We start from the raw sequence: 44,925 nt of genomic DNA, 5'->3' as shown, positions 1-44,925 counted from the left end.
AACGATCGATCGATTCCGGTACGATCGGGAAACAGGAAGGATTGCAATGCTCGATTTGGTTCGTAGTGAGGACTTTAGTCCTTGACAGAAGAAGGACTAAAGTCCTCACTACGAACCTTTTTTATTATGGTAATCGAGGGGACATGATATGACTTGTGTGCTAACTGCGGTGGCGGTTGCTATATCACGCGCGCTGGACTCCCGGCGGCGTCCAAGTACCGTTGAGAGCCTCTTCTTCGGGCCAGTAAATACGCATTGTCAAGTTAAAGTCTCCGGCGGGCGCCGGCAACCAATTCGACTGCAATGCCGCATCTGTCGGTGCATTTTGGATGTAAATATCCAGGGAACCGTCAGCATTGTACTTCAACGGATCTCGATCGCCCAAAGCATATCGATCCAAAGGATTTTCGACCAACAGGCGATCGCCATCATACAGAGTCACAGACCAAAAAGCTTGACTCGGTGGAAATTCTCCCGGCCCAAACCTCAGTACATATTTGTTAGTACCATTGAGCGGTTGACCGTCGCGATCGCTGTAAGCTGTCGGGTATAGCGCATCAGCATCCAAATTCGCACCCAAACCTACCAAGCCAACCACAGCCCGCTTCAAGTATTCCGTCCCATAGTCGCCCAAACCGCGAGAAATCGTCCAACCCTCAACAGCATCGCTTTCACCGCTAGCCGCTGTCGAAATAATCTTTTGTGCTGCGGGTACAGCCCTTTCAAAACCTCGCGCTGCGGCCAAAGATAGAGCATCAAAATCAAACGTTTGACTTGGTGTCAAGCCAAAAGGCTCAAAAGTCCCTACCAAAGGTGCATCATCTGCTGTCGGCGGATTGCTCTTCATCAGTTGGTTTAACTTGGTATAGAAGCTATCTGCTGACAAGCCGGCAACTTGAACCGGTGGCGGCGGAGTTGTTCCCGGAGGAGCCGGAACAGTTGCAGGTGCGGGCGGAATATTGCCACTAACCCACTTGCTTAAAGGTATCAAGCGGTATTTGTCCTGAATTGCTGTTACATTTGGAATGTCGGCGACGCCATCGACGCGGGTGCGCCCGACGATCCAAGCTAGATTTGTGGGCGATCGCACTTCACCCAGATCCGAGGGTAAAGTTCCCTGCCAGTTGGGCCCAACGATCGCAGCAGCCCCTGCCGTAGTCCCAGTTGTCCGATTACCCGGAGAATCAAATACGTTCGTCCAACCATCCAGAGTCGGCATCAGGTAATAGCGTCCCGTCATATCCGGCCTCTGCAAGACGATCGGCTCTTTGGTTAAATCCAACCAAGCCGTTGAGTAGAGAGTATCGACATTCGGTGCGACAACATCTTTGAATGATGGATTGGGAAACTGTCGCACGTGGGCGAACTCGTTTATCGGCGCGCGGCCGGCTCCATCCGGTGCTGCGACGGCGGTTGACACTTCTTGGGTGGTTGCCATCAGTACGAGGGGATAGCCGTAGACATAGGCTTTGATGCCTGTCGCAAAAGCTTCCATTTCGCTGTCACGCTGGGTTTTGGCGGCAGTTGCATCAGCTTCCGAGGCCGATCGCCGGTTCAGTGTCAATTGGTAGGTAGCCGCCGGGAAACTTGCTAAAGGTCGATCGCCCTGTTGCAAAATAGAATTGCCAGTAATTTGACTGGCTGGCTGTTGCTTAACTCGCACGAAATACTGGCCGGGAGTTAGCGTCAGCGATCGAATTGATTCGGAATTGCTGTTAGTTTGTTCGGAGGATGCGATCGCTTCATCTGCTGCTAAATCTCCATCTCCATTCAAATCCTGCATCACGGCTAAGTCCACATCTGCCGAGTTTTGCCAACCGTTTAAGCTCAAATCTACAGTCGTGGCGCGATCGAGATCTAGACCGTAAATATCCTGGCGGTTGGCCTTGCCCAAACTACCTGTCACCTGAGTTTCACCACTTCCCCCGCCTAAATTGCGCGCGCCAACACTCACATTATCGATCGCGCTTGCCAGAGGTACGATGCGATCGCGAATTTCTGCCGGCTTGACTCCCTCTGCTACAGCCAAAATACGGTTGTTATCGCGCAACCGCAGCACTGTGTCGTTGCCGCTGGCTTCGAGAAGCAGTCGATCGCCCGTCAAGCCATCGGTGAGTGCGATCGCATCTCCCGCCAGCGGGTTAAAATCTAGGATGCGATCGGCACCATCGACTGTGAGGACTGTTGCATCCGGTGCGATCGCAAACACATCGGCTCCCGGCCCGCCCAACAAGCGATCGCGCCCCGTTCCGCCAATGAGAACATCAGCCCCCAATCCGCCCTGCAACTCATCATCGCCCGTACCACCGCGCAGCCAATCGTCACCGCGATCGCCGATTAGCAGGTCATTTCCGCGGCCGCCCGCGAGTTCGTCGCTACCGGCACCGCCGCGAATCGTATCTGCGCCATCTTGTCCGAAAAGTCGATCTGCGCCGCGATTGCCAAAAATGCGATCGGCAACTGGCGAACCTTGAATCGTATCGTTTCCCCCCAAACCGATAACGCCTAACAAACCGTTGGCAAGTCCGCTAACAGGAATTTGAAAGGCATCGGCTCCGGGAGTTAGGTTTAAGAAATCTACCATAGTAAAATTAATTGATGTTAGACAACAGAGAAGATGATAACAAAAGAGATCGAGGTGGCTGTATGTTGGATATATAAAATATCCAATTTTGCTTCAGTCGATAGTTAATATTCTAAGGTGTCATAGGTTTTTCCGGTAACAGATTATGTTTTGAGTGGATTTTTGGGAAATAAAATAAATTTAGTAAATTAACCGGACTAGGATCGCCGTGCTTGTCCGTGCGTTATGATACAGAACATCACGGAAAAGCAGGGCGATCGGAATTCAATATATACAGGCAATCCTTCAGGAATTCTCCTACAAATGCGATCCAACCTTAGTTTCAGAAACCGGGTTTTTTTGCCAAAACTTCGTCGCAGTCGAAAAATTTGGGGAAAACCCGGTTTCTTTGGTTGGGGTGCGTCGCTTGGTCTAAGAAACCGGGTTTCTCTGAGATTTTTCACATCCTCACCAGATTTTACGCAGAAACCCGGTTTCTGAAGCCTCACGCACCTAGTTCATGATTTAAGCTGCCGTAGCTGCTGGTAAAGGTTCAATTTCTTCTGGCTTAGCGTGACGGCGTGGGTCATCAAAATCCCAAGCAAACAGCCAATCTGGGTCAGCGTTACCGCATCCGATCGCATATATTTGACTGTGTTTGAAATGCTGGAAAAACTCCTGACACTTTTCATCGGTCATTAGCGATTTTTCCAGTGGCAAGTCGTGAATTAGGGCGTACAAATCGAATTCGTTGCGTTCTGGATTCCATTGATAGCGTAGTTCTGGACTGTAACCGAGTTCGATTAGTTTTGTTAGAGCCTCATCAGGGGTTTGATAGTTGTCTAAGTGAACGCGGTTTAGGGAAACAACTACTTGTACGTGGTGGTATTTGGCGGGTGTTAATTGATATTGGTTCATCGGTTTTTCCTTTTTTTCTCATCACAAGTGTAATAGCTTTTTCCGGTTACATCTTATTATGGGTTAGAGCTGCTTGTCGGAAAATAAAACAATTTTACTGAATTAACCGCGCAAGGATCGCCCTGTTTGTGCGTGCGCTATAATTGAAGGATTCACAGAAAAGCCTGGGAGTCAACCTATGCAAGCAATCCTTTTAAGCCGTGAAGAAGTTGCGAAACGTGCCAAGCAATTGTATGAAAGCACCATCCGCGAAAAGGTAGAAGTGGAAGAGAACATCGGCAAGATGGTAATCATCGACATTGAGACAGGTGATTATGAAGTCGATAAAACTGGATTGCAAGCATCTCGTAACCTCAGCAAGAAGCACCCAAATGCTCGACTCTTTGGTATTCGTATTGGATATAACGTTGCTGTCTCATTTGGTGGTGTCATGGAGCGTGTATACAAGTGATTTCAGGGATTGTGACAAATAGACACGCAACAGTAACGCTGACTTTCTTGCTATCGAATGGCTCAAGCATCCCTATTGAGTTTGTGATAGATACAGGCTTCACTGGGGAATTATGTCTTCCTCTAGAAGCTGTTTTATTGATGGGCTTAACCTTTAGACACGATATTCCCGCAAATTTGGCAGATAATAGTGAAGTCTTGCTACCAATTCACGAAGCGATCGTCCTTTGGGATGGTGAAGAGCGAGAAGTCCTTGTCCTTGCGACAGGAAGGCGACCTTTACTGGGAACTGCCTTGCTGGATGAGCAAGAACTTGTTATTCAGTTTACAGAAGGTGGGTTGGTGACGATCGATGAGTTGTAGCTGTCGTCAAGGTTGCAAGTACGCGCGATCGAAGCTATTAAAATTGCGTAAGTTTACAAGATCGTGTCAGTTTTTCTTGCCGACAGGGCGATCGGAGTAAGATGCCAAAGTTGTGTTAGGAGACGATAAAGCCCACCCACTCTCTAAAAGCCATGACAGCCACCGAAAGACTCTATCAACTGATCCAAACTTTCCCAGAAAGCCAAATCAACGAAGTCCTCCACTTCGCTGAATTTCTCCAGCAAAAACAACTCGCCACTCCTCAACAGGCTATCCCTCCTGGCACCCTCACCGGACTTCGGGGCATCGCCAAACATTCTGGGTCAGCCCCTAGCGATGATGAACTGCAAACAGAATATAGCGACTATCTCACCCAAAAATACCAGTAAGCCATCCCGTGAAAATTCTCATCGATACCAACATCGTCCTGGACTGAATCTTGGAACGGGAACCCTTTGTCGAGAGTGCGATCGCCCTTTTCGAGCAAATTGAACGGGGCAACTTGGAAGGCTATATCGCCGCAACTACCATCACCAATATTTTCTACATCATCCGCAAAACCGAAGGTCGTGAAGTCGCCCTTGCTGCCATTCATCGGCTACTAACTGGACTGAGATTTTGTGCTGTCGATCGCCAAACCGTCGAAACTGCTCTGGGCCTTGGTCTGAAAGACTTTGAAGACAGCATCCAACTCGCCTGCGCGACACTCGATCGACTCGATGCGATCGTCACGCGCGATCGGAAAGACTTCATTGGTAGCAACCTCCCCATTTACTCGCCCACAGAACTCTTAAACCAGCTATAGTAGAAAAATATCTGAAAAATCCCTAACTCCGAGTATAAGGATCGTCAACCTCAAATCTCAAATCGATCGAGGTAATTTACGTAAGTTTACAAGATCGTGTCACTTTTTCTTGCCGACAGGGCGATCGGAGTGGTTTATTTTTTGAGTTAACATCAAAGCAGACAACAAGCTGTTGAGAATGTTCGGAGTTTAAACCGCAGATATGCGGGATAAGCCAACTAAAAATGTAATTGTACCGCAGATGCCGTAAAATTATAAGTTAAACCAATAATTGGTATTCAGCGAAGAATTGTATAAAAGTGCATCTTAATTAATCTTTCAGTCTTGTGTTTTAAGTCGTATGAAAAGTTTGTAAAATGGTATCGCAGAGATATATGGTGTCTATTTTTACGCAAGGTAACTATCATCCATTCATTTTTCGTAATGGTGAGCAGGCAGGGTCTCCTGAACAGCTAGTAAAAATTTGCGAACGAATTCCGCAAGATGGAATTTATTTTTTACTTCGAGAAGACTTTGAAAAATGGCTTAAATATATCAATCAAGATGATTTTGCCCAAATTGCTGTGGCCGCAAGATTGGCTTTCAAGAGTGATAAAGATCGAATCGAGCAATTTATTCGGGACTCATATGTTGTATTTAGTGAGGAAACACCTGCAACAACTCTAGGGACAGATCAGTTTTCTCAAATACAAGAGAGAGCAAAGGACAGAGGATTTTCATTTCTCTTGGTGGGAAGAACAGGTGTTGGAAAATCGAGTACGATTAATTCTTTGATGGGACGAGAGGTTGCACCCGTTGGAGAATTTGAGGCTGAGACAAAAGTTGTCAAAGCATACACTTCGCCTACAAGTGCTACGATTCCGTATGTTGTATATGATACGCCCGGATTGTGTGATGCCGATGGGAGTAATGCAAAATACCTTGAGTTGATTAACTCTAAAATCACTGAACCAATCGACTGTCTTTGGTTTGTAACTTTACTAGACGATAATCGTGTCAGGACTGATGAGATTGATACTATTCGACATACCACGACTGCTTTTGGTAAAGATATCTGGAAAAGAGCAGTGATCATTTTTACGCGAGCTGACAAAGTTGAGCCTGAGAATTTCTCTCGCTACCTTACCGAAAGAACACGCTTACTCCATGAAGAAATCGCAAGGTCGGCTGGGAAAGAGATTGCTTCAACAATTCCATCCGTAGCCGTGAGCAATAAGTTGCCTAGGACTCCCGATGGTAAGCTGTGGCTTGGTCGCTTATTCGTTAAGACATTTGTTCGGATATCAGAGGAGGGATTAGATGGTTTTTTATTTGAAATAACTAATTGGAGAGGCTTGAAGATTGATGAATCTAGGTCTAAAACAACCTCGCCTGAGGAAGATTCACAACCACGTCAGGATAAGCAGCCACGTCAGGATAACTATATTCATAGTAGTGTCCATGTACATCTCAGTGAATCTAATTCAAAAACTGCACATCGAGAACTTCCGGAAGATTTTAGTGAAGCGCGCCCTCCTGCCATCGAAGTAACTCAAGACGATATTGACGATACACCTGAGTTTGTACCTCGTGCAAAAAGTTGGTTTAGCAAAGTTGCTGAAGGCGCGGCAAAAGGGGCTGAGATTGGTGAAAAAGTTGGTTTGGCAGTTGGTACTGTTGTAGACCGATTAACGGGCAGCAATTTAGGTAAGGAAGTTGCTGCATCAGTGGGCTTCGTTGCTGGTGGAATAGTGGGTACAGCTATTGGTGCTCTAAGGGGATTGTTTGGCCGTTAACATTGCTATCTAAAATTGAACAGCTCAAATGTGAGTATTTGAATATCCAGTGATAATGAGCAATGCACCATACCCTCGATCGCGACAATAGCTAACCCGGATTTGATATTACAAACCGCAAAAACTGCAAAAAACCCGGCTTCTTGAAGAAACCGGGTTTTTAATGTATTCGATTTCAACCGAATCGACAATTACTTGACGCTAGAAATGCCAGTCAAATCGCTATTAGCTAGCGGGTTAATCGGACTTGCAGCCGGAGTAATTAAGAGGCTGTTGTCCTTAGCAGCATTCGCAGTTGGGATAATTGAACTATTAACACTCGCCGCTTGCAAAGGCAGAATTGGCTGACTTTGAGCGCTGGTGAGAGAAGTCAACAAGCTCTTTGTGTCGTAGATGAGAATGTCATCATCCATGCCACTAAAACTGTTCATGGTTGGAATTGAACCACCATTTAGCAAGATGTCATTGGTGGTAGTTTTGGCAGAAGTTGCTATTGCAGTAACTGGATTAGTAACTGTTGTCAATGGTTGCAAACTGAGACTTGCTGCTGCCGAAGTCGTGCTAGTTGATAGACTAATTGGTGCAGTTGCAGTAGCTGGAGTCGTACCTGTTGTTAATGGCAGGCTGAGACTTGCTGCTGCGGTAGTCGTGGCAGTTGACAGACTAATCGATGCAGCAGTCGTGCTGTTTGGCAGACTAATCGATGCAGGAGTAGCGCTGGATAAGCTAGTGCTAGAACCGCTACCAATTGATTGTAAAATATCATCACTATCAACTGGTTGACCAGTCAAAATGTCGATATTCAATGGTGTATTGAAAGCTGCGGGAAGCGCACCTCCGGGAGTGATTGAGACAAAGCGAGAACTGTCAACTGTTTTGGCTTGAGTATCTTTCAACCAAGCTAAATGTTCGCCGGTGCCTGCGATGCTAATCAAGGCATCGTTAGTATAATTTTCGCCGCCTTGAACGATTTGCAATTGGTCAAAAGTGAGGTCTTGTGAGAGTCCGAGGTAATCCCGATCGCCCTGGAAGTAGAATATATGATCTAATCCCGAACTTGGCGATAGTACAAATATGTCGGAACTGCTGCCACCAATCAACGTATCTTGACCGTTTCCGCCCTTGAGTACGTTGTTTCCTTCGCCGCCGTAAACGCTGTCATCGCCATCGTTGCCGTTGAGGCTATCGTTGCCGCTGTTACCGTTTAAGAAGTCGTTGCCGTTGCCACCGTCGAGGGTGTCATCGCTGCTGCCGCCGTCGAGACTGTCATCGCCTTCGTTGCCCAAGAGGTTGTCGCTGCCGGCTTCTCCGGTTAGCAAGTCGTTGCCGCAACCGCCGTCGAGAGTGTCCTTACCAGCGCCTCCCAGCATCGTGTCGTTGTCGCATTCGCCGAACATCAAGTCGTCGCCGTTGCCTCCGCCCATGAAGTCGTTGCCACCGCCACCGGTGAGAGTGTCATCGCCGGAGTCGCCTGTCAGCGTGTCGTCGCCGGAGTCGCCGAAAACCATGTCGTTACTCGCGCCGCCGTCCATCATGTCGGTTTCATCGCCACCGTAGAGGGTGTCTTCGCCGACTTCGCCCAAAATCGTGTCTTGCCCTTGACTGCCAAACATCAAGTCGTTGCCGGCACCTCCGAACAGTTTGTCGTCATCGATGCTGCCGTCAATTTTGTCGTTGCCCGCGCCTCCCAATAATTGGTCGTTGCCCGTACCGCCGAACAGTTCGTCGTTGCCAGCGCCACCGTCGATGGTGTCGTAGCCGGAACCGCCGTCAATTTTATCTTGGCCTGCTTCTCCAAAAATTAGGTCATCGTCTTCGTTGCCCCAAATGTTGTCGTTGCCAGCGCCGCCGTAAATCGAGTCGTCGCCTGCTTGGGCCCAGATGTTGTCGCTGCCGTCGTTGCCGGAAATCAAGTCGCCACCGGAACCACCATCGATGTTGTCGTCTCCAACTTGTCCGAGGAGAGTGTCGGCTGCGTCTCCGCCGTAGATTTGGTCGTTGCCACGGCCGCCGTCGATGAAATCTCGGTCTTCGCGGCCGTAGAGTTCGTCGTCGCCGTCGTTGCCCCACAGGGTGTCATTGCCGGTGCCTGCATCGATGAAGTCGTTGTCGTCGTTGCCTTCGATGCTGTCGTTGCCGGATTGACCGAATATGCGATCGTCCCCTTCACCACCTGCTAAGGTATCGTTGTTCGCGCCGCCGTCGATGTAGTCGTCGCCGCTGTTGCCGTCGGCGAAGTCGTTGCCGTCATTTCCGAAAATGCGATCGCGCCCATCACCTCCAGTCATGCTATCGTCGTCTGCACCACCTTCTAAGTAGTCGTCGCCATTGTTACCGGAGAGGGTATCTTTGCCGATTTGACCGAAAAGGCGATCGGCTCCTTCGCCACCATCCAGGCTGTCATTGCCCGATTCGCCCCACAGTTGGTCATCTCCGGTTTGTCCTAACAGCGTATCGTCGTTATCGCCACCCCACAATTGGTCGTTGTCGTCATTGCCTTCTAAGAAGTCATTGCCTTGGCGGCCGTATAATTTATCACTGCCGTCATTGCCGGAGAGTGTATCGTTTTCGGTGCCGCCGTCCAGGATGTCGTCACCACTGTTGCCAGCGAGAATATCGCGACCGGCTTCTCCTAACAGGCTGTCGTTATCTTCGCCACCGTCGAGTTGCTAATATGACAAGATTACTCCGGCAGCTTCGGGACTTCTTGCACTTCACCCTCAATTACTTCAGCAGAGCCAAGTTGGATGCTACCAATTTTTTCCGATTGTTGCATCAGAAACCCTACGATCTCAGAAGCTGATGCCGGATCTCCACCTTTTGCTGAGATTGTCATAGTTCTACCACTAGATTCAGTGAGAACAATTTCAACAGATTGCTTCTGTGCAACATCACGAACAGCTAGCGCTAGTTGGTAAGCAGCAGCGGAAGTTATAAAAGTTGCCAAAAGCTCCATAAGTCCGAATCGAGCAATTTTTCCCTCTTCAGAAGACTGTTCCGCTCCTCGCACGTCTACACCCTCAATGGCTGAGGCTTCGTCAAGTAGTTGAGCTAAGGTAACATCAGCCACTGCACTATTGGCTGCTAAGACTGCGATTTTGACTTCCATTACTCAACCTCTCTTTTAGGGATATTCTACAAATCTGCTGAAAATATTTTAACTCGCACTGTCGCACTGATCAACCACGCTTTGTGCGAATTGATACAACGCATTCAAAGAAGGTATTTTCCTACTAGCCATAATATTCTTTACATCGTCTTTTATTTGGCTAATTGCTAGATAATTTTGACCTTGCTGAGCAAGATTCAATGCTTCCTTTAAGTATTCAAGAGATTTTCCTGTGTTTTGTAATAGGGCTTCCAATAAGGCTTGGTTAGCCAATGTATAAATATGATACTCGCAATTATCTCTGGTGAATGGGTGGGCTTTTTGGATCATCTCTTCTAAGGACTTTAAATCACCTCTATAAGCCGCCACACTGGCTAAGGTGTTCCATGCTTGCATTTGCTCTGTAGGATCTTGAATCTCCGATAGAAAACTTTTAAGTCGATTAATAACTTCTTCTAGTTCGGGGCTGTAAACTCCATTAAGACGTAATCTAACATGCACTAAGTTTCTAATAATTTCAAGTTGAGTTGCTCTATCATCAACAGATTCTGCAAGCTTCTGTCCCATCGATAGATATGCTAAGGCAGACCTATATTCTTTCAATTTCCAAGTAATCTCTCCTAAGTTATTCCAAGCTATTGCAACTCCTACATCATCTCCTATCTGCTCAAGAAGTCGAATAGAAGATTGTAGAAGACTAAGTCCTTCAGTAATATTTGTTCCGCGCAAGCCTAAAATAGTCCCCAATATTATCCGCGACCATCCGAGAGTTCGAGGTTCCGCGACACTGTGGTCATTAGCCAATGATAAATGATTAATTGCTTTAGCCCACTCACCCTTAAAAAAATGAGCAATTCCCATATTTACATTTGCGCGGTCTTTTAGATTTTGGCTTGTTATCTGATGAACAACATTCTCGGATAATGCTATCGAGCTTTCATAGTTTCCATACCAAAACTCTCGTTCACTTTCAATAAGCGAGACTCGTACGAAATTTTCAAAGTCCAAGTTAATATCTCTCAGTGATTTTGTAATAGTATCAACTACATCATATCGCGCTATATGAATAAGTTCTTCGGCAATGTAAATAATTGATTTTGAGGGTTTTGCATAAACTTGTAAGAGCTTTTTCCCGACAGATTCAACAGCTAACCAGTTACGAATTCTAACCATAGCACGTAATGCTGTTAGCAATGATTCATCCCAATCACCATCACAATCACAATCGTTTTGGAGAAAAGTGTTAATCAGCATTTGGCACGCCCACAAGTTTTGCGGAGTGCTGAGTACCTGTTCACACCAATAATGCTGAATAGTGTTTACTTCAACTGAGATTCTTAACTCAGAGCTTATAGCAATTAATGAATCATGAGGAAGATAGTGATCATCTGAGAAATAAATCATCCCCATTTCTTCTAAGAGTGTCATTTCTTCTAAATTTAAATTAAATATCTCTCGAAATAACTGTTCGTCTACATAGCCTCCACTGAGAGCTACAGCAACCATAGAGCGACGCATTTTGGGAGATTTTGTTGCTTCAGTGAATCCATCTTGTGAACCCGTCTCGGTAGATAGAAATTTCCGAAGATCTAAAGGTAGTCCTCCGGTTATCGCTTGAAGGTATGTTGCCGAAAAACCAGAAGTATCATATTGACGACAAAATAAATTAATCTCATCTATAGAGAGTGTTGGACAAAGCCAAGGATAAACATTAAGGTTGGGTAATGGAGGGTTTTGACTAACTAAAATTACATCTAGTGATGTGGAATTAAGTTCTTCCACAAGTTGAAATACTAGATCACTTGATAAACGTTCAAGGTGATCTATTGCAAGTAAGCTGCCTGGAAGATGGTCAGCAAGATATTTGAAAGTGTTTTCAATATCGCCTGCTGGCGGTCTTCCTGATGGAAAAAGATAGGGTAATTGTTCAACAATCTCCCCAGATAAGTGTGATTTTATATCGAAAAAAAGGTTTTCTCCAAAGTTGGGGACAGAGCAATATATACAGTGAGTTATTTTATTTTTTAGCTGTTGTATCAGCGTAGTTTTTCCTAACCCTGATTTTCCATATAACCAGATAGGCTGACCATTATGAACAATGATTTTATCTTGCAGAGAAGCAAGCAGTCTTTGCCTAAGAATAATATTAGAAGCCTGAAAATAGCTATTATCTTCAGGTTCTTCCATTTCAATATTAGATAACAGCCAACTACTCTGATTACCTATCAAATAGCATTCTGGTTTCGGAAGTCCTTGTGCTTCAAGATCCTTTTCTATTGCAATTGCTAGTACAGCAGAACTTTTAGGTTGAGAACGTAGCTTGGCAATCTGAGTTAGAACACTTCTGGTAAAGAATCCCGATGATGTTTGAGAACTTTCATAGGCGCTATGTAGTCCAGAGGCAACCATACAGAACAAAACTTGAGAACCTGATGTGTATAAAACATCCGCATCTGGCATTTGGGCGGGAAGAACATTCTCCATAACATCTATTCGCAGAGAACATGCGTCTAGGAAAAGATAAGCCTCTTGGGGTTTTACTCTAGCTATGGCACTTATTAGTTCAGATAAAGTGATTCCTGTGCCCACACGATCAGCAGGTTCAACATCATAAGGCAGTAATACCGAACATGGAAGTGTACCTTCTTCTTGAACTCTAGAGCCGTGACCAGCATAAAAGATTAATACGCGAACATTTTTGCTGGCTTTTTGCAGAATCCAAACGCGCAGTGCTTTTAGAATTTCTCTTTTTGTCGCTGTTTCGTCGGTGAGAAGGCATATCCTGCTTAAAGGAATACCCCAAGAGACCAACGCTTTTACGACTCTTCGAGCATCAGCAGCAGCACCAGGAAGTTTGCCAAACAACTTAGACTGGTAACTAGATATACCTACTACTACTGCAACGGTCTTTAACATTAGCTTTAGAGAAAATCAGACACAGTTTTTAAGAAAATATCTGGCGCTTCTGCAAAGGAAAAATGACCAACTTCAGGAATGATATGAACTTTTGTGCTTGGTCTCTGTAGCTCCGGACTGCCATCTGGAGTTTCAAAATCTTCTGAGCCATACACCACAAGGGTCTTTTCTGGCAGGTAGGAACATTGATCTCGAACGTCAAAACTCCCAAGCGATTCAACCACCTTTTCATAAACTGGATTGCTGTAGGAAAAGAACTCAACATCCGGAACAGAAGCCGAAGAACCTACATAGTAAGGTAGCAAAAGATCCATAATGGCAGAAGCTGGCTCAATATCTTCTTGTGAGCTTAGTTCTTCAAGTTTAGTCATAATCTGTTCAGGAACTCGCGTCATGAGACGTTGCCCAGACTCTTCAAAACGATCTGCTGTCAATCCCATTGGATTAGCAAAGATCGCTTCTCTAACATGAACTGAGTTATACCGCTCTAACAAAGACAATACAATGTAATCGCCCCATGAATGACTAAAGAATCCAACATCCGAATTAAGATGTAAGGATTCGATCAAAAACATTAGTTGATCAACCATAAGAGAGGCAGACACACGAGAAATTGGTGTTTTGTCATGTCCGCATCCACACTGATCGTAAAAAATTAGTTGCCTTTTGTCAGCAAGAGGAGCCAGCCATTTCACCAAGTACGAATGTTCTAGCCCTGGTCCTCCATGAATAATAATTAGAGGTTTTCCATGCCCAAACGTTCTGGTGAAGATTGGTCCAGCTTGAGTCTCAATATAGGTTCCTTCAGCAACGTTGCTGGCAAATTTAATAGTCATCTTTTTCATCACTGCTAAACTAGACTTCCTGAAATATCCTTTTATCCTCAAAATTGTCATAGTTCATGACAAATAGTGAACCGAATAACCCATACTGAATATAGGATCGAGGATCCAACGCCCATAAGTATAACTCTGCTGCAAGCTCTTGTGGCAGAGGTGAGCCAATATCTAGTTCAGCCACTAAACACATATATAGATGTGTTAGCTCTTTTGTGTTCGGGATCTTACTGTTAGCGATTATCCTTTGTGTCTCAATATGCTGAAACCCGATTTCAGCTAACTCTCCTTGGATGTCTTTCCTAACATCTCTTTGTCCACCGTCGTTGTTAACTTTCTCTCGAAATTTTCCCAATCCTCCAAGAAATATAGGTAAATTAGGCTTTATAAGGAAATGCTCGTCATCAGCATCTATGATCAAAATTCCCGCCGTTGAAGCTGCATGTTCTTTAACCCATTTGAAAAAAGCTTTGCGATCTGGAAGATAGCTAGTCACATGGCGTAGCAGTAAGAAATCAAACTCAAAGTCGCCAGAAAGAGCATCATAACTTCCAGTAATAACTTCTAATCCAATTCCTTTGTATCGTTCACGAGCAATACTAGCCATTGCTTCATCTTTCTCAATACAGGTAAATACCTTGTCAGGGTAATCATCAAGAAGCATTTTTGCATAAAATGCGTTTCCACATCCTAAGTCCAGAACTTTCCTAGACTGTTCCCAGATTTTGAACTGGTACAACGGATGTTCAAGAGGAAATGTTACACGAGCTTGGACTTGTAGAAGGTCATCATAAATTTTTGCTCTATCTCGCATTAGTTAAAATAACTCCGCTTTGGGTAGGTGATCTTAGACATTTCTTGATAAAGAATCGATCTACGTCTTTTCCACTAACAGCAGAGGTGAGAGATTTAAGTGACCCTCACATCTGCTTTTTGTAATTGCGATTAACTTAGCGAGGCATATTTGTTCTCCATTCCTTAACTACTTAAATATTGTAGTAAATACACCTCTGACCTGACCAATTTTTTTTCAAACTTTAATAACAAACATTAACAAACCTTCTGTAGCAATAATGCCCACGCAAGTAGCGTCACGATCACAAAAACTTCACACCAGACAGATTACCTTTTGCTACGCCCTAACCCTGAATCGAAGCAGGCTAACTTATTATTAATTTGCAGATGCGGGAAAAAAGCCTAACCTCTCTATAGAATACTTCATGTTAATCCGTTCTGTCAAGATTCACTTAAAAAATAAGATTTTTCAGTAATTGTTTCCAAGACAATGGGGGCGATCGCACTTATGCACTTATGCACTCTCGAACTGCCGTATATCCGTCATTTACCCAAACTGAAGTCTCGCGAAATGCGATGTGCGATCGGGAAGTTACGGGCGATGCGACTTTTGAATAAATCTCAACAAGTGCGATGAACTTCGTAATTTCCCTTCTGTTTACTTATCAGGGTGAACTCAGTGGTTTTATGCAAAACTCTACGGATTTTTTTGTAAAGTTTTGTGAACACTGGTGAAAGTACGGAACAACGTGTGTTTGGGGGTTTTAGGGGCGATCGCAAACTATGCGCTTTCCCCACGATCCGGCAGGGAATCAATTCCCTGCCTCATAGCGAAAGTCCTCTGAAAGAGGACTAAATAAAACCTCTTCAGTCGTCTTCAGACGACTTTCGCTATGAGACGGGGGTTTGAACCCCCGGCGGACTGCGGGACTGACGAATAATCCCGATCGCCCCTCAAGCCTTTTTGTTGTTCCTGTTTACTTATCAGGGTGAGCTCGGTGTTTTTATGCAAAAATCTCAAGTTTTTTTTGTAAAGTTCTGCAAATACTGGTGAAATTACGCAATGACAAGTGTTGTAGGGTTTTAGGGGCGATCGATTGCTTAGGGACTCCGCCAAAGAAACCGGGTTTTTTACCAAATTTAGCTGTATGACCGAGTATTTCGTAAAAAAACCCGGTTTCTGACCCAGGGTGTGTTAGTTTTAACAAAAATTCATATTTATCTACACAGCCCAATCCACCACATAGCAAGACTTTCAACCATTCACTCAAAAAAACTTTCAGAATTTTGCAAAAATTTCCCCAACTTATCCTGATAAATAAATGTAGGAACAAAGTTGCGATCGCACTTAACTATGAACGATCAATCCCACCCCTCTGAGGGGGAAGACCACTTATCCGATGACTCCGATCCTGTTGGGGGCTCAGGAAAATCTGGAAATTGCGATCGCAAGCTTCTCTATCAAGAGTTAGACAGCCTTGTCACCCTCATTAGGGAGGAGGCCTCGAATTCTTGGAAGCAAAAACGTTTGTTGAATCAGCTTGTGACTAAAATGACAAACTCCGGTCTGATCTGGAAGGAAAATGCACCTTACTATCAAGATGCTTTGCAAGAACAGTGGGAGTTTTTATATAGCAATTTGTGCGAATCCCGCACCGGCACTCAGTACGATCGCGATCGGGGTAACGTCATAACTTGGTTCAATTATTATTTGAAGCGACGGCTGCAAAATTGGGCGGTGAGGGTAGATCGAGAAAATAGCAGGAGAGACGATCGACAACTTGTTTTAGAAGACGGAAGTGCGATCGCTCGAATCGAGACTTTACCTGCGGAGGATGACAGTCATACAGTCGAATGTATTCAATTACTCGAACACGTCAAAAGTTGGATCGAAACTAATCCTGATGGGATATTAGACGAGTACATTCGAGGGCGGAAAGATCTGACTTGTCAAGTTATATTGAGAAGCAGGGCATCTGGTAAAGATTTTACCACAATAGCAACGGAGTTTGGCTGTGCTTATCCTACAATATATAGCTTTTACCGAAAGAAATGTCGGCTTCATTTGCAACAATTTCGAGAAGACTGTGGCTATTAATCATACAAGGAGTTAAAATCGGGAAATGAAGAACAATACTACTACAACCCAATCATTGCCAATGCCAATTACCCAAAAGGCAATTGCTCTAGCATGGCAATTTGCTTGCGAACACCAATACCCGCAAAAAGTAGAACAGATTTATCTGAATACTTTGGCTGTGTTGGTAGTTGCCGATTATTTAAAAATATTAGATATTGAAACTGATTTAACTCAATGCGATAGCTGGAATCCAGTAGTTCGCCTGTTTGAGAATGTGGCAGATTTATATATTAAAGGGTTGGGTAAAATTGAGTGCCGTCCAATTAAGGCCGAACACAAACAGGGAGAAAATGGCAATGAAAATTCCGCGACAAATTTACCTGAAATCTGTCGCGTCCCTCCCGAAGCTAGGGAGGAACGGCTTGGTTATATTGTAGTAGAAATTGATGAAGATGAAAAGGAAGCAAGATTGCTGGGATTTTCTCCGACGGCGGATTCAGGTGAATTAGTATTGAGAGATTTACATCCTCTGGATGACTTCTTGCTTCACCTTGAAACAATCTATGAATCTAAAGTGGATCTGCGTCAGTGGTTGGAGAATATATTTACATCGGATTGGGAGTCTGTTGAATCGATATTCGATCCGCAGCCCGAGACTGAACCGACTGAGATTGAAAATCCGGTCAAATCTAATTTACGCAAGTGGTTAAAGAATGTTGCAGAAACGAACTGGCATAAATTTGAGGAAGGCAAACAAAATTTAGAAAGTCGAATTTTTCGTGATGAAAACCCAGCTTTTGTATTCCGAAGTGGTGGAAATGCCCGATCGCAAAATACTTCACGCGGACATCAAAGCAGTATCGATATGTTTCCCGAAGCGGATATCGTGCGGGCAAAGTTGATTGATTTGGGAATGCGTTTGGGTAGGACAACTGTTGCGTTGTTGGTGGGGATTGCCGAAGATAGCGATCGCACTGTCAGAGTACACGTTCAGTTGCATCCGGCGATCGGCGATCGTTACTTGCCAAACAATATTAAATTGTCCTTAATCTCTGATATAGGAGAAAATTTACATGAAGTAAAATCAACTGTTCAGAATAAGTGCATTTTGCTCAACGATTTTTACGTAGACCCAGAAGAAAGCTTTACTATTCGAGTAGCTTTAGATGATTTTACCATAACGGAAAATTTTGTGGTATGATATTTTGATTAACTGCAACGACATCCAATTTATGAGCAGTACAGTCATATTGGCTTTGGGATCGGGGGATTTTCAAAAAGGCTTTTCTTGCGTGACAGCGGAGTTAAAAAAGCAAGGAGAAACTGTCGCTCAATATTTAGGAAGCTTGCTGCCAGCACCTGAGGTTTACGAGTTGCACAAAAGGTGGAAAGTGAGTTGTCGCGCCACCCAACATCACAGAAGCAGTTCTCGAATCAAAATCAAGCCTGCGGGCAAAACAAATATCTCTGAAGACAAGCCTAATATTATCTATGAAGGTTTGAAAAAAGAGATGAACAAGTGGTTGAGTGCTGATGAGTTTTACAGAAAAATAGAGGTAAAACTCAGAACAGAAATTAGCAATCGAGACGAATTAGTTGAAATATTTTTGGAGTGCAATAACTCTGAGATTTGGCAGTTACCTTGGGATGTGTGGCAATTTCGCGAAGACTACAATAACTGTGAAATTATCGGCAGTTCCCCTGAATATGCAAAAGTTCCCCAAGAGACAATGATAGGGGGAATACCTCTAAGTTCGCGAGGCAGAATTTTGTGTGTGTTAGGCAACAGCCAGGGAATTGATGTCAGCAAAGATACAACAGAAATCACCAAATATCTGGGCGATAGCTGCGACTTACAATTTCTTCAAGAACCAAATTCCCAAGAGTTACGCAACCAGTTATTTGATGAAAAAGGCTGGCAAGTTTTATTTTATGCGGGACACAGCGATAGCGATATCAATGGTGCCAACGGATTGCTATATATAAATCAACAAGTTGCAGACAATACTGTCACCGTACAAGACTTTAAAGAAGGTCTCAAACGAGCTATTGTGAAAGGATTGGAATTACTAATTTTCAATTCTTGTTCGAGCATGGGTATAGCAGCAGATTTAGTCACAGAAGGTATTTCTTTGCCATCAGTGATTGTGATGCGGGCGCCAATCCCGGATTTTATTGCCCAGGAATTTGTGAAGTCTTTGTTTAGATATTTAGCCCTCAAAGAACCTTTGTTTTTAGCAGTACGAAAAGCTAAGAATGATTTACTGCGCTACGAACATCAATTTCCCGGTGCGAGTGGCATACCAATGCTTTGCCAGCATCCAACTTTTGAGGGATTAAAATTATTAGAATTAAAGTGCGATCGCCCTTTCGCTGCACCGACAGATGATGTAGCCCCGGTGAAGCGAAGCTATCCCGTAGCGAATCGCCCAAACCACCCGCAATTTACGATTCCAACTAAATTTATGCAGCGTACCAGCATCAGTTTAGCTGGTTTGGCGATCGGCTATCCACTCATCGGCCCGCATCTGGCATCTGCGATCAACACATTTGGGATGCAAAACCACCGCCACAATCAATTTTTAATCGCGAAAGCTTCATACAGTCTAGCTGCATCAATCAATCCTACTAACGGCGAGTCTTCCTATAACTTATCCGAACTTTGTAGAGAATTAAGCGATCGCAAATGCGAGCGAGAATCAATGCAAAATGCAGTCTGGCGGGGACTTCCAGAAGCTCACGCTCAAATATCCAAATCCTTCTTGCTGGAAAATAAACCTGAAGAGGTTTTAAAGGCGATCGCACTTTGCCTTCAAACTGCTAAACACGATGGAGTGAAATCAGCTTGTTTCAAGAATCGCGGCTGGCTGCGCTTCAACCAAAACCGATACGACGCAGCGGAAACCGACTTAAGAAAAGCAATATCTCTCAGCAATAAGACTCCAGAAGCTCAATGCCTTTTAGCGCAGGTACTGGAAGCTAAAGGAAAACCACAAGAAGCACTCACACATTGGCAACAAACGCTGAAATCTGCCAATCCCAGTATACCAGAACAAGATGAATGTATCCAAATGGCAAAGGAACGTTTACCAATAATAGGAAAAAGTCAATGAAAAAACAGACGACTGTTGTTATGGGTGCAAGTGCGATCGCATTTACGTTAATTGCGATCGATATTTTGCCTCAGCCCCGCTTCGGAATTGACACCAATTCATCCAAAATATCCGCCAAAAACCCGATAATTTCCCCAGCAATCGCAGCAACGACAAGAATACCCAACGGACAAATCCTGAATATTAGCGGCGAAGTGCAGCTACAGCGTCAAGATGGCAGAAATATTAGCCCCAGCGCGGGTACGCCGATTTGGCGTTGCTGATTTACGGTATGAAAGGCTAAATAGGTCTGTCATAGAAACCTGTATCCACAAAGGTTTTGGATTTTAAACTTATTTTTTTCATACCATGATTAAGCAACGCCCGCCGATTTATCCGGGTGACAAACTGCAAACTTCACAAAACGGACAAATTACGATTCAATGTGCAGATTTAGGAATTAAGTCAATCAAAGCGGGTGAAAATCAATTAAATACCTGTTTGTTGGCTAGGGAAAAGTCGAAGGATGAGTGCAATAAAAATTTAATTAAATGTCCCGATCGCGGCGACGATCAAATTGTTTGGAACAATGCGCCAATTCCTTATATAATTAGTCCGAGGCGGACGAAATTGTTAGGAAATAAACCAATTTTGCGCTGGAATCCGGTTGCGGGTGCGACTAGCTATAAGTTGAGCATTCTCGAAAATAAAGCGAAGTTAAATTGGGAAATGACGGTTAACGGTACTGAGGCGGTGTATCCGGGGGAACCGGCGCTGAAACCGGGTTTTAAGTACAGGTTGATTGTGGAGGCGAATACGGGGGTTTCTTCGGAAAGTCCTCTCGGGGAGGGGGATACAGAGTTTCGCTTGCTGGATGAGAAGGAGGTTGAAGGGGTTAAGGAGGCTGTACGGACGATCGAGCAACAAGTACCGAATGCAGCGAGTCAGAAATTGGCGATCGCACAAGTTTATCGTAGCGCCAACTTGATTGCCGAAGCAATAGAAATCCTAGAAAGCTTACCAGCAGCGGGACTTGAGACGGCGCCCATCTACCGCACGTTGGGAGAAATGTATCAAGGGCGATCGCAACTGATGCCGCAGGCTAAATTCTACTATTTAAAGGCGATTAGTAGAGCCAAACCGGACGATATCGAAGAGCTAACCGACGCGCGTTACGGTTTGGGAGAAGTCCATTCATCTATGAGGGAGAATCTGGAAGCAATGCAGTATTTGAAGTTGGCAAAAGATGGATATCAAACTTTGGGAGATGTGCAGATGGTAGAAAAAATAGGGAAGCAGTTGCAAGATGTGCAAAGGAGGGAAGAGAGGAAATAGTAAAGCGCTGTGACGTTAATTCCGCCAGGGGTTTAAACCCCTGCCTCAAAGCGAAAGTCCTCTGAAGAGGACTGAATGGTTCATCATTATGGCACAACTTTCATACTCAATAAAGATATATAGTTTCGCCTCAGCGCCCAAGCGCAATTACATACCGAAAACCCTGTTTTTCTACAGTCCTCTTTAGAGGACTTTCGCTATAAGCCAGGGGTTTAAACCCCTGGCGGACTATCGGATGGTGCAAAATATCATCTACTAACAAAAACTATGAAATTACCCGATAAAAACAATCTATTTTTCCTAACATTCCTCTCCTTCAGCACCTTAGCAACTTGGGAAACAGGACTTTTCACCCAATCTCAAACAGCCACAGCCCAAATCACCCCCGCCACCGACGGCACGAATACTCAAATCACCCCAAATGGCAATCAGTTCAACATTCAAGGTGGTCAACAATCCAGCGACGGCACAAATCTATTTCACAGTTTCCAACAATTTGGTTTAACTCAAGGACAAACTGCTAACTTTATCTCAAATCCCAGTATCCGCAATATTTTAGGACGCGTTGTCGGCGGCGATGCTTCGATAATTAACGGCTTAATTCAAATTACGGGCGGCAATGCTAATTTATTTTTAATGAATCCGGCGGGGATTGTTTTCGGTGCAAATGCGAGGTTAGATATTCCCGGTTCTTTCACAGCGACTACTGCTACAGGAATTGGTTTCGGCAATAACTGGTTTAATGCTGTTGGTACGAATAATTATGCACAATTAGTCGGAAGTCCGAACACTTTTGCTTTTACAAATTTACAGCCGGGAGCAATTATCAATTTAGGCAGTTTGGCTGTGAAACAGGGGCAGAATTTAACTTTGTTGGGCGGCACGATTGTGAGTACCGGACAACTTTCTGCACCCGCAGGCAATATTATTGTTGCTGCTGTACCCGGTCAAAACTTAGTGAGAATTAGTCAGCCAGGAAATTTATTGAGTTTGGAGATTCAGCCGATTACTAATGGTTCATTTCCAATTAATAATTATCAATTTCCAGCTTGGTCAATTCCCCAATTGCTGACAGGAAAAAGTGATATTAATGCAACAGGAGTGACAGTCAACAATGATGGAACTGTACAGTTGACAGGTGCAGAGGCAACAGTGCCAACCGATCCAGGGACGGCAATTGTTGGTGGTAATATTGATGTCTCTGGGGAGAAGGGGGGTAGTGTGAATGTGTTGGGTTCCCGCGTGGGTTTGATGAATGCGAGTATCAACGCTTCGGGGATGAATGGCGGCGGTAACGTGCGCGTTGGCGGTGATTATAAGGGTCAAGGTTCTGTGTCAAATGCGCTGCGGACATTTGTGAGTAATGATTCCACAATTAATGCTGATGCTATTACAAACGGTGATGGTGGCCGCGTCATTGTTTGGGCGAATGAATTGACAGGTTTTGCTGGTAATATTAGTGCTCGCGGCGGCAGTAATTCTGGCAACGGCGGCTTTGTAGAAGTGTCTGGCAAGGAAAATCTGATATTTCGAGGTACAGTAGATACTTCGGCATCAAATGGCATTTTTGGCACTTTGTTGCTAGATCCAGCCACTTTAACTATTGTCGATCAAGTAGTAGGGAATGCAACTCAGGATATTCCGGGGCTACAGCCGGATAGCAAAATTTTAGCTGGTGATGCTAACATTGGTGCTAATACTGTTAGCTGGGGGCAAATTAGCGCCCAAGGTGCTAATGCCAATGTTGTTTTAGAAGCAACAGGAAGCATCACTATTAACAATATCACTGGGGTAGTATCTGGCAAAGCAGATTTAGTTGCCTTACCTTTGACTACTGGTAGTCTGAGAATCTCTTCAACGGCAGGCGGAATCACATTTGTTGATACCAATGATACTATCCAAACAGAAGGAGGGTCAATCACCTTACAAGCGCTGGGTGGAAACATCACAGCCGGCACACTATCTACAACAGGATACTCGGATGCGAGCATCTCAGAAATTGGAGGAAATGTCACTCTTCAAGCAACTGGTGATATTTCAGTCAACTCTATACTCGCTAACGGTAAAGATGCCACTATTACTAGCGGTGGTAGCGTTAATATACCCAGGATTCTCGTGACTGGATCTTCTGGGACAATTGGCGGTAATGTCTCGATTAATTCGACTGGAAATGTTACTACTGCCCAGATATACTCTGATGGAGGAACTTCTTTCACGGGCATTGAGGGGCAAGGGGGAAATATTACTATCAACAGCCAAAACGGTAATATTAATACTGGCTTATTGCAAGCTAGAGGCTATGGTGGCAATGGCGGACAAGTTACGATTAAAGCTGCTGGCAATATTAAAAATGAGGGGATTGAAGCTCATTCCAGAACAGGCAATAAAAATGGAGGAAATGGGGGTAATATTACGATAGTCAGTCAAACTGGCTCTATAAATAATGGCGGGGATTATATTGTATCTGTTGGCATCAAAAATGGCGGCAATATTACTTTTACTGCGGGTCAAGATATTATCATTAATTCTTCTATTCTGTCGAGCGATTCTTATTCAAGTATCGGCACGAGTGGAACAATCCAATTTACGAGTAATGCTGGTTCTATCGACACTAGAAAAGCAGAGATTACTTCTGTTAATGGTGCGGGTGGCAATGCTGGTAATATCATTTTTCGCGCGGATCAAAATATTCTTACACGTGATGTAATTAGTCTGGTAGAGAACGGTAGCGGACGAGCTGGAGATATTATTTTTACCAGCCAAAATGGTACAATTGACACCACCGCAGGCGGATTAAATTCTATAGCGGCTATAACGGGTGGAAACGGCGCGGCTGGCAATATTCGATTTGAGGCTGCTAAAGATATTTTAACTGGCAATATAATTGTTGTTTCTAAAACACTAACTCCCCTGGGTGGAAATATTAACTTTCTTAGTCGTACAGGAAATATTCAAACCAGATCGGGAGCTTTACAGGCATCCAATCTTAGCGGTAGCGGGGGCAATCTTACCCTCAATGCACCAGCGGGTAATATTACGACTGGGCTTGTGACAACTGAATCTATTGGCAATGGTGGCAATATTAATTTTACCTGTAGTGGAGCCATTGATTCTACTGCTAAGCAAGTTTTATCTCAAAGCCAGAATGGAAATGGAGGCACAATTACATTTCAAGCTGGGGGCAATATTTCCACGAACAGTGTTAATGCACAGGGGAGCTTAAATGGTGCAAATATTAGCTTGCAAAGCGGAGGTAGTGTTAATACTACCGCGGGAATTATCAACTCTCTTGGCGGCAATAGCGGCGGCAGTATCACTATCAAAGCTGCCAGCAATATTATTACATCCGATATCGCCTTGCTGGTAAGTGGCGTAAATGCAAACAGCGGTAGCATTAATATCACTAGCAGTAGCGGTAATATTGATACTAGCAAAGGTGCATTAGCGGCTCCTTCTGCTAATGGTACTGGTGGCAATATTACTCTGAGCAGCCCTGTTGGTAATATAGCGATTAGCGTTGTCAATGCTATTGCTACTGGCAGCGGAAATGGTGGTGAACTGACTTTTAATGCCAAAAATAATATAAGTATTAACAAAGGTAATATCGCTACCAAAAACAATGATATTAACTTCAATGGTACGATTTCTCTGACAGGGGATACATTGGTCAGTGTTAAAGGGACTGGTGACATTACTTTTAAGTCTACAGTTGACGGGCCGTACAATCTGACTGTCAAGCCAGAGGCTGGGATTGTGCGGTTTTTGGCTCCAGTCGGCAGCGTGACTCCTCTCAACAGTGTCAATATTCAAGATGATATTCCTGCAACTCCTGTGGCTCTGAGTGTGCGCGCCACAAATAAAATTACTGTCCAAAATATCACCTCAGCGCCGGGAATTACACTCACAAGTGATAAAGGAGAAATTCAAGCAGGTAATCTCAATTCAAGTTCGGCTAGTAATGGTGGCAATGTTACTTTAAATGCTGGTGGCAATATTACTGTCAATCAAATTGACAGTCAGAGCCTGGGTAATGGTACGGGTGGGAATATCTATGTTTGGACTGAAAAGTTTTTCCGAGCAATCAATTCTTTTTCAGATAGAAATGGGGTTGTTGCTAGCATTTCCTCTGCTGGAGGTGCTGGGGATAAAGGCGGTACAATTTTGCTGCGTCACGGCGGTAATGGACTGACGCCTTTTATTGTTGGAAATTCAACAATTAATGGAACTTTTGGTGCTATTACTCGGGGAAATAGCACGGCTGAGTCAAAAATTTCGTCGGGTAATAGCTATCTTTATACACACAAACAGGATACAGAAAAGATTGAAGTTCGATCGATACTCAATCCTCAGCCATCACCAACACCGATTCCTTCGGCAACACCGACTCCTTCGGTAACACCAACACCTGCGCCTGCGCCTGCACCTGCGCCTGCACCAACACCTGCGCCTGCGCCTGCACCTGCGCCTGCACCAACACCTGCGCCTGCGCCATCACCTGCACCTGCACCTGCACCAACACCTGCGCCTGGGCCTGCAACCACTCCAGCACCTGCACCTGCAACCACTCCAACGCCTGCAACCACTCCAGCACCTGCAACCACTCCAGCACCTGCACCTGCAAGCACTCCAGCACCTGTAAGCACTGCGTCGCCTGCACCTGCAACTACTCCGTCGCCTTTGCCAGCAATCACTCCAGCGTCAGCAACCACTCCAGTACCAGCAAATACTCCAGCACCTGCAACTACTCCAGCACTTGCAACTAATCCAGCACCTGAACCTGCAACTGCTGCGCTTGGCCCGATCGCGATTGCTACTCCGTCACCAACAACTACTGCATCCCCCGCACCTTTACTTATACCCAGACGCCAGCCACCACAGGCTTTATCCCCCGCCGCAACGCCATCTCCAACACCCGAAATTGCAACCCCAACTCCAACTCCAACACCCGAAATCGCATCCCAAACACCCGCAATCTCGATCGCAACCGCAACCCCAACTCCATCCCCAACACCCGAAATCGCGCCGATCGACCTTTCCCCCATCGAAGAACTGCTAAACACCAATTTCTTCACGCTGCCGCCCCGTACAACCCGCACACAGCCGTCACTTCCAACAATACCAAGCGCTGCCGATCGCATACCCGCCGCGCCCGCAATTCCTCCCATCGCACTCCCCAGCCCGATCGCACCTCCCAGCCCGATCGCACCTCCCAGCCCGATCGCACTCCCCAGCCCGATCGCACCTCCCAGCCCGATCGCACCTCCAAGCCCGATCGCACCAAATCCAACACCCGCACCCCTACAATCGCCTTACAATCCGCCTGTAGCAGCAATTTCACCTGTAATTGCACCCTCTTTCTCTCCCATTCCCGCACCCATTTCTCCAGTCGCAGCAGCACCCGCCCAAAGCGAAAATCCGCAACAAGATTTAGCCTTTTTAATTGGCGATTTATTAGGAGCAAAAACCAGTATCACTCTAAATCCTCAAACCGGAAGCCAAACTTTTAATTGGGCATTTAATAATCCCCAAAACAATTTCTCTCTCACACCACCGCCTATTCAAAAAACAGCAGAACTCACTTTAATAACGCCTCCAGAAAACCCGCCAGAAAACCCGCCACCGCCAAGCTCTTCTCTTTCCGAAAAACCCGACGGATGGATAATCTTAACACCTACTCCTGCGCCTACTATTGAGCCACCAGTTACTGAAATCGAGCCTAATTCCTTGGCAAACATTCCCGACGAAACTACTCCGCAGCCAACTCCAGCACCAACTCCAGCGCCAACTCCGCAGCCAACTCCAGCACCAACTCCAGCACCAACTCCAGCACCAACTCCAGCACCAATTCCAACTCCCGCACCAACTCCAGCAGCCCAAACTCCCCCACCCGCAAATATTCCCAATCTTTTCCCCTTAGAAATTAGCAGATTTAGCGTTGAACAAGCTTTAGATCGAAACAATGCGAATGAAGCTGTCCCCCTAATTGACAAACTGTTTGAACAAGACTATGAAAATTATTATGAAGAAGATTTTACCGACAAAAAAATAACGGTTGAATATTTGAGAGAAACTCTCAAAACTATTAAAGAGGAAACCGGGAAGCAAGCTGCGATCGTTTACGCGATCGTCCGTCTAGAACAATTGTGGCTAGTGTTAGTAGTTCCTGACGGCCCTCCTATTATCAGAAATATTCCTGTTCAGAGCAAAGGATTGCTAACAACAGTCACTGAGTTTCACCGCTCGTTAGCTAAACCCAATGACTCGGAAGATGCAGAATATCTAGCAAATGCTCAGCAACTTTACCAGTGGTTAATTGCGCCGATTCGTTCCGATTTAGAAGGACTAAATATCGATACGCTAGTTTTTTCCTTCGATGCTGGTTTGCGACAATTACCGATTGCAGCTTTGCACGACGGAAAGCAATTTCTAGTAGAAAAGTACAGCCTCGGCTCAATTCCTAGTGTTAGCTTGACTAATACCAGTTATCAAAGTTTGAAAAACGCTCAAGTTTTAGCAATGGGCGCTTCCTTATTTCCCCATACTAATAAACCTAAGTTGCGTGCGGTGCCGATCGAATTATCTGCGATCGCCGGTACCGCAAGCAACACCCAAAATGCTGGTGAATTACCGCTGTGGCGCGGCCGCTCTTTTCTCAATCAAGATTTTACCGTGGAAAATCTCACGAAACAGCGACAGCAACAGCAACAGCCTTTTGACATTGTTCACCTAGCTACTCACGCTAGCTTTCCGCTCAATCAAAACGGACGCAAGGAGGCTGAGATTGACTTGTGGAAGCGCTCTTTGGCTCTGGATCAATTTCGGTTGGCGAAGTGGTACGATCGCAGGCAAGTACAGTTATTGGTGCTGAGTGCGTGCGAAACTGCGATCGGCAATAGTGAGGCAGAAATGGGTTTTGCTGGACTGGCAGTCCGCAGCGGTGTAAAATCAGCTTTGGCGAGTTTGTGGAAAGTTAATGATTTCGCGACTTTGGGGCTGATGACTGAGTTTTATGCTAATTTGCGATCGGCTCCCATTAAGGCTGAAGCCCTCAGACAAGCTCAACTAACGATGATTCGCCAACAGGTCGCGATTAAAGATGGTAAGTTGGTGGGGAGTCAAAAAAGGGCGATCGATCTTACTCGGGCCGGACAAGTACCAAATTCAGATTTATCTCATCCCAAATTTTGGGCCGGATTTACACTAATTGGCAGTCCTTGGTAATCAGCTAGCGCGCATCTAATTTTAATACCAAATTGTCAAAAAATCTTGTTTGCAAAAATGAGATGCTCGCTAGCATAACGTAAAACTAAACTCTTTAGCCAAGCAAAAACTATGAGCAACTTTACTAAAATATTCAAGTCAAAAGATAAATCCTCAATCACCTTGGGTTTAGAGGAATCCGTCGCGGCGATCGCACTTGTCGCTGCGGAGGCTAATTCCCCTGATGCCGATGCAGATCTCTTAGAAAGCATACTTTGGGATTCAGAAATATTTGCTGAATTCTCGGAAGATGATATGTCAGAAATGTTGCAATATTTGGCAAATATCATCGCGGAAGATGGTTTGGGAGGATTATTTAATACGGCTTGTGAATCGCTGCCAGATGAGTTGGTGTTAGATACTTTTGCCATCACCGTAGCAATGTTTGTCGCAGACAATGAAGTATCAAAAAAACACCGGGATTTTCTCAAGGAATTTCAAGGAGTATTAGGTGTAGACGATGAGGAAGCCAAGCAAATTATCGAGGATGTAATTGACGCATACTCGCAAATAGAAATCGAAGAGTCTGATTTCGAGGTCGAGGAGCCGTTGTACCTATCTGCTAAAGGCAATTTTACGGTTTCGATTCCTGTTGACAAGGAACGAGGCGGTAGAATAGAGGATGGAGATGGCTATGTTGCATTTTCTGATGACTTTGGTGTTTTGCTGAAAATTGATTATTTCCAGATTGCTAGCGATATCGAAGAATTCATCGAGTCAGCGGGCGAACTAGCATATCTCAGACCGTTTCTCAACAATTTTATTGAGCAGACAATTCTTGATAAATTTGCCAACTCTGATTTACTCTATACCGAATATTTAGAAGATGAGCAAGCTTATTTTGCAGTAGTCGATTTGCCTGGAGGCGCAACTCTTAGCGTGCAAAATAATGATGACCAAGTTACTGCGCTGGATGCTTACCGGGGATTTATGGCTTTTATCGTTGACGATTTTTGCTACACGGTAAGTTGTCAGCGAGTTTATCAGGACAAGGATGAATTGGGTTCTCTTGAGTCGGAGGTTGAGGGCATTATGAACAATATTTTTGATTTCATTGAGACGATCGAATTCTCTGAAGTTTAATAAACTTGACTTATCGTGGATTGAGGGAAAGTTAAAGTATTGAACAATTAATCCCTCATATCAAATCCGATTGATTACCATCACAAAAACCGTTTGTAGTGCGGACTTCAGTCCGCTTTATGCTGCGGACTGAAGTCCGCACTACAAACCTTACTTATTGGGGTCAGTCGCTCGGACATGATATCATATCAAATCCGATTCCATTGCTATTCATCTCTATCTTCTCTCTCTGTGCCCTCTGCGCCCTCTGCGGTTAAATCATTCCGATACAACCGGAAACGATATCAATCCCTCAATCTCAAATTGCAAAAGGTGCGTCGCCAGGAGATTTTTCATTGAATGCTTGAGATTTACCCAGGCGACACACCCTACAAATACTCGCGATTATCGATCGCAAAAGGTGCGTCGCTATCAGATTTTTCATTGAATGCTTGAGATTTACCCAGGCGACACACCCTACAAATACTCAATCTCAAGGGGTTTTGGCAATAAAATAGTGCGATCGAGAATTCGGCTTTTTGACCAATTCTCGATCGCACTTCCAACTCAAATCACTCAACCGCAGTCGAGAGATAGCAGCAATTAGCCGCCCTTTGCGACTAATTAGTAGTCTGAGCTTCCACCAATCTTTGCTTGAGTTCTTCCAAAGCGCTCGCCCAGCGCGGATCTGGCTGCACCGAACCGGAATCAGCACTCGAAACCGTTGTTGTTGACTGATTGCGGCGAGACTTGTTGTTGTCACCCCGACGGCGATTGCTTTTGCTAGAACCGCCACCTCCACCTTGGGTAGGAGGAGCCGAGCGCTGCTGTTGCTGAGGTGCAGGGATTGGTTGCGACGGCGACGATGATGCCAACTGCGGGGCAGCAGGCGATGATGACTGTTGCTGATCGTCTTCGCCCTTCTCAGATTTACCCTTAGAGCGAGGCAATGCCTTCTCTATTTTCAGGGGGTTTTCTTTGAACATCAAGCCGTTGTATTTCTCAATAACTTGATCTGCTTGTTCGTCGGTTAGCACCGTCACAAAACCAAATCCCCTGCATTTACCAGTTTTGCGGTCTGTAATTACCTTTGTGGTAACAGATTCGCCTTCTGGTGCAAAAACTTCTTGCAGTTCTAGGCGATCGAGTTCCTTCGGTAGATTACCAACATAAAGACGAATAGACATGAAAAATTCCTCCAGATTGGGATTTTAATTAGTTTGCTCGAACGAAATTACCTGAAGTCAAATCAATATTGACCGCAGGGAAACACCGCATAACCACAGAATTTGCACATTCCTCCCACCAACCTTGACAGCTCCCCCCACCTTTTAGAACAAAAAGATGATTTACTCTGATCGTGCCGGAACTGAACCGCCAATGCAGAGAGCTTTTAAATCTCAGGTTGTTGTGTAAACTTTTAGTCATCACTCAAATGTTTAGGCTATTGGCTGTTCTGTATTACTTGCTTTCGGTTTTGATTCAGAATGTTTATAGCCAGCGCCGTGTAGAAATTTATGTCCAAGGATGTCAATTGCGAGCGATCGGAATGCCAGTATTCAGTCTAATACAGTGAGGGAGAAAATCGCTAACATTTTTTCAGCCAGTAATCTTACCTCACTTCTAATCTCGCTCCTAATGTTGAGGACTACTCACTTACCCGGTATCCCTCAAATTGGGCCCGGCAGCGTCCGACCATTCTTTAAAGGTATCACAGCCTTGGTAACAGAGCTAGTTATTCAGGAATATTTCATGCTGTATTAAACGAAAACCGTATCTGAATCACTTTTCTGAATTTATCCCCCAGAGCTAAATAGGCTGTCGAAAAAAAACAGCCGACAGGCGGCTGGCTGAACTTGCTGTGTTGGGAGGTTGACAATTTTTACGCAATGCCTTAGCGATTGTAGCCAACTGAAGTTATTGCGCTATTTGGTTCAATCCGATTCATGTAAATAAATGTAACAGAGTGTTGGCAAAAAAGCAACATTTCTTTACGAAGGGTAGATCGGTTGACAGTTGACAGTTGTCCGTTGTCCGGCTGGGGGTTGTCCGTCACATTCCATAAAGGTACGTTGTTGCGCTTCAGCGCTCTTTCATATATCAGAAGAGCGCCCAAGCGCAACAACATACCCGATCGATCGCCCATGGGCTATTTAACTCAACACCCATCTCTAAAGGTACGTAGTTGCGCTTTAGCGCTCTTTCATATAGACAAGAGCGCTGAAGCGCAACAACGTACCTTGTCTCATCTTCCGCCTTGGGTAATGATGTACGCGCCCCAAATCGCAGCAGCAAAGGCCAAAATCGCAGACCAAATCGGATGTCCGCTATCACTAACGGGCCCTTCTTGACTGCGGAGAGTTTCCAGGTCGATCGCCACAGTAGCACCCCGACGCAGCCAACCAGTCGCCACAACCGGTTTTCCGATCAAATCGCTGGGGCGAGTCGTCTGTTTGAGCAAAAATGGGTATAAAGAGCCGATCGGGCCAATCGTCGAAACATAGTGCAACCTCACCAAACCCGTCGCCGTTTGCAAAATCAAATCCTGTCCCAGCCAATTGTCAATACCAGTCCTACCCAAAAGTTGCCCGGAAAGCTGCACTGGTTGAGCATCTACGGGCAGAGTTGCGGGATTTGACAAAATTTCGGGTAAACTTGGCGAAGCGGTTTTTCGTGGAATAATGTCGGGGAAAAAATGATTGATCCGCAGCAAAGTACCGAGACAAAATCCGATCGGCAAACAGCCCCAAAGAATGGATCTATCGCCCAAAAGCCAATCGAATTGCCAAATACTCGTTTTGGAAAAAATCCAGCTAATCAACCACAGCACTCCGACGATAGCCAAACTCATCGGAATCCCAAAAAACGGCGCACCCTGTAAAAATAGTTTTGAGTCTTTAAATTCGAGTATGGATTTAAACAGAGATAATTTTCCTGTTTTGGGTTTTTCCGGCGACAGACTCGCCAAATCTAACTCAGTTTCCAGTTTCCAGAATTGAGCGTAGAGTTCCAACAGCTTGAAACGCTCTCCCATCAAAGGATGCGTGTTATTAACGGTCAAAAAAGTGCGATCGGGATTGGTGACATCCCACAGCAAAATCTGTTTTAGGGGCGCGCGCAATGCAGCACCACCAAAGGTTACAGCTTGTGTGACGCCGACGGGTAACAACAAATCGAAACTTTCGAGGAAAAAGCTAGTTTGTTTTTGTTGTTCGATATTTGCAGCAATGCCGATCGCAATTTTAGTCAGTGCTCGCGTCAAACCGTTGGGATTGCCGGTAATTTCTGCGGAAGTGCGATCGCTAAAATATACTCTGCGACGGGACAACCAAAACATCGGCCAACGCAGTAACTTATAAATTCCGTAACTAATGGCAGAAATTGCAGCGGTGACAACTCTGACAGTACGACGAAAAAAGTCGATCGTCATTAAATCGCACAACCGCTCGCCCCAGTATGCAGTCTGCCAATATATAAGGTAAGGAATCTGAAGCACCAACACCGCCAGCGACATCGGCGCAAAATCCCAGTGAGAAATATGCGCCAACTCCCGCGCCAAAATAGCGGCAATTTCCTCATCCGTCAATTGATCTAACAGCCCTTGACTGACAGCAATCCGAGCAAAACGGGGCAAACAGCCGTAACTGAAAGCCACAGGAACATTTAGCGGCAAAAGTTTCAGCACAGGAGTTGGCATATTTTGCTTAGTGCAAAAACTGCGGAGTACCCGAGAAGCTTCTTTGCTGTGCTTCGATAAAACCGAGCCGCGCAGGTTTTCGATACCGCAAAAAAGTTTTAGCAGCGCATCTATCAGCCAGGGAGAAGACGCCAAAAGCAATCCGAAAACAAACTGGAGGAAGGGTGTTGTATCTCGGTAAAAAAGCTGAATTGGCTGAAAAATTGGCAATCTAGTAAATATGTAAAGCTGAACTAATAGAGCATTGGTGTTTGTCAGCAAGAATTGTAAGACTAATCGGGCCAGGAAAAATAGGGCGATCGCACTTGCAACAGCTTCCACTCGAAAATTGAGCAACTTTAGCGGTTTGAGGGGGCGCGGATTTTTGGTGCGCCCGGGTTCGCGCCAAGTAAGTTCGTAGGTATCCGGGCTGATAAATCCGGGGATATCTGTTGGGGAACCGGAACTGTTTTCGCCGCTAGTTTCTGTATCAATTTCTGTTTCTGTAGGGGCGGTGGATGGTGCGTGCCCGCCCTCTCTCGACGGTTTGGGGGGTGGAGGTGGCGGTGAAATATGTGTCGATTTGGTATTTGCTGGCGCGGCAGTCGGCTCTAAGGGTGAAAATCCGGTTTTTTTGTCTGTCGTTTTCTTAGCCGATTCTGTTGGTGAATCAAAGGCAACAAAGCCAGTTTCTGGTGTAGTTTCCGGCGGTTTTGGGGGAGTTAATTCTTTGGTTAATTCGGTTAAAGTGCGATCGGCCCAGGTTTTGATTTGGGTGTTGGGGATTTTGGTGAGAGACGTGCAAAGGGCGATCGCGCTTTTGAGATTACCCGTTGCTTTGTACGCCGCCACCAATCCCATTTGGGCGCGGATTCCGGGCGGTTGATTTGCTGCGGTTTGGCTGACGGATTCCAAAAGGGCGATCGCGCTTTGGTAATCTTTTTGTTTCAAAGCAGCTAACCCAGCCTCTAGAGACTGTTTCAGAGATGAATCCGCCGAATTTTGATTGTTTGGAGATGCCATAACTGTGATTGCGCTTGCGTCTTGTCTAGGATAGCTTGGGCGATCGATAGATTACGGTTTTAACACAGATCTATTTCGCTGTCATTAGTTCTTGCAGTTAATTCGGCGATTTCAACCGCTCATTTAAATCGGTGATTCACTCATAATTCTCTTTAGTCCGCGGAGGCGGACTTTGTTCGTGTAGACGCGGTTTCAACCGCCGGGTGAACCGAGTGATATAATAAAATCACACCACACCCGAACAAATATGCCGATCGACGACGAAGACTTTGAAAGTGAATATATTAGTGACGATCGCAAACTGCAACTCTTCACAGACAGACACGAATTTACCCAACGATTTGCCTCTTATTTAAACGATGACCCCTCTCCCGCAAAAATTTTGTACTTTTTCGGGGATGGAGGCAACGGCAAGTCATTGCTGCTAAAACACTTGGAATATCACTGCTGCAAAAGATTTTCGCCGCAGGTTTGGCAACAATGGCGCGCACTCCCAGAATCAAGGGCGGCCGAAGTTGCTAATTTTGTCCGCCATGCCGCACCTAAAACCTACACTCCCATCCCCGCAGTCAGACACGATTTCGGATTGATACCGATTAAGGAAGATAAACCGCAAGATAGATTTTACGGCTTACTGATGTTGCGGCGAAATGTCGCAGCAGCCACCAAGAAATATAAATTTAAATTTCCCAATTATGATTTTGCTTGCTTTTGGTATTTGCTGAACAAAGGCGAGTCTGACGCAACTCTCAGCCAACTTTTCCCCGATGATGTCATTCAATTGGTGACACCTGCCATTGAAACTATCGCGGAATTTCCGGTGGTGGCGCAAGGTGTAGCCGTGATTAAAGGTATACTTAAATTGAGCGGCATTAAGGGAGCGATGAAATTAATTCAAACTCGCTTGGGTGTCAGCGACGAAAAAGCAGATGAAATTCGCCGCAAAGATATTGATACTGAATTAATCGACTGTTTGCCGAAATTGTTTGCCGCGGATTTGAATGCGGCAATGGTTGGGAAACACAAACCAGAACGCCTCGTGATGCTGTTTGACACTCACGAGAAAATGTGGGATGAAAAACGCAATTCTCAAGGCGCAACTTTTTGGTATCAAGATGAGTGGTTTCGGCGGTTATTGAGGGCATTGGATTACAAATTGGGAATTGTGGTTGCTGTGGCGGGGCGTGATTGTCCAGTCACCCAACTGCGGTGGCCCAATGCGTCGAAGTCTGAAATCCCCGAACATTTGATAGATGCACAATTGGTTTGGCATTTGTCTTCCGCCGATGCTAGGGATTACTTGCATAAAGTGGAGATTGATAAGGCTGATTTGGCTGATGCTGTGATTAAATATGCCAGCGTCAATCCTGATGAGAGTTGGGAGAATTTGCAGGTACATCCGTTTTATTTGGGTTTGTGCGCGGATGTGGTGCTGGCAGAAAGAAGGCGGGGAATTGAGTTGCTGGCGTCGGATTTTGCGCGGATTCCGAAGTTGGAAAATAAGACTGCGGAGTTAATAGATCTCTTGCTCAAATATGTCGATAGGGAAGTTCGCTTTGCGGTGCATTCGCTGAGTGCTTGTCGCGCTTTTGATGAGGATTTGTACATGAAATTGGGAGCGCGTTGTCACTTCCTGGTAAGTAGTGCAAATTTTGAGGTTTTGACAAGTTTTTCCTTTGTGTGGAAATCGGAAAAGCGGGGTGATAATTGGTATCGGATTCATGATTTATTGCGGCGCTTGGATGCCGATCGGGATAACCAGAAAACTCGCAGAGCTCATGAAGTTTTAGAGGGGTATTACCGGGAATTGGGGGATGTAGCTGAGGCAATTTATCATGCTAATCGCTTGGATTGGCAGCGGGGTGTAGATGAATGGGTAGAGGTGTTTGAGGAAGCGTTAGAAAAAAGTCGTTACGGGGAATGCGAGTCGCTGCTGGGAGTTAGAAGTGAGTTGTGGATTAAAAGTTATTTTCGGCTTGGCAGAATTTCAGAATCGGAGGGAGATTACTATGCTCAGTTGGCTCGATACGCAGAGGCAAAACAGGAATATTTAGAGGCTGTTGCAGCTTACGAACACAAACTCATCCTAACTCCGGATGATGAAGCTACGCTCAACAACAAAGGGATTGCGCTGCGATGTCTGGGTGATTTGCAATCATGGCTAAGTGAATTTGAGGCGGCAAAACAGTCTTACTGTGAGGCGATCGCTGCCTTTAATTCTGCTTTAGTTATTGCACCGGATGATCTCGCTGCTCTCAACAGCAAAGGGATTGCGCTGCGATGTCTGGGTGATTTGCAAGCAGGGCTAAGTGAATTTGAGGCGGCAAAACAGTCTTACTCAGAGGCGCTCGCTGCCTTGAATTCTGTTTTAGTTATTGCTCCGGATTCTATCGCTACTCTCAACAACAAAGGGAATGCACTGCAAACACTGGGTAATTTGCAAGCCGGGCTAAGTGAATTTGAGGCGGCAAAACAGTCTTACTGTGAGGCGATCGCAGCCTTTAATTCTGCTTTACTTATTGCACCGAATGATATCGCTGCTCTCAACAACAAAGGGAATGCGCTGCGATGTCTGGGTGATTTGCAAGTAGGGCTAAGTGAATTTGAGGCGGCAAAACAGTCTTACTCTGATGCGATCGCAGCCTGTAATTCTGCTTTACTTATTGCACCGGATTCTATCAGTCCTCTCAACAACAAAGGGAATGCGCTGCTAAGGCTGGGTGGTTTGCAAGCCGGGCTAAGTGAATTTGAGGCGGCAAAACAGTCTTACTCAGAGGCGATCGCAGCCTTGAATTCTGCTTTACTTATTGCACCGGATTATATCGCTACTCTCAACAACAAAGGGAATGCACTGCAAACACTGGGTAATTTGCAAGCCGGGCTAAGTGAATTTGAGGCGGCAAAACAGTCTTACTCAGAGGCGATCGCAGCCTTGAATTCTGCTTTACTTATTGCACCGGATTCTATCAGTCCTCTCACCAACAAAGGGAATGCGCTGCTAGGACTGGGTGATTTGCAAGCAGGGCTAAGTGAATTTGAGGCGGCAAAACAGTCTTACTGTGAGGCGATCGCAGCCTTGAATTCTGCTTTACTTATTGCACCGGATTCTATCAGTCCTCTCACCAACAAAGGGAATGCGCTGCTAGGACTGGGTGTGTTACAGGCAAAATTATCTGAGGAACAGGAAGCACTCAAGAATTGGCAAGAGGCGCTGGAAATGTTTAATCAATCTTTAGCTATTGCTCCTAATAGAGCTTCGATTCGCAATAGACGCGATTCGCTGCAAGAATATCTCGATAATTTGCGTGAGGATACTGTCAGCAGTTAGCTCGATACGAAGTAGTAAAGACGCGGCATTCAGGAGGAGGATGTGTCCAGTTAACTTACACCAAAAGTTCACAGGATTTACGCACTCCGACAAAGAAACCGGGTTTTTGGCCGCATCTACGCATCACAACCAAGAATTCTCAAAAAAACCCGGTTTCTGGCCCCCGCGCGTCAGCCTTCAAAAAAACCGGGTTTTTGGCCACATCTACGCATCACAACCAAGAATTCTCGAAAAAACCCGGTTTCTGGCCCCCGCGCGTCAGTCCTATGAGAGTTATAATATGATAATCAATTTAAAAAGTGCGATCGACCTTGCCATCATCAGCCCAAAAACTTGCACTCAAGGATAATTATGCTGCACAATCTTCAGCAATCTCACCAACAAGACATACAGACTATTACTCAAGTTTTGGTAAAAATTACCAGCCGTACACCGGCTCAGATTAAACCATTACTAGATGCGATGCTCAAACGGCTAATAGAACCTCAACAACGTCCATTTTATGAAACAGCTACCCGAACAGAATGGTCAATAGCATTTCAGGAATGGGTTGACAGTCATCGCACCCTAAATCTTCCCACTCTTTCAGATGAAGCTATTAGCAGAGAGAGCATTTATGGAGACAGAGGTTAAATGCCATTTCTCGTAGATACAAACATACTGCTTCGTAGCATCGATCCAGCACACCCAATGAATCCTGATGCTGTCAATGCCGTGATTACTTTGCGCGATCGCGGGGAACAACTTTATATCGTACCCCAAAATTTGATCGAGTTTTGGAACGTCTGCACACGCCCAATCCAGAGAAATGGATTAGGACGTACTGCAACAGAAGCAGAGACAGAAATTAATCGTTTAAAACAGCTTTTTCCTTTGTTGTTGGATACCGAAGCCATTTATCAAGAATGGGAGCGACTGGTGATAACATATAAGGTTATGGGTGTCAACGTTCATGATGCGCGGCTAGTTGCTGCTATGCTCGTTCATGGTTTAACCCATATCCTAACTTTTAACATTGCTGATTTCGCTCGTTATTCAGAAATTACGGCTGTTAATCCCCCAACTGTAAAGCCTTGATTAATTCTGGGAAAAGCGAGAATTATTAAGGACTTGACGCTTAAGTTGACGACGGATAATTCTTGCTCTTTTCCGATTTCAAGTATTGCTTGTAAGCCACCTCATCGCCATCAAAAGAATCGATCGATACCTGTCGTTTCGGCATCGATTTCAGAGGAGCATCGATCGGGCTATACCGACAATAACACATCACAATTACATCATAATCGCTCATCGGAGTTGGAATATCAGGCGTGTATGTTTGTACCCGCACAACTTCCCAATCACTCACCCGATAATGAGTATTGTGTGCGTGCTCGTTTGGATCGTGTTCTGACTCCACCCGCACAAATTCTACAGGGCGATATCCCGGTTCAGGAATCGGTTCCTGAGAAGAATCCCAGTTTTCTGCAATTATAAAAGTTAGAGCTTGGCTGTGTTGGAGTTTTCTCTGTCTCCAACCTTCATCTTCACCTGACTCAGCTTGAAAAACAATGTATTTTTGCATTACTCTTCCTCCTTTTCTTCGAGATAGTTGGGAAATTCTGTTTTCCCTTTGAACACACAATCAACTTCAAAAATGTACTTATTTTCGATTTCCTCAATGTCGATCAGTTTCCAGCCATACTTCTTTTGCATATCCCGGCATTTCTGCGGGCTGGTGGCGCTGTGTCGCGAGATATCCCTATCTGAATCGTAGCGTAGCCACCTATTTGGATCGTTATTTGTCATTATTGATATAGCTCCTGTGTTGGCTCTACAACATTGGAGAAGTCGTCTTGACCCGGTGTTTGCCGCACTGCGTCAAGGCGCATCTTTAGAGTTGATTTATTTTATCATAATACCGATTGTGCTTTAATACCCTCTTTATTCCAAGGCTTTCACTGACGCACTCCGACAAAGAAACCGGGTTTTTGGCTGCATCTACGCATCACAACCAAGTATTATCGAAAAAACCCGGTTTCTGACCCCGCGAATAAGCTTAAATTATTGCTCTTTTCCGATTCCAGGTATTGCTTGTAAGCCACATCATCGCCGCCAAAAGAATCGATCGACATTTCTCATTTCATCATCGGTTTGAGAAGAGGAGCGATCGCACATGGGTTCCCAGGCTCAGCCTGGGAACCAGTTAAGATATCATTCGTAGGGCTGTGACGATCGCGAAACCTCCCAGCTTACCTTCCCGGCGGCGTACAATCAGATCGCACTTTACGACGAATCAGCACGCTCATCACGTGCCCGGGAGTTGCCGCACGCTGTACGGGACTCCAATCACCAACTTCGGCAAATCCCAATCGGTACAAAGTGAGAATCGTTTCCCGGACACCCTGGGGCGAACCCACAACCGTTACCAGCAGCACATCCTGTTCCGATACCGCTGCTGAATCCGAATTTGGACAATCCTCTTCGAGGGCTTCGCTAACGGATGAGTTTTCGTCGGGCACGAATTCCTGTGACATATTATTTTTCTCCTGACTTTGGGTTTTCTAAGGAAACCCAAAAATCCAGCCGCCCCGCATTTTAACGCATAGCAGGGCGGCCACAGAGAGTGTTAAGATACTCCGTTAGCCTCCACACTGCTTGTATCAGTTTGGCGGTTATGCTGTCCTTGGCTGTTAGCGCAGCTTTGGGCAGTGCAACTAGATTTTCGGGCGACGCGGGTTGCCTCCTGTGCAAGCAAAGCAACCTATCAATTCACAGCGTAGCCGCATAGGGGGCCAGCCGTCAACCGATTTTAGATTTTATATTTTGAATTTTAGATTTTGGATTTACTCGTTACCAGAGTCAGCGGCTGGAAACCAGTAAGTTGGGTCGAAATGCTAAATCAAAAGACGAGACGGCGGTTGAAACCAGGTTTACACTAACGATGTCCGTCTCTGGGGACTAATAAAATTGTATTTGGCGGTATGAATTGGCGATCGTAAAGTCGGTTTTTACAATAGCTCAAAAAGGGCGATCGCATTTCATGGAAGTGGAAAAAGTGCGATCTACAATTAAGCTGAGTTTTGCTAAAATGTAATCAGACTGACGTATCAAAATCCAAGAAACCGGGTTTTTTGTAGTTTTTGCAAGCTCTGACGAAGTATATCGCAAAAACCCGGTTTCTGACCGCCCGTATGTCGAGGACTAAATAAATAAGCTAAAAAGCAAGCAGGTAGCCATGACAGCCACCCTAATTGAAAGTCAAACTTCGGGAGTTTTGCTGAAAAACATTAGCTGGCAGACTTACGAATCTCTGGTAAACGAACTAGCAGAACAAGCGGGAATTCGCTTGAATTACGATCGAGGTACTTTAGAAATCATGACTCCCTTAGACTCGCATGAAGGTAACAAAAAAATTTTAGGACGTTTTGTAGAAACAGTAACCGAAGAATTGAATGTAGAAATTCGCAGCCTGGGTTCGAGAACTTGCAAGCGCGAAGATTTGCTCAAAGGTTTAGAACCGGATCAGTGTTACTATATCGAAAATGAGCGAGTTGTCCGAGATGTAGAGCAAATTGACTTAAATGAATATCCGCCGCCTGATTTAGTAATCGAGATTGACATCACTAGCAGTTCTATTAACCGCATGGAATTGTATGCGAGTTTGGGCGTATCCGAGGTTTGGCGTTATGACGGTTCGCGTTTGATATTCTATCAGTTAGAAGGTCAGGAATATGTAGAACGGGAAGTTTCTCCTCACTTTCCTTTTTTGTCGCCAACTGAGATTATGGGATTTGTGGAAACACAAAAAAATGTGGGGGAAACGTCGATGATTCGAGGGTTTAGGCGGTGGGTGAGGAGTCGGATTCAGTCTGGGGAATGAAGGAGGGCGATCGCTCAATAGTTCAACAGCAGAATTGTAAATTAGTAAAACCTATAAACAGTTTATCGGCGATCGCTCTTTTTTGAACCAATCTATTGCACAGGCGGGACGCCCGTGCCACGATGGAGGCGGATGGAGGAAAGGGCGATCGCGCTTGGATAGGGCTGGCAATGCCAACCCTACATTTTCTCTAATTTGCTACAGAGTAGCTAACTCTCAGCACTCCTTTCTGCGATTTAACTTTAGTCACTTCTACTTCTTTCAACGTGCCAAGAGATTTAGGATGTGTTCCACCACAAGAGACAGCAGGAAAATCTCCGATCGCAATCTTGCGACAGCCGTAAGGATCGCCCTTGACTTGTACAGGTAGATTTTCAATGATTGCCTCTGCCAGATCGGATTTCAAGCTTTCTTGAACCTTCTCAATTGGTGGTAGGGTTCCTGAAAATTCAACTCGTGATTGTCCAGGCCAATGATGCCCTGCCGTTGCTTGCAAATCGGGGAAACTTTTTTCAATTAATGCTGCAATCAAATGACCTGCAACATGGTGATTGGAATGAATCAAACGATTGTTGATATCAATTGAAATATTTACGTCCTGCCCAACTTCGAGATTTCCGAAATCTGAAACATAATGATCGACATAGTTACCAGAATGAGAGGCGTGAGTGACAAGAATATTGTCAATCAAGCCAATGTCAGATTTTTGTCCTCCTCCTTGAGCGTGAAAAATAGTTTGATCGAGGCGAATAATCGGTTGCTCACCATTAATCAATTCAACGATCTTTGCAGTTGCTTCCGAGAGTTCTGAGTCTTTTAGGTAAAGCTTAAGAGTAGTCACAATCAAAACCTCTAAATTAAAGTGTCAGAAACAGTAGTCACTAGCTCCAGTAAGACAGCGGACAATTGAAAGAACGAAAACCAATAAAGCAAGAGCTACTCAAGCGTCCGCCAACACCAACAGGCGATACAGAATGAAGATAACGGGAGTTAAACAGTATTAAATCGCCAATCTCTGGTTTAATTTCAAGCTTAGGAGGGCCAATCTTTTCAGGGTCAAATCCGTAGGCGTCTTCACGACGGCAATGTGATAAATTTTCTGGAAGCATAGAAGCATCCCATAATAACAAGCTGCCTCCTGACTCTGGCATATTGAGGTAAACGTTTGCCGCAAGCTGAATGCGAATTTCTTTGGCGCGCGGATTGAAATTGGAATCCTCTTGAATATTGTCATTGTGAGGGAAAATGTAAGACCCTTGTTTAAGAAGACGAGTCAACCCAACAAACATAGGTAGACCATCAATATTTTCGAGATGTGCTCCGGCGGGCCATACTTCGTCTAAGTTGAGTCGCAGTCGATCGATTGGTGAATAGTAAGGATCGAAAATTTCTCGAATTTCTCGAATGTTGTATCCAGCTTGGGCATAGTATTGCTGCCAATGTACTGGGTCATTGTGTGTTTCGTAATAGGAAAGACGATCGCGACCAATCTCTTCCGCACCAACAGTTGAATAGACTCCCATTCGTTCTTCACTAGACAACCGTTCTTGTACTCGTTGACAGAAAATCTCAGGATAGTAATGACGAACTCGAATAGCGAGTAATTCACCTTTTATGAGAGCTAGAATTGCCTCTGAGTTAAGCACTCTTTCTAAATTCAAAAAACCATCTTCACCTGTCTTTGTTTCTGTAGTTTGTGCCAGCATGACCAGATTCCTTTAAGAAGTGTATAGTTCGGATCAGTTAGAGCCGAAGTTTTGGAGACAAGGATCGCTGCAAGTAAGAATATTGCTCTTCACAAAAATTCTTGCTCAATTAAGTTCTACAATATCGACTTATTTTTTAATGAGCTAGTCTTTTTTGTATCAACTTTCAACAAAAATATTCATACTTTTCGATCGCCCTATTAAGACTGTGAAAACAGACAAAACTATATTCGGATACCTAAAATCTAGAATTGACAAGGCTTCTGGGTTTGTCTAGAGTTCGGGTGACTAGCTAGAAAGCGCATGAGTCTTTTTTGAACTAAAAAGTATCATTTTATGTTTCCTTCTCCTGAAACGAATCTGTAAAGACCAAACTTGTTTTACCCAAAGCCTTGTAATGGCAATGGTTTTGATGGTACACTAAAGCAACGTTAAAAAGTATCTTTTGGTCTATGGGCGACGATCGCACCGCAATGGTCAATTGGGTCAAAAAAGCTTTGTCAGCTTTTCAAAATAGTCCTTTAACTGATGCCCAGTGCAGTCTGATCGATCAGTTTTTGCAGGGTAAGACGATCCAGAATGCTGCCAAGGATAGCGGTTACAGCCAAAGCCATGCCAAACGAGTCAGCGCGGACATCAGTGAGGCGATCGCCCTGGAAATGGGAGAAGTGAAACGAATCAATAAGTCCTCCTGGCTGCCGAAGATCCGAGACTATTTGCGACAGCAGCCAGAGTCAGATTTTGTAGATGGTGAAGGGCCGATCGCACATCCCTCAATACCCAACCAGAATTTTGTGGGACGGGAAAGGGCGATCGACTACCTCAACATCCGGATCAACCAAGGCGCAAAAATCATCGTCATCCAAGCACCCGGCGGTGTGGGCAAAACAACTTTGGCACAGGAATATCTCAACTCTCAGGGTTTTGACTTAGTGCTGGAATTGCTAATGGCAAAGGAGAAAGAAAATATTACCCTGGTTGAAAGTGTGATTGAAGAATGGCTGAAGCGGGACTTTCAGGAAGAACCTGGGCGGGAGTTTGGAGTTACGCTTGGGAGACTGAAGCGCCAACTTCAGACGCGCCGAGTGGGGATATTAATTGATAATTTGGAACCCGCGCTAGATGGACAAGGCAGATTTATTGAACCCCATCGCCGCTATGTGGAATTGTTGCGAGTTTTGGCTGATTATTCGGTACAGTCAGTAACGTTAATTACCAGTCGTGAACCTTTAGCTGAAGGCGTAGGTATCATCAATTACTCGTTACCTAGCCTCGATGAACAAGCGTGGCAAGATTTTTTTAGTCGCGATATTGAGATAGATGTGACAACTCTAAAAGAAATCCACAAAGCTTATGGCGGTAATGCCTTGGCGATGACTATTTTATGCGATCCCATACAGAGAGATGGAGGGATGGTAGCCTATTGGCAAGAACATAAAGTTGAAGCTGGTTTATTGGTGGAGTTAGCTGTAGAAAACCTTGTCAAAGAGCAGTTTAATCGTCTCGCAAAAACTTATCCCGAAGCCTATCGACTCCTCTGCCGTTTGGGATGTTATCGCTATCAACAGGATGTGCCGACTGTACCCACGGAGGGCTTATTGTGCTTACTGTGGGATGTGCCAGAAGCACAGCGCAGGCGCGTGATTGATTCTTTGCGAAGTCGGTCTTTAGTAGAGGGTTTAAAAGGAGAATATTGGTTGCATCCAGTGATTCGGGCAGAGGCGATCGCACGGTTGAGAGATAGTGAAGATTTGGAGAAAGCAAATCATAAAGCTGCTGAATTTTGGAGAGATAGTGTTCTGACGGTTGAAACTATAGAAGATGCAGTGAAAGCTTTAGAATCTTACTTCCACTATATAGAAATTGCTAACTACGAATTAGCAGGTCAGGTTCTTGTAAAAAAGCGAGATAATAAATGGGTGAAAAAAGCCGCGCTTGGTCAATCTTTTTATAGATTAGGGCGATTTGAAA

35 protein-coding genes and 2 pseudogenes (1 of these 37 cut by a window edge) are annotated in these 44,925 nt (G+C 45.0%); 19 read left to right on the top strand and 18 right to left on the bottom strand.

The genetic code is table 11. The annotated features are described in order from the left end of the window. Positions 1 to 184: 184 nt before the first annotated feature. Positions 185 to 2,584, bottom strand: coding sequence for a DUF1254 domain-containing protein (locus QZW82_RS13015; RefSeq protein WP_293148718.1), 2,400 nt, complete (start codon positions 2,582 to 2,584; stop codon positions 185 to 187). A gap of 504 nt (positions 2,585 to 3,088) precedes the next feature. Further along, entirely contained in the window at positions 3,089 to 3,481 is a 393-nt protein-coding gene (locus tag QZW82_RS13010) for a hypothetical protein (RefSeq protein ID WP_293148716.1), read from the bottom strand. Positions 3,482 to 3,659: 178 nt separating this feature from the next. On the opposite strand from QZW82_RS13010, the gene QZW82_RS13005 reads away from it, so the two are divergent. The 5 genes from QZW82_RS13005 to QZW82_RS12985 all read left to right on the top strand — a co-directional run bounded on the left by QZW82_RS13005 (position 3,660) and on the right by QZW82_RS12985 (position 6,874). Continuing rightward, entirely contained in the window at positions 3,660 to 3,932 is a 273-nt protein-coding gene (locus QZW82_RS13005) for a hypothetical protein (protein ID WP_293148715.1), read from the top strand. An 11-nt stretch (positions 3,933 to 3,943) separates the two neighbouring features. Further along, positions 3,944 to 4,294 (top strand): clan AA aspartic protease, encoded by a 351-nt coding sequence (locus tag QZW82_RS13000; protein ID WP_293148713.1) that lies wholly within the window; start codon positions 3,944 to 3,946, stop codon positions 4,292 to 4,294. Positions 4,295 to 4,446: 152 nt separating this feature from the next. Beyond that, complete coding sequence (locus QZW82_RS12995; RefSeq protein WP_293148711.1) at positions 4,447 to 4,683, top strand: DUF2281 domain-containing protein; 237 nt, start codon at positions 4,447 to 4,449, stop codon at positions 4,681 to 4,683. A 50-nt stretch (positions 4,684 to 4,733) separates the two neighbouring features. Further along, complete coding sequence (locus QZW82_RS12990) at positions 4,734 to 5,099, top strand: PIN domain-containing protein (protein WP_293148709.1); 366 nt, start codon at positions 4,734 to 4,736, stop codon at positions 5,097 to 5,099. 374 nt (positions 5,100 to 5,473) lie between these two features. Continuing rightward, positions 5,474 to 6,874 (top strand): GTPase, encoded by a 1,401-nt coding sequence (locus tag QZW82_RS12985; RefSeq protein ID WP_293148707.1) that lies wholly within the window; start codon positions 5,474 to 5,476, stop codon positions 6,872 to 6,874. Positions 6,875 to 7,065: 191 nt separating this feature from the next. Here the strand turns inward: QZW82_RS12985 and QZW82_RS12980 are convergent, their stop codons facing one another. The 7 genes and pseudogenes from QZW82_RS12980 to QZW82_RS12950 all read right to left on the bottom strand — a co-directional run bounded on the left by QZW82_RS12980 (position 7,066) and on the right by QZW82_RS12950 (position 15,801). After that, entirely contained in the window at positions 7,066 to 8,244 is a 1,179-nt protein-coding gene (locus QZW82_RS12980; RefSeq protein WP_293148739.1) for a calcium-binding protein, read from the bottom strand. A 39-nt stretch (positions 8,245 to 8,283) separates the two neighbouring features. Continuing rightward, positions 8,284 to 9,525, bottom strand: a pseudogene (locus QZW82_RS12975) (calcium-binding protein); the annotation flags it as partial. Between the two features lie 32 nt (positions 9,526 to 9,557). Beyond that, positions 9,558 to 9,983 (bottom strand): hypothetical protein, encoded by a 426-nt coding sequence (locus QZW82_RS12970; protein ID WP_293148706.1) that lies wholly within the window; start codon positions 9,981 to 9,983, stop codon positions 9,558 to 9,560. A 48-nt stretch (positions 9,984 to 10,031) separates the two neighbouring features. After that, positions 10,032 to 12,899: a caspase family protein gene (locus QZW82_RS12965; RefSeq protein ID WP_293148704.1), complete on the bottom strand. Its 2,868-nt coding sequence runs from the start codon at positions 12,897 to 12,899 to the stop codon at positions 10,032 to 10,034. Positions 12,900 to 12,904: 5 nt separating this feature from the next. Next, positions 12,905 to 13,735, bottom strand: a complete 831-nt coding sequence (locus QZW82_RS12960; protein WP_293148703.1) for an alpha/beta fold hydrolase — start codon at positions 13,733 to 13,735, stop codon at positions 12,905 to 12,907. 19 nt (positions 13,736 to 13,754) lie between these two features. After that, a complete protein-coding gene (locus tag QZW82_RS12955) occupies positions 13,755 to 14,549 on the bottom strand; it encodes a class I SAM-dependent methyltransferase (protein ID WP_293148701.1) in 795 nt (264 codons plus the stop codon). A 985-nt stretch (positions 14,550 to 15,534) separates the two neighbouring features. Next, complete coding sequence (locus QZW82_RS12950; RefSeq protein WP_293148699.1) at positions 15,535 to 15,801, bottom strand: hypothetical protein; 267 nt, start codon at positions 15,799 to 15,801, stop codon at positions 15,535 to 15,537. A gap of 83 nt (positions 15,802 to 15,884) precedes the next feature. On the opposite strand from QZW82_RS12950, the gene QZW82_RS12945 reads away from it, so the two are divergent. The 6 genes and pseudogenes from QZW82_RS12945 to QZW82_RS32250 form a co-directional block, all read left to right on the top strand. Continuing rightward, complete coding sequence (locus QZW82_RS12945) at positions 15,885 to 16,628, top strand: hypothetical protein (protein ID WP_293148697.1); 744 nt, start codon at positions 15,885 to 15,887, stop codon at positions 16,626 to 16,628. A gap of 25 nt (positions 16,629 to 16,653) precedes the next feature. Further along, on the top strand, positions 16,654 to 17,811 hold the full coding sequence (locus QZW82_RS12940; protein ID WP_293148695.1) for a DUF1822 family protein: 1,158 nt from the start codon (positions 16,654 to 16,656) through the stop codon (positions 17,809 to 17,811). 31 nt (positions 17,812 to 17,842) lie between these two features. Then, a complete protein-coding gene (locus QZW82_RS12935; RefSeq protein ID WP_293148693.1) occupies positions 17,843 to 19,723 on the top strand; it encodes a CHAT domain-containing protein in 1,881 nt (626 codons plus the stop codon). Further along, positions 19,720 to 19,986 carry a hypothetical protein gene (locus tag QZW82_RS12930; RefSeq protein ID WP_293148692.1) on the top strand — a complete coding sequence of 89 codons (267 nt, stop codon included), beginning with the start codon at positions 19,720 to 19,722 and terminating at the stop codon, positions 19,984 to 19,986. The genes QZW82_RS12935 and QZW82_RS12930 overlap by 4 nt, the downstream gene beginning before the upstream one ends. 85 nt (positions 19,987 to 20,071) lie before the next feature. Next, on the top strand, positions 20,072 to 21,037 hold the full coding sequence (locus tag QZW82_RS12925; protein ID WP_293148690.1) for a hypothetical protein: 966 nt from the start codon (positions 20,072 to 20,074) through the stop codon (positions 21,035 to 21,037). Between the two features lie 267 nt (positions 21,038 to 21,304). Beyond that, positions 21,305 to 22,030 (top strand): annotated as a pseudogene (locus QZW82_RS32250) (filamentous hemagglutinin N-terminal domain-containing protein); the annotation flags it as partial. 2,226 nt (positions 22,031 to 24,256) lie between these two features. Here QZW82_RS32250 and QZW82_RS32245 read toward each other — a convergent pair. Further along, positions 24,257 to 24,337, bottom strand: a complete 81-nt coding sequence (locus QZW82_RS32245) for a hypothetical protein (protein ID WP_366665015.1) — start codon at positions 24,335 to 24,337, stop codon at positions 24,257 to 24,259. 453 nt (positions 24,338 to 24,790) lie between these two features. Between QZW82_RS32245 and QZW82_RS32240 the strand changes: the two genes are divergently transcribed. The 3 genes from QZW82_RS32240 to QZW82_RS12910 all read left to right on the top strand — a co-directional run bounded on the left by QZW82_RS32240 (position 24,791) and on the right by QZW82_RS12910 (position 29,966). Next, positions 24,791 to 28,258 (top strand): CHAT domain-containing protein, encoded by a 3,468-nt coding sequence (locus QZW82_RS32240; RefSeq protein WP_366665014.1) that lies wholly within the window; start codon positions 24,791 to 24,793, stop codon positions 28,256 to 28,258. Positions 28,259 to 28,369: 111 nt separating this feature from the next. Continuing rightward, positions 28,370 to 29,380 carry a hypothetical protein gene (locus tag QZW82_RS12915; protein ID WP_293148686.1) on the top strand — a complete coding sequence of 337 codons (1,011 nt, stop codon included), beginning with the start codon at positions 28,370 to 28,372 and terminating at the stop codon, positions 29,378 to 29,380. Between the two features lie 427 nt (positions 29,381 to 29,807). Next, the gene (locus QZW82_RS12910) at positions 29,808 to 29,966 is read left to right on the top strand and encodes a hypothetical protein (protein WP_293148684.1); all 159 of its coding nucleotides are present in this window, start codon (positions 29,808 to 29,810) and stop codon (positions 29,964 to 29,966) included. A 13-nt stretch (positions 29,967 to 29,979) separates the two neighbouring features. On the opposite strand, the gene QZW82_RS12905 is transcribed toward QZW82_RS12910, so the two are convergent. The 3 genes from QZW82_RS12905 to QZW82_RS12895 form a co-directional block, all read right to left on the bottom strand. After that, positions 29,980 to 30,546, bottom strand: coding sequence for an RNA-binding protein (locus tag QZW82_RS12905; RefSeq protein ID WP_293148679.1), 567 nt, complete (start codon positions 30,544 to 30,546; stop codon positions 29,980 to 29,982). Between the two features lie 707 nt (positions 30,547 to 31,253). Further along, a complete protein-coding gene (locus tag QZW82_RS12900) occupies positions 31,254 to 31,505 on the bottom strand; it encodes a hypothetical protein (RefSeq protein WP_293148677.1) in 252 nt (83 codons plus the stop codon). 99 nt (positions 31,506 to 31,604) lie between these two features. Continuing rightward, positions 31,605 to 34,058, bottom strand: coding sequence for a zinc metalloprotease HtpX (locus QZW82_RS12895; protein ID WP_293148675.1), 2,454 nt, complete (start codon positions 34,056 to 34,058; stop codon positions 31,605 to 31,607). Between the two features lie 247 nt (positions 34,059 to 34,305). Between QZW82_RS12895 and QZW82_RS12890 the strand changes: the two genes are divergently transcribed. The 3 genes from QZW82_RS12890 to QZW82_RS12880 all read left to right on the top strand — a co-directional run bounded on the left by QZW82_RS12890 (position 34,306) and on the right by QZW82_RS12880 (position 38,463). Beyond that, a complete protein-coding gene (locus QZW82_RS12890; protein ID WP_293148673.1) occupies positions 34,306 to 37,386 on the top strand; it encodes a hypothetical protein in 3,081 nt (1,026 codons plus the stop codon). 351 nt (positions 37,387 to 37,737) lie between these two features. Further along, positions 37,738 to 38,019, top strand: coding sequence for a hypothetical protein (locus QZW82_RS12885; RefSeq protein ID WP_293148671.1), 282 nt, complete (start codon positions 37,738 to 37,740; stop codon positions 38,017 to 38,019). Then, positions 38,020 to 38,463: a type II toxin-antitoxin system VapC family toxin gene (locus QZW82_RS12880; protein ID WP_293148669.1), complete on the top strand. Its 444-nt coding sequence runs from the start codon at positions 38,020 to 38,022 to the stop codon at positions 38,461 to 38,463. Between the two features lie 40 nt (positions 38,464 to 38,503). Here the strand turns inward: QZW82_RS12880 and QZW82_RS12875 are convergent, their stop codons facing one another. From QZW82_RS12875 to QZW82_RS12865, 3 genes are all read right to left on the bottom strand, one after another. Next, complete coding sequence (locus QZW82_RS12875) at positions 38,504 to 38,950, bottom strand: hypothetical protein (RefSeq protein ID WP_293148667.1); 447 nt, start codon at positions 38,948 to 38,950, stop codon at positions 38,504 to 38,506. Beyond that, on the bottom strand, positions 38,950 to 39,174 hold the full coding sequence (locus tag QZW82_RS12870; RefSeq protein WP_293148666.1) for a hypothetical protein: 225 nt from the start codon (positions 39,172 to 39,174) through the stop codon (positions 38,950 to 38,952). The genes QZW82_RS12875 and QZW82_RS12870 overlap by 1 nt, the downstream gene beginning before the upstream one ends. Positions 39,175 to 39,617: 443 nt before the next feature. Then, positions 39,618 to 39,902 (bottom strand): hypothetical protein, encoded by a 285-nt coding sequence (locus tag QZW82_RS12865; RefSeq protein ID WP_293148665.1) that lies wholly within the window; start codon positions 39,900 to 39,902, stop codon positions 39,618 to 39,620. A 701-nt stretch (positions 39,903 to 40,603) separates the two neighbouring features. Here QZW82_RS12865 and QZW82_RS12860 point away from each other — a divergent pair. Beyond that, entirely contained in the window at positions 40,604 to 41,248 is a 645-nt protein-coding gene (locus QZW82_RS12860) for a Uma2 family endonuclease (protein WP_293148663.1), read from the top strand. Between the two features lie 190 nt (positions 41,249 to 41,438). Here the strand turns inward: QZW82_RS12860 and QZW82_RS12855 are convergent, their stop codons facing one another. Further along, the gene (locus tag QZW82_RS12855; RefSeq protein ID WP_293148661.1) at positions 41,439 to 42,089 is read right to left on the bottom strand and encodes an alanine--tRNA ligase-related protein; all 651 of its coding nucleotides are present in this window, start codon (positions 42,087 to 42,089) and stop codon (positions 41,439 to 41,441) included. A 40-nt stretch (positions 42,090 to 42,129) separates the two neighbouring features. After that, a complete protein-coding gene (locus QZW82_RS12850) occupies positions 42,130 to 42,954 on the bottom strand; it encodes a 2OG-Fe(II) oxygenase (RefSeq protein WP_293148659.1) in 825 nt (274 codons plus the stop codon). Between the two features lie 452 nt (positions 42,955 to 43,406). On the opposite strand from QZW82_RS12850, the gene QZW82_RS12845 reads away from it, so the two are divergent. Then, positions 43,407 to 44,925, top strand: the 5' portion of a protein-coding gene (locus QZW82_RS12845; RefSeq protein ID WP_293148657.1) for a tetratricopeptide repeat protein. It continues 872 nt past the right edge of the window; 1,519 of the gene's 2,391 nt are visible here — the first part of the coding sequence; the start codon lies at positions 43,407 to 43,409; its stop codon lies off the right edge, out of view.

It is taken from the genome of Microcoleus sp. bin48.metabat.b7b8b9.023, assembly GCF_013299185.1.
Taxonomy (GTDB): Bacteria; Cyanobacteriota; Cyanobacteriia; order Cyanobacteriales; family Microcoleaceae; genus Microcoleus.
This window is presented reverse-complemented; position numbering and strand designations above follow the sequence as displayed.

Excerpts from the sequence above, each read along its gene's own strand:
- QZW82_RS13015 (WP_293148718.1), bottom strand. The coding sequence starts at position 2,584 with ATGGTAGATTTCTTAAACCTAACTCCCGGAGCCGATGCCTTTCAAATT.
- QZW82_RS13010 (WP_293148716.1), bottom strand. The coding sequence starts at position 3,481 with ATGAACCAATATCAATTAACACCCGCCAAATACCACCACGTACAAGTA.
- QZW82_RS13005 (WP_293148715.1), top strand. The coding sequence starts at position 3,660 with ATGCAAGCAATCCTTTTAAGCCGTGAAGAAGTTGCGAAACGTGCCAAG.
- QZW82_RS12995 (WP_293148711.1), top strand. The coding sequence starts at position 4,447 with ATGACAGCCACCGAAAGACTCTATCAACTGATCCAAACTTTCCCAGAA.
- QZW82_RS12985 (WP_293148707.1), top strand. The coding sequence starts at position 5,474 with ATGGTGTCTATTTTTACGCAAGGTAACTATCATCCATTCATTTTTCGT.
- QZW82_RS12980 (WP_293148739.1), bottom strand. The coding sequence starts at position 8,244 with ATGCTGGGAGGCGCTGGTAAGGACACTCTCGACGGCGGTTGCGGCAAC.
- QZW82_RS12970 (WP_293148706.1), bottom strand. The coding sequence starts at position 9,983 with ATGGAAGTCAAAATCGCAGTCTTAGCAGCCAATAGTGCAGTGGCTGAT.
- QZW82_RS12965 (WP_293148704.1), bottom strand. The coding sequence starts at position 12,899 with ATGTTAAAGACCGTTGCAGTAGTAGTAGGTATATCTAGTTACCAGTCT.
- QZW82_RS12960 (WP_293148703.1), bottom strand. The coding sequence starts at position 13,735 with ATGACTATTAAATTTGCCAGCAACGTTGCTGAAGGAACCTATATTGAG.
- QZW82_RS12955 (WP_293148701.1), bottom strand. The coding sequence starts at position 14,549 with ATGCGAGATAGAGCAAAAATTTATGATGACCTTCTACAAGTCCAAGCT.
- QZW82_RS12945 (WP_293148697.1), top strand. The coding sequence starts at position 15,885 with ATGAACGATCAATCCCACCCCTCTGAGGGGGAAGACCACTTATCCGAT.
- QZW82_RS12940 (WP_293148695.1), top strand. The coding sequence starts at position 16,654 with ATGAAGAACAATACTACTACAACCCAATCATTGCCAATGCCAATTACC.
- QZW82_RS12935 (WP_293148693.1), top strand. The coding sequence starts at position 17,843 with ATGAGCAGTACAGTCATATTGGCTTTGGGATCGGGGGATTTTCAAAAA.
- QZW82_RS12930 (WP_293148692.1), top strand. The coding sequence starts at position 19,720 with ATGAAAAAACAGACGACTGTTGTTATGGGTGCAAGTGCGATCGCATTT.
- QZW82_RS12925 (WP_293148690.1), top strand. The coding sequence starts at position 20,072 with ATGATTAAGCAACGCCCGCCGATTTATCCGGGTGACAAACTGCAAACT.
- QZW82_RS12915 (WP_293148686.1), top strand. The coding sequence starts at position 28,370 with ATGAGCAACTTTACTAAAATATTCAAGTCAAAAGATAAATCCTCAATC.
- QZW82_RS12910 (WP_293148684.1), top strand. The coding sequence starts at position 29,808 with ATGCTTGAGATTTACCCAGGCGACACACCCTACAAATACTCAATCTCA.
- QZW82_RS12905 (WP_293148679.1), bottom strand. The coding sequence starts at position 30,546 with ATGTCTATTCGTCTTTATGTTGGTAATCTACCGAAGGAACTCGATCGC.
- QZW82_RS12900 (WP_293148677.1), bottom strand. The coding sequence starts at position 31,505 with ATGGGCGATCGATCGGGTATGTTGTTGCGCTTGGGCGCTCTTCTGATA.
- QZW82_RS12895 (WP_293148675.1), bottom strand. The coding sequence starts at position 34,058 with ATGGCATCTCCAAACAATCAAAATTCGGCGGATTCATCTCTGAAACAG.
- QZW82_RS12890 (WP_293148673.1), top strand. The coding sequence starts at position 34,306 with ATGCCGATCGACGACGAAGACTTTGAAAGTGAATATATTAGTGACGAT.
- QZW82_RS12885 (WP_293148671.1), top strand. The coding sequence starts at position 37,738 with ATGCTGCACAATCTTCAGCAATCTCACCAACAAGACATACAGACTATT.
- QZW82_RS12880 (WP_293148669.1), top strand. The coding sequence starts at position 38,020 with ATGCCATTTCTCGTAGATACAAACATACTGCTTCGTAGCATCGATCCA.
- QZW82_RS12875 (WP_293148667.1), bottom strand. The coding sequence starts at position 38,950 with ATGCAAAAATACATTGTTTTTCAAGCTGAGTCAGGTGAAGATGAAGGT.
- QZW82_RS12870 (WP_293148666.1), bottom strand. The coding sequence starts at position 39,174 with ATGACAAATAACGATCCAAATAGGTGGCTACGCTACGATTCAGATAGG.
- QZW82_RS12865 (WP_293148665.1), bottom strand. The coding sequence starts at position 39,902 with ATGTCACAGGAATTCGTGCCCGACGAAAACTCATCCGTTAGCGAAGCC.
- QZW82_RS12860 (WP_293148663.1), top strand. The coding sequence starts at position 40,604 with ATGACAGCCACCCTAATTGAAAGTCAAACTTCGGGAGTTTTGCTGAAA.
- QZW82_RS12850 (WP_293148659.1), bottom strand. The coding sequence starts at position 42,954 with ATGCTGGCACAAACTACAGAAACAAAGACAGGTGAAGATGGTTTTTTG.